Origin of the sequence: Sulfobacillus sp. hq2, assembly GCF_002903155.1 — a bacterium.
Taxonomy (GTDB): domain Bacteria; phylum Bacillota; class Sulfobacillia; order Sulfobacillales; family Sulfobacillaceae; genus Sulfobacillus; species Sulfobacillus thermotolerans.
Window position 1 is genome coordinate 1 of sequence record NZ_NWUL01000048.1, and the last position, 57,671, is coordinate 57,671.

Sequence of the window (57,671 nt, forward strand, 5' to 3'; positions counted from 1 at the left end):
TCTGGTCGTGGCTGGAGACTCGCGCATAGGCAACGGTGCGCCGGTTTGCCGTATCAGCACCATGAAACCACTCAGGGCGCAGCTTCGCCAATAGCGCCGGTGGCCGCCGGGCGTATGTTCGGCCATGAGCCGGCCTTCCGCCTCCCAGCGTCGCAGAGTGGTCATGGATACGCCCAAGGCTTTGGCCGCCTCCCTTATGCTAACTAATCTCTCCATTTTGGATAGTATAAGTTAGCTTTGGTTAGTTATCAACCGAACTGTTAAAGCCCTTGTCGCCGACGTCGTCCACTCCCCCCACAGCCCCCCCAGAGTTATTGCCTTCATATGCTTCGGCCCATCCTCCAGAACCTCTCGAATTTCTTGAAGAATTGCAACGCCCTACCATATCGCCACAGCGGAAATGGCGGTGGGTCCATATTGGGGTGATCGCCGCCGGGCTTCTTGTGGTCGGAAAATATGCCGCGGCCAGTTCATGGCATATTGTCACGACCACAACGCCAGCTCCATCATCCGACACCGGCGTCAAACCATATAGCATGCTCGTTAATTACCATTATACCCCAGGGGTAAATCCGCTTCCGACCGTAGATCAAGGACTGCCCCCGACGACGAATGGGTCGGGCGTTACGACTTACTCTGCCGCGATGCAACCGACGGTATTTTTAGGGGCATGGACATGGCAAACTTTTGCTACATTGTCGGCCCAGACCGGCGTCCCCATAACTTCACGCACGTGGCAGGAAACGGGATTACCGCTGTTATGGATTCAAACACCGACGGTAATTGAAAACGCGATGCCCCTGCATTCGAGTCCGCCAACGTACATTCCGGAAGCCTTTCCGGCTTTTAACACGATCCTTCATGCGTCGTGGCAAATTGTTACCCCTACGACGGAGGTTATTGTCGAGCAAACTACTGGTCATCCGGGAGACCTCCGGGTAGGGATTGCCTGGAGTCAAAATGGGTTTAGTGCGGGGGGTGTCATGAACGCCGGCATTCAAGCGCGATATATGATTGATGTGCCACGGCAAGACAAATGGGCTGCCTTAGCAGCCATGACCACAATAACCCCCAACGGTCCCAATATTACAAATGCCCAAGAAGGCCAGAACTACCCCGATACCAGTTCTATTCCGGTCACACCGCCGTTATGGTAACAGACCATGATGAGCTCCTCATCGGGTAGGATATTCCAAGCGCTGTGCTAGACACCCGTGGGTGCGAAAGAATGTGAAAGGACTCCATAGCTTGCATGCGCATTCCGCTAAATTCGTTAACTGCGTATTCGGCTGCCATCCTACAATAGTAATAATCTCTAAGGACCCACGTGCTGACTTGTTTGGCGAAAGGTCTAACATCCTTTTGTACTTGCCTGAGTCAACGGGTCCGCCCCTTAGGGCCGGACCGTTGACAGCTTTGTGCCCTATGCGCCTGATGGCGGGGTCATTGATACTCTGTCACGCCATTGATTAATGGCGCCGTGCAGCCGGGTTTCAATGCGCGGCCCCCGCCGTTTATAACCTAAAAGCGACATCAGTTCCTTAACAAGCTCTTCATTTGTACGCAAACGACCATCTGATTCGAGCCAGGCGATCAATTGGACTAATTCCTCATCGCCTCGTTGGTCAATGGAAAGACCTGGCGTCACCTTGGGCGGTGGCCCCTGTGGGGTCATCGCCTTCACCGGCATTTGTACACTTTTTTCGATGATAGGGCCAAGATGAGACGTACTTGTGTCCGCCGCCGTGATAGCCGCTTGGTACGCCCTGAGGACGCGTTCGACTTCTCCCCCGGGGTTTCTAAACCACTCGGTCGACCAAATCCGATGAAATCGCCAGCCTAAGGCTTCAAGTTGCTGTTGGCGCAACCGGTCCCGGTCGCGAGCGGTGGGGGCCGCGTGGTAGGACGCGCCGTCACACTCAATGGCCAAAACAAATTCTCCCGGCCTCTTAGGATGCTTCACGGCAAAATCCAGCCGATATCGCGAGACACCCCACTGGGGGACCAGCGCTAATCCTTTCGCCGTCAACGCATCGCGGACCGCCAATTCAAACGGGTTCAAAGGCACGTCATCGTGGTTGTCTTCCCGTTCTAAACGGTCCCCGTGAGATTCTGCATACTCGAGGAACGCGCGCAACAACTCCACACCACGAGACATTTTGCGTTCAGGGTCCATATCGCGAGAATCAAACGAGGACACGACCGTCAGGGTTTTTCGGGCCCGGGTGATGGCGACATTAAGTCGCCTTTCCCCTCCATTATGTAATAGTGGGCCAAAACGGTAAGGAAGCGTACCACTACGATCCTTGCCGTATCCAATAGATAAGATGACCGCATCACGCTCGTCACCTTGTACCCGTTCCAAGTTTTTGACGAAAAAATGTTCGGGTTTATGCGCGTCAAAAAAAATCGGCTAAGTCTGAGTGAGAGCGCAGGGCTGCATCTAAAGCCATTTGAATGCGTTCCGCATGCTTAATGCCCATGGTGATGACGCCTAGGGAATCCTGGGGGCGCTCCTTGGCATGTGAAAGGATCAATTGCACCACGCGTTCTGCTTCTGCCGCGACACTTTGAGCATCTTGGTCAGTGCCCGCAGTTTGGGGTACTAAAACATGACGCACTGGCCGATCGTGACCACGGCCAGGAAAGGTAATGAGGCTGTTGCCATAGATATGGTGGTTGGAAAAAGCAATCAGCCGTTCGTCGCGGCTACGGTAGTGCCAACGTAGCCACCAGGGAGACGTCATTCCCGACATCAGATCTAAAACACTTTCATATCCCTCAAAAGGTAACGCTTCGTCATCCTCGATGTCCTCTGGGGTCGAAGCAAAAAATGGCGTCGGTGGCAGCTGATGATTGTCCCCTGCGATGACCGTCTGCTTCCCGCGCGCAATAGCGGCAATGGCATCTTCAGGCAGCACCTGGCTGCCTTCATCGAACAAGACCAAATCAAACAAGGTTTGCGCGGGCAGCAATTGACTAACACTCAGCGGACTCCCTACCCAGCAAGGACGGAGCGCCAATAAAGCATGGGGCGCCCGTTGCAAAAACTTTCGAAGCGATAAATGTCGCGACTTTTTCTGCGATTCTTGGCGTACCAATTGCTCTTCTTGTCCGAACGCATTAAGCATGGTGATAGCAGCAGATGCGTGGTGCCGTGATACGCGTAAGCGTGCAATATGCAGGCGGTCTTGGTCATCCGATCGAAACTCTTCAATGACACGCTCGTGATTTTCTCGCGTAAACGCGCCCAACTCCGGGTCCCCAGACAAAATGTGGTCGACCGCTGAGGAATAGACCGCATAGCGAAACGCCTGACGCCACTCCTCAGCAGGAATTTGGCGGTTCTCCAACTCGTCAAGCAAGGGCCCCATATTCGCCCCTTGCAGGGCTTCGCGCAACTGGTGGGCACGCACCATGCGGTGCGGTGTAACCCGGTCATCGGCCAGGGCGTGTAACATCGATTCCCATCCATGCCAATCATGATCCCAAATCGGCAACCCCAGCCGTGTCAAGTGATTCAGAGCATCTCTCACCTCAGCCCATAGGGCGAGGTGGACTTGGTGGTCGTCAGGGACTCGAGGGATGCCTTGGCTCCCCCGCTCGAGCCACTGCGCTTGTTGGTCGACCAAACGCTCGACATCGTCAGGCTGAACCGCACCCGCAATCCGGTATTGTGCCAATGTTTTAAGAGCGTCTTTAAAGCGCGTATCAGTAAGGCGGTGCACAAAAGCGGAGAATACCCCGCGTCTAGCGGGTTCCAAAGCACTGGCCATTTCTTGCAAATCCAGCGCATACACCTCAGAGCGATAGAGGGTTTGCAATTCCGCAATTTGAGGAAAAAGCGTCAGCATGCGGTCGATATCCTGCAACGTCCTCACCTGCCCGTATTCCCCATTCTCAATCCATATGGCCCGACTGCGAAATTCTGGCCACAGCCGGTCGCGAAGATTTTGCACGATGGCCAAGGTCGTAGCTACTTCCTCTACGGTGACGAATCTTGCCTGGGCCCATGACGATGTGGTAATGGATTGCAGTCCAGCCAACTCTTTTAACTGCTCTTCGGCATGGGCTTTCGATTCGGGTGTCCAGCGTTCTAAGGCGGAAGCCGTCCAACGGGTCCCCACCCGGGGTCCGCTATTCATCAATAACTCGCCTTGCAAACGATATAAACTCATTTGAAAGGGTTCCCGTGCGCGATGAAGCTTTTCGACGTAGCGATTGAGTCGATTGCGACGCTCGACCAATCGCTGATGAAGACCATGAGTCGATTGCGACGCTCGACCAATCGCTGATGAAGACCATTGGACTCAACCGGCTCGGCATTCCGAATTCGGTTCAAACTGGATCCGAGTTGGTTCGCAATCATTTTCTTCGATTGTTCAGCCGCCTGCAAATCCAATGCCAGATAATCCAGACCCACATCCTTTAAGCGGCCTAGCACCACATCAAGAGCCGCACGCTTTTCGGCCACAAATAGAACACTTTTGCCGCGCGCCGCATATTCGGCAATGATATTGACAATGGTTTGACTTTTTCCAGTTCCTGGCGGGCCCAAAATAACGCCTGAACGCCCTTGAATGACGGTTCGAATCACTTGTTGTTGACTAGAGTCCGCATCGAGTAACGTAAACTCATCATCCGGTGGGATTTGATCAAGCTCGGCGATGTCTGCGGGGGATCCGCCGGCAAATAAGCGGGTGATGGCGTCCGGATCGCCAGCAAGGGCCGCAACGAGGTCATTTTCGATCAATGCCTCGCCTAGCTCGTTGAGATCTTCCACCATGGCCATTTTTTGAAAAGAAAAGTTGCCCAAAATCGCGATATCCTGAACGGTAAATCCAGGCACTTCATGGGCCTGTTGTTGAATCGCCTGACCCTGGCGCTTCAATGCTTCCCAATTGGCGGGAAGGTCTTCATCGTTGAGAACAACGCCAAAATCCTTCCGTAATACGTGAAGCAGAATCGGATTAACCCGGATCTCTCCTGTACGCATGATGCGGTATTTCATGTGGAGAAGGCCATCGGACTCCAACTGAATGGGCACCAGCCAGATTGGAGCCACGGGATCACGCCCACTATCACTGGTTCGCCATGTGGCCAATCCCGCTGCCAGGTATGCCGTGGTCATCCCTTTTTCCTCAAAATTGCTCTGCGCCTTATCAGAAATCGTGCGCAATTTTTTGAGATCGTCTTCTCGGTTCGCCAAGTATTCCGTTAGATCGAAGGCCTCGTCTCCAAAGAGCTGGTCGATAAATTGCGCATTGACCGGATCGAAACGCAGCGATCCCGTTTTGAGATCCCGGTAATATAACAGGTTGTTGCGCCTGCCTAAGTCAAAGAGTTTTTCTTGCCATTTTTGACGCGCTTCTGTGACGACCTGGCGGCGTAGTGTGGTCGTGTTTTGCTCCGGTATAATCGTATTCACCTGTGTTATCCCTTTCGACGAGTTTTCATGGGTTCTTCTCTTACCATATTGACGATACGCTGTCATTAATCCTATGCGACCAAGACGACGTTGCCGCATGTTTCCGGTCTTTCCTTAAGGAAAATATCTCTATACAATACTACCGCACAATGAATGTCGCTCAGAACCGCTTTTCTAAAGTTCCCATTTTAAGAATCATAGTCTTTGCCGCCGCCCCAGAGCTGGTGAGAACCCTACGATGTAAAAACGGCCTGCCGCTTGGCAGACCGTAGGGACAATCTAGAAGTTGTTAAAGCTTCTTGGTGCAAAAGTACCACGCTTTGCAATCGACATCTTTTTGCGCCGACCGTTCATCAAGCGATTTGACCGTGTTAGGCGGAGAGACGATGACGGGATCTCCGGGCTGCCAGTTGGCGCCTGTATTCACCTTGTATTGGTCGACCGTCTGCAAAGACTTCAATACACGGATGACTTCATCAATATTTCTTCCGGTGGTCATCGGATAATAAATCATGAGGCGCAAAATACCCTCGGGGTCGATGATAAAGAGCGCGCGCACCGCTTGCGTCGTGGCGGCCTTCGGATGAATCATCCCGTAGAGTTTCGACACGTGCATGTCCAAGTCGGCAATAATCGGAAATGGCGTGTGTTGTCCGAAGTCCTTTTGAATCGAATTGACCCATGCTAAATGGGAAAACACCGAGTCAATGCTTAATCCCAATAGCTGCACATTCATTTCATCGAATTCTTTCTTGCGCGCAGAAAATCCCATAAACTCCGTGGTGCACACCGGCGTAAAGTCGGCGGGGTGGGAATACATCACGACCCACTTACCGCGAAAGTCCGATAAGCGGATGTGGCCAAAGGTGGTATCCGCTTCGAATTCTGGAGCGGGCTCATTCAGCCGAGGCATCGGTTGGATATCATAATTCTGCATGGTGTCCATCATTATTCCTCCTCAATATGTTCTAGGACTTTGTCCTATTGGATACAAGATACACTTAAACCTCATCCCTTGTCAAGCATTCCCTCCAGACATGCAGAGCATGCAGGCGGCGTGGCCAATAAAGTTCCGCATCCGAAAATAGTCAAGCACGGTGAAATGTGCTATGAATGATAGAGAACGTCGTGACCACTCAGGAGGGATCTTATGGACCAAGAAGCCAAGAAACGCAGCTTACGGATGATTACATATGGGTTATACATTCTCACCGCCAAAGACGGCGACGATGTGAGTGCCGGTACCGTAAACTGGCTGTCACAAGCGTCTTTTGCACCGCCCCTGATTATGGTGGGCGTCAAAAAAGACAGCCATTTGCATGAAATCGTCGAGAAAACAGGCCATATGGCTCTCAGTATCTTGGGTTCTGCCCAAAAAGACATTGCCGCGGACTTTTTTCGTCCGACAAATGTGGAAGGCAGTCAACTCAATGGCCACGAGTTCGAATTTTCCCCTGAATATGGCTTGCCGTTATTAACCGAGACCCCGGCGTGGTTTGAAGCTCGCGTGACGGATGCCGTTATGCGCGGCGACCATACGATTTTTGTGGCGGAAGTGACCGGTGCAGGGGTTCGCCAACCCGACGCAGTGCCTTTGGTTATGCGGGAAACTGGCTGGTTTTACGGAGGCTAGCCTTAAGGCCCGGGGGAGTCTCCCGGGCCTTTTCCTTTGATTCGAAGGCACACGACGCTAAACCTACCCTAATTCTCAAAATCGCCTGAGCCAAAAAAACTTGTCAACGCAGACCTTCTTATCCCTACCGCTGTCGCGTCCAAAATGCATGGTTCGCCTGATCGCGAGCTTCCAATGCCTCTAGTCGCTGGCTTAAGCCGGGACGCAAAGCGGCCACTTGGCGGATAATATAGTTAATCAACACGAAAGGCGCGGCATAGGAATCGAAGAGGGAAGCGCTCGCGACAGGTACTACAACCACAGGATCAGCGAGTTGCACCGCGGGGGACACCCACCTGTCCGTAAACGCCGCAATGGGAATATTGTCTTGCCGTAAACGTTCGAGCCATGTAATTAAAGGCTGCGGATAGCGTGGAAAGACCCATGCCACAACCAATGCCTCAGGATCTGGGTTGAGTCCAAACGTTTCCCATAATGGCGTGTTCGGCGTTGCGATTTCCACCCCATCTTTCACTTTGCTGAGAAAATATGCGGCATAGGGCACAATGGTCGACGACGCGCGAGCCCCCGCCAGGACGACACGGCGTGCGCCTGCTATGGCCTTGGCCATCTCTTGCACGTGGCTATCCGCAACTAACGCCGGTAATCCTTCGAGATTCTGAATCTCTTGAGCGACCAAAAGATCCGCTTGGGCCGACCATTCAGGTTGAACATAGACGGCCCGATCTGGCGTGTTCCATTGTTCGCGTACCAAGCCTTGCAACGTCCTGACAAAATCGGTATAGCCGGAAAAACCCATAGCCACACTGAAGCGGGTGATGGAGGCTTGGCTTACGCCAATGACGTGAGCTAGCTCACTAGCCGTCATAAAAGAGACTTCACGATAACGTTCAGAAATATACTCGGCAATTTGCTGATTAATCGATGACGTTTGGGCGGCGGCTGCCACCTGAGCGTGAAAGGTTTCTAAGGTCATAGCTTTATGCAAAATGTCCTCCCTGGATAAAACCTCTGCTCCGCGACTGCCCAAGGGCTGTTTCCACGTTCCGAATCAGTCCTAGCCCGCGCGCCCAGGGGTTTCATGCATTGGTCCGTTGCAACCTTGACAACACGATCATACAACACCCGGGGCGTCTGGTGCTGAGCGCGACACGATCATAGCACGACCGCCACACCGGGAAAAGTCGCTAGTCGCCAGTCGACAAAAATTCCCCGGCCATCGCAAGAAATGGCCGGGGAAAAGCGATTGCCTTTAGGGGCCTGGGGACTTTACACATCCCCGAGCCTTCTTCGTTTGCAACACGCCTCTTATATCTTTTTTAAGCGTAATGAAAATGGAATGCTCAGCAATACCAAGATGGCAGTAATCGTTAAGGCTTCTTGACTGCCCACGCGCGTAGCAATCATACCGATGCCACCTACGGCTAAAGCTCCTAGGGTATTGCCAATCCCCAACGTCAATCCTGAGGCCATGCCCTTATTCTCCGGGAAGAGCGCTTGCCCATACACCATTACCACAGAACCCGTGGAATACAATGAGAATCCGAGCAATCCGATGCTTAGCCAGATGCCAATGCCGCTTGCGTGCAAAAACGCCCATAGAAAAAGGCTCGACAATACGGCGGATCCAATCAAGACAGGCTTGGGGCCCAATTTATCCGAAATAGCCCCACCGGTCATATTGCCAATGCTCCCCACCAAAAACAGGGTGGACAATAATGCCGCCGATTGGCTTAAGGGCCGGTGTAAGTGATGCCACATAATCGGGAGCAATGTCATGGTAGCCATGGACGCCATATTTCGCAACATGACCACGGCTAACAGGGTGCCCGCATGCTTCAAGCCTTGGCGAAAGGCCGGGGTCCATATTTTTTGGTTGCGGATTTTAGGACGCGGGGCCGGACGCATCACAAACCACATGACAATCGCCATGGCCATTCCGGGTAGCGCTAATACCCATAAGCCGTGTCGCCCCAAATATAAGAATGTCGTGGTCGCCGCGATCGGGGCGATCGCGCGTCCAAAATTGCCCCCTATCATAAATAGACTCATGCCTAAGCCTTTACGTGAACCCGAGAGCTCCCCAACCAGAGCCGAGGCATGAGGATGAAATGCGGCATTTCCTAACCCGCCGATGAGCAAGGCTGCCACAAAGACGGCATAAGACGGGGAAAACGCTAAAGCCGTAGCTGACACCAAGCTGCCCACAAAAAGGCCGCCGGCCACAAACATGCGAGTTCCCACCCGGTCGGCCCACAATCCCATAAGCGGCTGCAACATTTGTGTCGTTAAGGCGGCGATGGAACTGAGTAAACCCGCCAACGCGACAGAGAAATGCATGCTCACCATCAGGACCGGTAACAACGCTGGATATAAATTCGGATACGCATCATTCAAAAAGTGCGAAAACGTATAATAGCCCGTCTTCCATGATGGGCGACTTGCCTTTGCTGACGCCGCAATCGTTCCCCCCGAGACCATCTGCGCTACCCTTCCTTCTTTGAACTGTCATTATCAGTATACTGATTTCGTATCTTCTGCCAATAGTCCAGTGGGTGGATTTTTCTTTTGGGCATCCGTGTGGGCAACAGGCGTCAGTGTGGCAGCGCAGTGGATTCGCGAAGCATGAAGAAGCACGGCGTAGTACGGCTCAACCCACCTGGCAGGCCAAGATATGTCTTTTAAGCCCTGCGCCGTGGGCCGACCTTAGTGGTAAAATCCTGTTACTCGCCGAGATTTTTGTTCAACCCCGAGACCTCTTCAAGCGACGTCCCCACGAAAAAATAACGAAGGCCTCCACATTACGAGGCCCTCGTCACGTCACTGCTTGACCTTAGTCCGGTTTGTAAACATCATGATCCACATAACGGTTCCCTGATAACTCGCTTAGTAGATTAATCGCCACTTTGGCTCCATCGCCTGCAGTAATAATCGTATGCATGCTGACTCCTGCAAGGGTTCCGGCGGCCCATATGCCGTCCACCGAAGTTTTGCCCGCGGCATCCGTCGCCACAATCGTTTTAATTCGCGGTTCCGTGCCCGGCTTGGTCTCAACCCCGATACGTTCAGCCAAATCGGTATAAAGACCGGTGGCGAGAATTACTTGTTTCGCTTGATAGACGTGGTGTTCCGTCTCGATGTCAAAGCCTCCACCATCGCGCGGAACAATATTGGTGACCTGTTCATCTGTGATCTCCGCTCCTAATTCCCTGGCTTGGGATTTTCCAAGCTCGACCATTTCAGGTCCCGTCAAAGTGCCTGCCCCATAATGGTTTTTTATCAAGGCTCGTCGCGTGACACTTAACCCATTGTCAAACATGAGGGTTTTTTGCCCGGCTTTTGCTAAAAACATCGCGGCGCTGGCCCCTGCCGGCCCAGCCCCGATAATTGCGACATCATACATCGGTTCTTTTCTCCTTCCAAGCCTTTCATGGGTGAGTCTTCGCATGTTTAGCATACCAGACAGGAATGGGTCCCTCAACGAAGGCGGCAAAGATTGGTATAATATTTCTAGCATATCCGAAGTGATATGTGTTGACACCGGTCCCGATGCCACCGACTTTGAAAATGGAGGAACCAAAATGCCTGAACCTTTAACGCTTGACCCTCAACATACGGCATTAGTCGTGATTGACTTGCAAAAAGGCATTGTCGGTATGCCTGCTGCACCACATAGTACCAGTACCGTGGTCTCCAACGCAGCTAAATTGGCAGACGCATGCCGAGCCGCTGGGGTATTCGTTGTGTTAGTCCATGTGGGACCGTCCCCCGACCGCAAAGACGCGCTAAATCCTCTGACTGATCAAGAAAACAGTTGGCCCACACCGCCTCCGGGTTGGGACGAAATTGTGCCGGAAATGGGGCCAAAACCGGGCGATCATATTGTTCGTAAACGGCAATGGGGTGCCTTTTATGGAACGGACTTGGACTTGCAGCTAAGGCGGCGTGGCATTAACACCATTGTGTTAGCGGGCATATCCACTAACTACGGCGTCGAAAGCACCGCTCGCGATGCTTATGAACGTGGTTACCAACAGGTCTTTGTTGAAGATGCCTGTTCCGCGCGCTCTGCTGAAGATCACGCGTTCGCCTTTCGTGTGGCCTTAAGCCGCATCGGACGCATCCGTTCGACAGACGAAGTTATTCAGAGCCTACAAGCTTAACGCTCAGGGGATAAACGCCCGTGCTTACGCACCGCGTTTATCCTTACCCTATCACACCAAGACTGCCTCTTCTCGCGGCGACCTTAATGTCACGACACTATCCGTGGAGAAGAACATGCTATAGTTCTGGAGCATTCGAAGGTACTCACGCGTGTCAAAGCGAATGGCTTAGCGCTTGAACAAAATCGTCAATAATATCGCTGCTGGATTCAATACCTACAGAAATACGCACAATACTCTCATCAATCCCTACAATCTCTTTCTCTTCAGAGGTTAACTCGCGGTGTGATGCCACCACAGGATGGGAAATGGTCGTCGCGACGTCTCCAAGACTTGGCACCAACCGCACCCGGTCGAGGTGACGGATCATCGTCTGAACGCCCTCATATCCACCGTCCACAGAGATCGACACAATGCTTCCAAAGCCCCGCTGCAGAAGGCGTGTTGCCACCTCATGATCGGGGTGAGATGGCAAGCCCGAGTAATAGACACGGCGCACGCCCTGGGCCTGCTCTAATGCCTGCGCCAGCTCAAGCGCATTTGTGCTCGCTTGCCGCATACGCAAAGCCAACGTGCGTGCCCCGCGTAAGCAAAGCCATGAGGCAAAAGGATCGGGGGTAAAGCCCGCCGCATCCACAATGTGCGATGCGCGCTGAATCGTGTCATGGACCCCCACCACGACTCCCAAGATGAGATCACTATGCCCTCCGATGAATTTTGTCAGGGAGTGTACCACCAAATCCGCTGCCCACTGTAATGGCGTCGCATGAAACGGCGTCGCAAAGGTATTGTCAATCATGACAGGCACATGGTGCTCGTGAGCTATGGTAATAAGGTGCTCAAGATCACAGACACGCCCTAAGGGATTCGAAATACTTTCCATGATTAGGAGCCCCGCGCCTTGCCCCAGTGCGTCACGAACCGTTTCTGGGTTGTGGGTATCGACCCACTGCAAACGATATCCCATGGGACCCAATATATCACGGACAAGCCCGACCGTTCCCCCATAAATTTCCCGAGCTACAAGGATGCAACCGGGATGGGGCAGCAATGTCATAATGCCGGCTAGAAGTGCCGCGGTCCCCGACGATGTGACAAGGCCGGCCTCAGCCCCTTCTAAATTGGCGACAAATTGCCCAAGCGCCTCCGTGTTAGGATTTCCTCCGCGCGTGTAGGAATAACCGGGGCGTTGTCCGCTCAGCACTTCGTCGACTTCGTTAATATCCCGAAAGGCATAGGCAGCCGTTTGAAAAATTGGTGGGGATACCGCGTTATCAGGAGAAGGAACAAGGATGGGCTGAACCGCTTGCGAATAAATATCCATAGAGTATCCGCCCCTTTATGATGCGTGAGTACAATGAGACTACTTTTTACGCCCAGCTTGGTATTTGAGTCATTATAGCCGGGCTATAGCCTACACCGCAAGGCGGCCACAAATTCCTGTTCTCATGTCGCGACCTCCACGCACTTAAAACGCTTAGAGCACTGACGACTGTTTGTGTATTCGGTCATCATCTCATGTGTTAGAGGCAAACCGTCAGAAACGGTCAATATGTTTGGGGCGGTATTTCGTGAGTCGGCGCCATTGCCCATCCGGTTAGTCCTAAAACTGCAGGTAATAATGCGGCCCAACCGACAAAAATAAATGCAGCAAAACTCACGAGCCCAACAATCAGGGCCGCGAACCGTTCAGTGGGAGCTTTCAACAAACGCCACGCGGATGCCATAGCCAAAAGGTATAACGCAATAAACACCGCAGACGGCCAGGCAATTAATGTGGCCAGCGATACATCAAAGAGGGCTTTGGCACCTAAAACGATGGCAAACGGAATGACTAACATCGCCAGAACCCGGTACGGCGTGTGCCATGTGTCATGCAGCTTTGAAAAGTAAGGCGGCAAATCCCCAAGACGCGACTGGGCATAGACCAAACGCGAGAACCCCGCAATATACGTATGCATAGTGCCATAAGTAATGAGCAAGGCAATGACCGCGGTCAGCATGGCCCCCCACGGTCCCAGACCAAGTCCCACCAACTTGGCCAAGCCCGCACCACTGTGCCCCATATCGTACGATTTTGTCCCAATGGTTACCGTCACGACACTCAGATATAACACGTCGATAACCACCACAGCTAGCCCCAAAGACTTGGGGATGTTATGAACCGGGTCAACAAATTCTTCGGCCAAATGCCCGACCATTTCCCATCCCACAAATGCCCAGTATAACAACGCAATCGATTGACCAACAGGCCACCATCCATGCGGAGAAAAGGGGCCAAAGTTTCGCCAATGGACGGCCGTGACTGCGCTGGCTACGGCTGCGACGAGCAGGGCGCTAATCCCCAACACAATTCCCGTTGCTGTTTTTCCTGACCATTCCACGCCCAACAAATTGATCACCAGGGCCGTAACAAGTAATGCTGCGGCCAATAACACAATAGCTCCATTACTCCAATGAAGCAAAGCTCCCATATAGCCAGCGCCAATCAGTGCTGCTGCGGGCGCGGCGACGGGAACGGTGCCTAAATAGAGAATCCCGACCATTCGTCCTGCCCGGTCGCCAAAAGCCGCTCGAACATAGCTGGCAATGCCGCCTGCATCCGGATAGCGGGTTCCTAGTCGGCCAAAGGTCCACGCCGTAGGAATCGCGAGACAAGCCATCGTCAGCCATGCCACCATCGCAGCAGGACCTGCCATTTGGGCGGTGACTTCAGGCAAAATGAGAACGCCAGAACCCAAAACCCCCGCGATCGTCAACCCTGCGCCCTGACGCCACGTCAACACCTTGTTCAATGAGGCCACGACTGTTCTCTCCTAATCATGAGGTTGACTGCCCAGAGCCTCCATGGTGTATTTTAACCCACACAAAAAATAGGACGGACTGTCTCAATCCGCCGTCACGGCTAGGAGTATAACGCAAGGACACCTTGACTGTCGAGGTGGTGAACTTCTGCTCAGCTGCAGGAAGCAACATTTTGACTCCCAAATGGAAGAGAAGAACGATAACATCAATCGACGTGCGCTAGCGCATTGCGGATGGAGCCCACGCATTACGTCCGACGGTTTCACTTATACGTTAGATAGTGGCGCCGACACGTCCCTTCGGAGGCGAGGGGCTTTTTGCTAGACACTTCCCTCTGGACTATGGTTTTCCACGGCAAACGCGGTCATGGCGTATTATCAATCGGGGTGTATTTTCCGTAACCTCAACGCCCACACCCGTCAAAATGACGCCCTCTATTATTGTTTAAGCGAGACGATGTGGTCCTTCATCCAAGACCACTTTACGTTCCATGACCATTTTGCTGTCGTGGATCGCACGGGCTGGCTATGGGCGATCAAACTAGATAATAGCTGAGCTGCGGGGTCACTCAAAGGCGGAGCGTTTTCTCATCATGTCAACCCGGGCAAAATACTCCGGGGCAAGCAATCCATAATATTTTACCGTTCGAAATTGCCCTTTTGACCACACGTGATCCCAGAGCATCCCTTCATAGGTCAAGCCGAGCCGCTGATAAATGCGCTCCGCTTGGGTATCATCGCGTAAGCAACGTCCTGTTACCCGGTGAAGTTCCAAATCTGTAAACCCAAAACGTAAAATCTCCTGCCCTGCCTCCCATTCTATCCCTTGTCCCCAAAAGTCACGGGATAAAACATACGCATAGCGTGCTCTGTGACTTTTCCTATGCCAATGATCATCAAATCCGCAGCTACCAATCACTGTTCTTTGGCGTTTGTCTTCTATCGCCCAACAAAAATATGGGGCCACCGTATAGCGCTCAACCACCGACTGTACCCTTAACCGCGACGCATTCCCGTCCGCATGGGCTTCCCATAGCGTCCACTGAGTCACCATAAGATCCGAGGCGTACGCGAAGACATCTTCACTATCAGACAGCCTGAAAGGACGCAGAATTAACCGGGGCGTTTCTATTTGCGGCAAGCCTTTGCATACATCGAATCCCACAGACGCACCCCCATTTCGAGGATTTCAGGAGTTGGTTACCGACTTTAGTCTAACGCTCTTCATAAAGAAAATATTGTCACTTGTCTTCTTCATGTAAGACAAGGCCAGTCGAGACATTCAGACAGCCCTTTGCACAATCAGCCTGGGGTCGGCACGCCTCGGCATACGAATCGCATGACAGGTGGGGGACTTGTAGGAATAGGACACGAAGTGGACAGACACACTGTCATTAGACCACACAATTTGGCAATGAAAAGAGGGAGTCTAATGAACTATCGCGCCCTATTTGTTGGGTTTGGGGTTACCATGCTTCTCTTCACCGGTTGTGGCACCGAAAATCCTCCGACACCAACACCCAAATCCCTGCCCTATGAAAGCACGCTTCTAGGACGAGGCCACCAAATCTTTTCTAATACCTGCACTCCCTGCCATGGTCAAAACGGTCAAGGTATCAGCGGGCCCGCGTTATGGGGACCAAATTCTGCGGTCGCAGGATTTCCAGGATTTAGCCAACTTGAACAGTTTATTCAGCAGAATATGCCCGCCAGTAACCCCGGCTCTCTCACCCCTGCCCAAGCTCAGGCCGTTGCATCTTTTCTCTGGCATCAAAATCATCGGTAATGTCTTCTAGGTGAGTTACAGATTTGCCTTATGTCCGGTAGGGGTATGGCAACGATTCCTTGAATTTCGGGCCATAGGACCATAAGACAAGTAAATCCGCCGACGAATTATAAGGGGTTGTTCCGCTGCACACCCCGACTGCCCAATGTAACACATAGACGCAGCTGCGACTCACTCTGGGGAGTGGGGCACAACGACGGTCGTGTTGGTTTGCCGACGGGATCCAATGTCCCCACCCCTTGGCGGGCGGACGGCCGTTAGCGCGTTAGTCCATTCAGGCGAAGCAGCACGTCTTTCACCGGCTTGAGTGACCGTCCCCGACCAAGGCATGGCGGCCTTCAACCCCGGCCTATCGGCAATTTGGACAGAATGTTCCGTTAAGTCGCTTCCTCAGCCCGTTCGCTCACGAACGCTCCCCTCCCTCCTTCTGCCGCCGTCCTTGCTGCGCCGTGCTCCGTGATGGCAAACAGGCTTCGGTCGCCGACTATTTGCGGGTCCACAAGCCCCTTACAGAAGCGGGCCTGCCGTTTCGCTAGATGCTATATCGTCTATGTCGAGGGCCTGAGCCAACTCATACATCGGTCGTAGCCAGTTCGCCTCCATCACTGTTCCTAGGCGATCGAGGTCTTTCGTTTCGAAAGCACGAATCAGCTCTTCATGCTCTAGAACGGACGCCTCGCCAGGCGAGGCGTGGGTGAAGAATCGATACTTCAAGCGTCGAATGTGAAGTTGCAAAGTTCCGACGAAGGCGGTTATATAATGGTTCTCGGCCGTCTCGACAATGCGGTCATGAAACTCTTCGTCATGCTCCATGGCCTTGAAGACATCATGCTCCTTGAGAGACTCCGCAAAGCGGCCATTGATTTCTCGGAGCTCGTCAAGGATGCGCGAGGTCATTCTGGGCAAGGCCAACCGGACTGCAGCTCGTTGTAAGGCGGCTAGGGGCGGATACAGTTGATAAAGATCCCGCGCCTGCACAGCGCGGACACGGGTATCGCGCCCACGCCGCATCTCAACGAACCCTTGCGTTTCCAGAATGAGTAACGCTTCGCGGACGGGCGTGCGACTAATGCCCAGCGCTTCGGCGATGACCGCATCGGATATCCGCTCCCCGTCTCCCAAGGTGCCGTCAATAATCCAACGCTGAAGCAGTTCCATGGCATACGATTTCGACGAGTGTTGCGGGACCGGTGGGATGCGTGGTGGAATTGGCATCACCAATCTACCTCCTATTTGTTGCCTAAACTCTACCAAATATATTAGTATATTACTCCGTAAAGGGGTGATAAAATGTCGCGTGTTTTCTCCACGTTTGCGGACGTCGACCGTTCCGTGACAGGCGCTGTCTTATTATACTCGGGCGGCCTCGACAGTCTCTATACTGCTCAGAGGCTACGGGATATGGACATTGCGGTGACCGCGCTCACGGTGAATGTGGGACAATCAGCCTTGCCGAGCCACGAAGAGGTCAAGTCGTACGGGCTTGACCTCATTGTGGTTGATGGGCGGGAGCGGCTGGCTGACGAGTTTTTGGCAGCGGGTATTCGAGCCAACGCTCGATACAATGGCAACTTTCCCCTGTCGTCGAGTTTTACCCGGCCGCTGATGGCCCAGGAGGCCGTACGGCTGGCTACGGAGCGTGGTCACACCTTGATCGTCCACAGTGCCACGCCCTATCAAAATACCGCAGCCCGAGTCAACTTATCCATATTTTCCTTGGCCCCTAGGTTGGATCTGCTGTGTCCCGGTTTTGGCGATTACATTTCACGGGAAGCCAAGACGCAATACCTCGCCGACCGCGGCATCGCGCCACCGCGGACCTTACATCAGACGTACTCCATTGATGAAAACCTCTGGGCCCGGGTGATCGAAAACGATTCGTTAGAGGACCCCGCGATCGACATTCCGGTGGAATCGGTGTTTGCGTGGACGCGCATGGAGGAGAAGCCACCGATCGTCGTTACGATCGCGTTCGAGCAAGGGCAGCCTGTCGCTGTCGATGGTGTCCCCTATCCTCTCTCGCAATTGATCGACCATTTGAATCAATTGCTTGGGCCCTATGGTATTGGGCGCTTTGTAGGATTAGAAGACGGTGTGTTTGGCGTCAAGAATCCCGAACTCCGAGAAGCGCCGGCAGCCCACCTGATTCTTGAAAGCCACGCGTTGCTCGAAGAGCAGATCCTAGCAAGGGAGGAACTTCGGATCAAACGCACGCTGGACGACGAATGGACCCGGCACGTCTGTCTCGGCGGTTGGTTTTCGCCGCTCAAACAGAGCCTGGATTTGGCCATTCAGAATCTAAACCGTCCGATTACTGGCGAGGTACGATGGTCCGTATCCCATCAAGGGGCGTTTTGCTTGGCGCGGCGTGCGCCGGATTCCTTACACGCCGGAGCCATCCCAACCTTTCCGGACGAATTCCAACCCTACACCCTTGAAAGTTTTTATCGCTCTCTGGCTCGTCAATACCGCATTGGAACGGTGGGCAACGAATAGGAGGAATGAATACCATGGCAATACAATTCGAACCGTGTGACATGATGACATCTACACACTCCGTAGGTCTTGTGCCGACGCTCGTTTTGTCGGCTGAAGAACGGGAGATTGTGGCTGGCGTAGTCGAGGAACTCCCCCTGTTTGATGTCTTTAATCCTACGCCAGAAATTTTAACATGGGCACAACAAGCCGCGTCCCGATTGCCGCCCCGGCTTGTCTCCATTCTCTTGGACTTCCGGGCCCGCTCCAATGAATTCGGCACACTGCTGTTTCGCGGCCTGCCAATAGACGCAGCCTTACCGCCGACCCCTCAAGATGGCCGTCCGTCGCCTGAGAAAGGCACCCGGGTCAGTGAAGGGGTCTTGCTCACGATCATGTCGGTGCTGGGAGAACTTTTATGTTATGCGGACGAAAAAGACGGGGCGCTCGTGCAGGATGTGATCCCCGTCCAGGGGAAGGAAGACACGCAAGAGAATACGGGATCGGCCTACCTCGAATTTCATACGGAAGACGGATTTCATCCCTATCGCCCCGACTACGTGGCGCTGTTGGGTTTACGGCCCGATCATGACCATCGAGCCGAGACCGCGACAGCTTGTATCCGCCGTGTCTTGCCCAAACTGCCGAATCATGCCATCGAAATCCTGCGACGGCCGCTCTTTAGGATCCGAGCGTCGTCGTCTTTCGGGGCCGCATGGAGTCGGACACTACCCATTTTAACGGGTCACGTGCTCGATCCGGATATGACGATCGACTTCTTCTTGATGGAACCTCTGAGTCCGGAAGCGGATTGGTCATTCCGCCTATTAAAGAGATACTTGTTACAGGAGACCGTCAGCGTGGTGTTGGATCCCGGCGACCTCATTCTTGTTGATAACGCGCTCGCGGCCCACGCGCGGACGGGGTTTGAGGCCCGATACGATGGGTATGACCGATGGCTTCAGCGAGCGTTCGCCGTGCGCGATAGTCGTCGACTCCAGGCGTTCCGCGGGTTAGGGTTGCCCACCTTTGAGCCGCTTCCCTTTGCGGTGGAGGCCGGTGAATGACATCAGATGCATCGCAAACCCGTAAACACCGGGCGGGTCTCATGGACCTACTCTTAGTGCTGGTGGCCATTGTGTGGGGGTCCAGCTACATTACGACGAAAACCGTGGTGACCGCCGCACCGGTTTTGTGGTTTCTCACGGCTCGATTCGGCATCGCCGCGATCGCTTTCAACGTGTATGGTTGGCGTCATGTACGCCGGACCACCCGACAGACGCTGATCACTGGTCTGGGCCTCGGCGCGTTTCTCGCGGGGATCTTTGTCACGGAAACGTTTGGCGTTAAGCATACCACGGCGATCGATGCGGGGTTTCTCATCAGCCTGAACGTAGTGATGGTTCCGTGGGTTGAGGCGCTTTTACTACGGTATCGCATCCGCTGGCCCTTGATAGGAGCCATGGCGCTGGCGGTCTTGGGCACCGTGCTCGTAACGTCCGTGCACGGAGGCCCGTTCACGTTGAATCTCGGCGACGGACTAATCTTGATTGCCGCTGCCCTGCGCGCGACCCAAATGACCGTGACGAAGCGGTGGGTCCCGGTCGACCGTATGGATATCATTGCATTGAACGGGATCCAGTTCACCACCGTGTTCCTGATCTGTGGCGTTGCGAGCGTGCTCACAACCTCATCTAGCCACAACATGACCGTTCTCCATGCTCCACTGTTCTGGGTGATCGCGGCCTACTTAGGCGTCTTTGGCACGGTTGTGGCATTTGTCGTCCAAATGGTCAGTATTCAACACACCTCCGCGGCGCGGGCCGCCTTGTTGCTTGGCCTGGAGCCAGCTTTTGCAGCGGTGTTCGCCGTCGTCGGGGGTGAAGCCTTGTCGGTAGTGGCGGGAATTGGAGGTGCGCTTATCGTGGCCGGAACCCTGTGGGGGCGGAGGGCCGAAGAAGTCCGTCGCGCTGCTATGGATGGAGACGTATTAGCGCCAACATCCTCTTAGAGCATATCACGTGCCGAACACTCATCGCGGCAGCGGACCTTCCGGGATTCACCGCCGCCAAGTGGTTAACCGTCGCACGGGGAAATAAGAGACTCCAACCGACTCGTATCAGCGCAGAACTCTGGAGACCAATGCATTCATAGGCTGACTTCGGACTTCCTGCGCCGTAAGTATAGACCGTCGTGTCAGCAACGTTAGTTCCGAACCGTGGAACTAACGTTGCTGACAGGGTGAGTGGGAACGGCGTCATATTGCGGTTTTGCGGGATTTAGAATGTCGACAAGTTTACTTCTCTGGACACGAGTCGACATAGAATCTCCCGGTTTAGTTGCGGCTTTGACTGGCGGGTTCGGTCGGCAAAGGGGGTGAAAGAGTTGCCCAGTGTTCGAGAAACGGCTTATCCGAGACTGAAAAGCAGCTACTCACAAAAAGAGTTAAACGAAATATATACTCCTACTCCCGAAGAACTGATATGGGCGGAACAGAACACTCGAGGCGATGTGGCCCACCTGGGTCTCTTAGTCCTGCTGAAAATATCCCAACGGCTTGGGTATTTCGTGCCCCTTACCGAGATTCCGGAGGTCATCATGGATCATATTGCCCAGTGTGCGGGAATTCCTTTACGGTCTTCGGACGGTTGGAACAAGTACCACGCATCCGGTACGCATAAGCGTCACCGGGCATTGATTCGAGATTACCTGGGTATACGATTTTTTGATCGGGAAGCCCGACAAATCATGGTCAATGCCATGGCTGAGGTGGCGTTAGTGAAAGATGAGCCGGCCGACTTGGTCAATGTCGCGATGGAAAAACTGATCCAACAAAATGTTGAGTTGCCCGCGTTCAATACATTGGCCGAGGCTGCCCGTCACATTTATGCCCAGTCATACCGAGAACTTTATCACAATATCTCTCAGTCACTGGATACGGACGCCATCAAAGCCGTGGATGATTTATTCCAGACCACTGCCCAATCCCCCTATACTCCGTGGCACCGAATCAAACAGGATGCGGGGAATCCCACCTTAACCCACTTGAAAGATCTGGTGTCCCATGATCGATGGCTCAGCACCAAGACGACCGGATTGCAAGCGCTCCAAGGGGTTCCCATGCGAAAGATCAAGCAAATGGCAGCGGAAGCGAAAACGTTAGATGCCGCACGGATGTTGGAGATGGAGCCGAACAAACGATATGCACTCGCGATCGCACTCCTTTTTGTCCAGTCCACCACAGTCAAGGACAATATCGGCGAAATGCTGATCAAGCGCATGATGCGTATTCACACCAAAGGCAAACAGTCCTTGGAACAGTATCGATCTCAGCAGCAAAAGCGTACCGATGAACTCGTGGCGACGCTCCGGGATTTTCTCACGGCTTATCAAACCGAAGGCAGTGCCGAAGAACGCGTAGAGGCATTGAAAAATGTCATTGGTGACCGAACAGCGACTCTTTTAGAAGGCTGTGAATCCCACCTGGGTTATGCGGGCAACAACTATTACCCATTTCTTTGGCGACACTACAAGAGTCATCGAGCCACCTTGTTTAAAATTCTCCACTCCATTCGACTGCGCTCCACGAGCCAGGATACCTTGATGGAGCAAGCCATTACCTTCTTACAATCCCATCAGCACTCACGAGCGGATTGGGTTCCGACCGTCCAAATGGTCAAGAAGGGATCGGGAAAAGATGAGTCAGAAAGAGTCCCCCTGGTCGATCTCTCGTGGGTACCGGATTCTTGGTGGCGGTGGATTAGCCCTCAACGTAAGAGAAAATCCATGCCGGAAGAAATCAACCGCCGACACTTTGAAGTGTGTGTGTTTACTCACGTCATGCGGGAGCTGAAATCCGGGGATCTGTGTATTGAAGGCAGCGAGAAATATGCGGATTATCGCGAACAATTGATCTCGTGGGAGGAGTACGAGCAAGGCGTTGAGGCATTTTGTGACCAGGCTGGTTTGCCTTCAAATAGATCGTCTTTTGGGGAATGCATTCGATCCGACCTAGCACGAGTAGCCAATGACACCGATTTATCGTTCCCACAAAACAAACAGGTACGCATCGAAAACGGCCAAGCGGTGGTCACGAAATTGAAAGCGAAGTCGGCTCCGGAAGGGCTAAAGGCCTTGGAACGATACATTGCCGACAATTTGGAACCGATCAACATCCTGGACATGCTGGCGGATACCGAATACTGGTTGAATTGGACACGGTTCTTCGGTCCCATCTCGGGCCATGACGCCAAGCTCGAAGACCCGGACCAGCGCTATCTCACCACGGTGTTCTGTTACGGATGCAACCTGGGACCGACCCAAACGGCGCGGTCTTTGGGAACCATGGATCGAAAACAAATCGCCTGGATCAATCAAAGGCACGTCACGGAAGAGAATTTGGAGGAGGCCATCCGCTATGTTCTCAACTCCTACAACAAATTTCTCCTTCCAAAATATTGGGGAACCGGCGAACGCGCCTCGGCCGACGGAACTAAGTGGGACCTCTATGAACAGAACTTACTCTCGGAATATCACATTCGGTACGGGGGATACGGGGGAATCGGTTATTACCACGTGTCGGACACCTACATTGCGTTATTCAGTCATTTTATTCCGTGTGGTGTCTGGGAAGGGGTCTACATCTTGGACATTCTCATCCACAACCAATCCGATATTCAGCCGGATATTTTACACGCGGACACCCAAGGCCAAAGTGCTCCAATTTTTGGCCTCGCTTATTTGCTGGGGATTGAATTGATGCCGCGGATCCGCAATTGGCACGATCTGGACTTTTATCGACCGAGTAAGGAATCACAGTATCAGCATATCGATGCACTGTTTTCTTCCTCTCCAATCGATTGGCAACTGATTGAAACACACCTTCCGGATATGCTGCGAGTGGCCATGTCGATCAAAGCCGGTCGCATTACGCCTTCAACCATCTTAAACAAACTGGGGACCTACAGCCGAAAAAACCGCTTGTACCAAGCATTCCAGGCGTTAGGGAATGTCATTCGTACGCGATTTTTACTAAAGTATCTGGCCGACGAAGCGTTGCGGCGGACGATTCAAGAAGCCACCAACAAAAGTGAGGCGTTCAACGGCTTTACCAAATGGGTGTTTTTCGGCGGGGACGGCATTATCGGAGAAAACGACCGGGAAAAACAGCGGAAAATCATCAAATACAACCACTTGGTTTCTAACTGCCTCATCTTTTATAACGTGTTTGCCTTAAGTCGCGTTCTTCATGACTACACGTTACAAGGCAATGCGTATGAGGAGGAGGTGATCTCCGATCTGAGTCCCTACCTGACGACCCACGTCAACCGATTTGGGAAATATCGGATTGACCCCACTCGCCGTCCACCAGAGCTTGCATTCGATGTGCCGATTGTTCAAGGGGGGGTACCGACGCCATCGTCGCAATGAAACATAATATCATTTATGTTTCATTGCAACAGTCCGCGAGCTATAATAGGACGATGTAAAGAAACATAATTGATATAAAGGCGGCGTTGTTCCCATGAAACATAATTTATTCGGCGATCCCGTGCTGCAGGAATTCCGCGAGCACCTGGTCGTCCAGGGAAAATCCCAGAACACGGTCACGTCTTACATCACATCCGTAACCAAGTACATGGTTTGGTTTTCCAGTCGATACGGTAAAGCCCCCTCCCAGTTGTTTGCCGAAAACGTGGCGGAATACAAAGAGGATTTGAATCGGCAAACCGTCAGTGCGGCGACCTTCAATGTCCGCATGGCGGGTCTTCATGCTTGGAATGAATATCTCGTGGCCAAAGGCATTCAATCAGACCAAGTCATTCACAAGAATGATAAGAAAAAGATCCAACAACAGTATGCGTCTCCTGCAATACATACGGAACAAGAAGTGCAGCGTTTTATTCAGTCCGTGTTGGAAAGCCAAAACCAGCGGGACTATACGCTCGTGAATTTACTGGCTTACACCGGATTGCGAATTAGTGAGGCGTTGCATCTCGAATTGCACGATGTCCATTTAGAATCGAGGGAATTGGTTGTTCGCAGCGGCAAAGGAAACAAAACCCGCACCGTTTTCTTGTCCGATAAAGTGGTTCGGTTAATCCGTGATTATATGAAGCAGGAGCGGGGCCAATACGGTTTGGCCCATGTCAGTCCCTACCTGTTTCTGAGCAACCGGAGTCCACAACTCTCACGGATCACGGCTTTTAAATTCTTCGTCAAGTACAGCGAAGGAACGGGTATTCACCCACCGATTTCTCCCCATGATTTACGACATTTCTTTTGCTCGAATGCACTGGAGAAAGGATTAAATGTCCATGAAGTCGCAGCAATTGCCGGACACAGTAACATTCATACCACACTGATGTACACGAATCCCAGCCGGAAAAAGATCCTGGAGAAAATCAATTCACTGTAGCCCCGTCTGGGAATTGCTTATGGCCCGAAATTCAAGGAATCGTTGCCGTACCCGCGGTACGGGTCACCATAGAACAAATAATCCAAAGCTGTCATTATGGCGCTTTAGGTCATTTGACGATATCAAAGGGTGCGGTAGATATCGTGGTTGCAAAACTGTAGCAACGGGCGCGACTTTGTGTGCCCGGGCCTATTTTTCATCCCGTTTATCGGGTAGCGTAATGGATGTACCGTTTATTAGATGTATCTGGCTCCTTCAAACACATCCTCTAGAACAGAAAGGTTGGGATGGTTAATGGTCGAACGCTCTGCTCCACGCCCGGTCGATCACGTGGTACGGCATAGCCACAATTTATTTTATAATGCCGTAGTGCTCGGCCTGTTTTTGGCATCCTTTCTGCACGTGCTCTGGGTCGACCTGCAACATCTCGCCATGCGTCTCCTTCGAAAGCGTCTGGTCTAAGACCTCGCATCCCGCCTTTACGGGCGGGATGCTTGCGCTATGCGCTCACTTAGCCCTCGTGCCCTTACCCCTCTGTATCAGGCTCCATGAGGCGATATCCAACACCGGGTTCCGTAATAATGTAATGAGGGCGTGTGGGATCTGCTTCAATTTTTTTGCGGAGATGACCAATATAAATGCGGAGATAGTGGCCATCATTTTGATAGGTCGCCTCATGCCATGCTTCTCGTAGCAATTGGGTGTGCGTCACCACCCGACCTGCGTTGATGGCTAACACGCGCAAAAGTTCATATTCAATCGGCGTTAAATGGATGACCGTACCGTTTCGTTCCACACGATGCTGAACAAGATCAAGAACCAGATCGCCGACGCGGACCACGGTCGGTGCGGACATGACCTGACGGTGACGCAATGCCACGCGTATTCTCGCCATTAATTCTTGTTCCCCAAAAGGTTTCGTGACATAGTCATCAGCTCCTTGATCTAATGCCAGAACTTTTTGGTGTTGATCATCGTGCACTGTCAACATAATGATCGGCACCGCGGATGTCTGACGAATTTGCTGAAGGACATCCGTGCCTTTCATATCGGGCAGTCCAATATCTAAAAGGATGACGTCAGGATGCAGCGCCGATGCCATGGTGATGCCCTCTTGACCCGTGCCCGCTTCGTAAATCATATAGCCGAAATCATGGAGCATAACGCGCAGTAGCTGGCGAATCGCCACTTCGTCATCAATGATCAAAGCGGCCACGCTCATGGTCTTGCCTCCCCCTTTCCTGTAATGGTTCCCCTTCCGAGACTCTTGGCAACTCTATGGTCATGATCGTTCCTGTTGGTTGATTACGGGTGGCCACAACTCGCCCCCCATGTGCTCGGACAATGCCGTCACAAATGGCAAGCCCAAGACCCGTTCCGGAAATGTGTTGCACCGAGGAGGAGCGGTAAAATTTTTGAAATAACTTTTCCTCTTCACCAGGCACTATCCCTATGCCCCAGTCCTTTACGGCTATGGTAATAGCGGAGTCGGTCGATTGGCATGCAATTTCAATAGGACTGCCGTCCGCCGAGTATTTGGCAGCATTACTCAGGACATTCACCAAGGCTTGTTCAATTAAAATCTCATCAACCCAAAGCGGACTCACATCATCAGGAATGGTGACGGATAAGGGATGCGTGATTAATACCTCCGATAATTGGCGCAATACGACTCCAATTAAATCCGATGCATCACAAGGCTGGCAGTTGAGTCGCAGCATCCCGCTCTCAATACGCACCATACCCAATAAATTTGTGATCACGCGGTTCATACGCCAGACTCCCGATCGGACATTCATAAGCAGTGTGCGTTGGTCATCTGGTAGCCCGCCACGTTCCTTGACCAAATGATCGACCGCCCCCATGATCATGGTCAAAGGCGTCTTGAGTTCATGGGAAATTGAGTCAAGAAGCGCTGCATGCAAGCGCTCGGACTCCGCCATGAGATCGGCTTTGCGAGCTGCTTCCTCATATTGAACGCGTGCCACGGACACCGCAGCCAATCCCGTAATCGCTTCTATGGTCTGACGTTCGTCATCTGTGAACTGGTGACCGTGCCCATATTCACCCAGGCACATCACCCCATGGATAGTGTCCTCAGTTTTCAAGGGAAGATAGAGGAGTTCCGGCTTGTGCCGTTGACCAAACCCAACAGGCTCACCGTGTTGGTAGACCCATTGCAAAACGCCCCGATTCAAGGACTCGCGCGGCGGTAAAAAGGCAGTAAGGGATCCGGGAAAACGGCCCGATCCATCGGGAAGAACGACCCACGCTGCGACCCCCAAAGTTTCTTGCACATGATGCGTGACGGCTGCCACCACTTCTTGGAGATTATTCCCGGCGGCAATCCGGCGACTCAGTTCATACAAAGAAGCGATGACCCGTGCACGCCTGCGGGCGTCCTCCGCCTGCTGTTGCAAAGACGTGGTCAGCGTGGCGGTCACAGCCCCCACGACAAAAAACACCGCGAATGCCCATATATAGCGAAGGTCGCTCACCGCATAACTGAAAATCGGAGGCACAAAGAAGAAATCGAACGCCATGACGCCGAGTAAAGCCGTATATAAGGCCGTCCACAACCCCCAGCGCAACGCGCTGAACACTACGGGCAGCAGATAAAGAAAGCCAATGTTGACCGGCTCTAACGCTTCCCTTCCCAACCAAAGGCCCATCGTCAGCATGGCAACAAGTCCCGTCGCAATGACATAGCCTCGCCATGACCCTGTGTGGTGAAACGTTCGTAAGTCTGCCCATTCCAACCAATGACGGGGAAGTACCCGCCACTTGGGCTTCATATTCGCTACCAGTCGCTGCTTACGCATACTTCGATTATAGCTCCCTCATAGGGCCTGTGATAAATGGCGTATCCAAGGCGATACCGTAACGAACACTGCATGCGTAGGGCTACATACGTACTTGGGGCCCTGGCGCATGGGCTCGTTCGTTCGTGTCCTCTGCAAACGTTGTGAAACCCGTTCGCATCATGACTCGTGTTTATGGATTAATGCCGTGAGGGCCACATTGAGTAATACGACATTAATGCGCCGGGGGCCGAATATCCCAAGCTCCGGAGGCAATATGTGAGACTCCACTAGCCGTGTCAGGGTCGTGACGCTAAGACCCGTATGCTTGGCGATGCGTGGAATTTGAATGAACGCACTTTGCACCGTGATATCCGGATCTAATCCTGAGCCTGAGCTCTCGACCAGGCTAAGCGGAATCTGCGACGCTTTGAGTCCTGGGGTGGTCTGCAAATATTCACGAACACGCACCTTCACATCGTGCAATAAGGCGGCATTCGTCGGTCCATAATTGCTTGGCCCCGAATTAAACGCATTATACGGCTGAAGTTTGCCTGTGGTAATTGACGTGGTGTCTGATGGCCGACCCCAAAAATATTGCAGCGTGTTCCCAAAATATTGGCCGACATGCCGTGCTGCCACCGGACGCCCTTGGACAGTAATTACGCTCCCATTGGCTTGCCAGGGAAAGAACAACTGGCCTATGCCGACCATCACCAAGGGAAATCCTAATCCTAATAGAACCCATAATATCACGGTCAATAAGGCTGCACGCTTCATGGTCTGACCCATAATATCCCTCCTCTTTCTGACCTTTAGGCCAACCCAAATAATCCCAAGACATGGTCGATGCCCCAAATCCCCACAAAGGGAATAATGACCCCGATGACGCCCCAGTTAAAGATGTTGCGTAAGAGCAGTCGGTCGGCGGATTGGGGACGATACTTCACGCCGCGCACGGCAAAGGGAATCAATGCGGGGATGATGAGCGCATTAAAAATTAATGCTGACAAAATAGCGCCTTGCGGCGTTTTAAGGTCCATAATATTCAAAGCCGACAAGCCATGTAACAGCGGCACCCCGGCAAACATCGCGGGGACAATCGCAAAATATTTGGCAACATCATTGGAAATCGAAAAGGTCGTCAGTGCTCCTCGGGTAATTAAGAGTTGCTTCCCGACTTCTACGACGTCCAACAGTTTCGTCGGATTGGAATCAAGGTCAACCATATTTCCAGCCTCTTTGGCGGCCATTGTTCCCACACCCATAGCTAATCCTACGTCGGCTTGGGCCAACGCCGGGGCATCATTCGTCCCGTCTCCGGTCATAGCCACCAACTTACCTTGGCTTTGCTCCTTTTGGATTAATGCCAGTTTCCCTTCGGGCGTCACCTCCGCTAAGACCTCATCAATGCCGGCTTCGTCTGCAATGACCCGTGCGGTAATGGGATTGTCGCCCGTTGCCATCACCGTGCGGATACCCATAGCCCGAAAATTAGCAAACCGCTCTTTTAGCCCCGGTTTGACCACGTCTTTAAGACGAATAATGCCTAACGCCCGATTATCGACGGCCACAGCAAGCGGCGTACCGCCAGCACGGGCCACGCGTTCTGCGGCCTCTTCCAAGGCCTTAGGTGCCTGCCCAACCATTTTAACGATGGCATCCACCGCGCCTTTGCGAACACGGCGTCCATCTGCTAAGTCGACGCCACTCATTCGGGTATTCGCCGAAAACGGCACCGACTCTCCTGAAAACGCCAAGGCCTGTGGACGCTGTAAAATATGCTGGGCAAGTTCAACAACCGAGCGCCCTTCTGGCGTCGTATCCGTATCCGAAGCCATCCAGGCTATCTCTGCTAGTTCTTCCAACGAGACACCCGGCACCGGCAAGAACTCGGTAGCCATGCGGTTTCCCATTGTGATCGTCCCTGTCTTATCCAAAATTAACGTATCTATATCGCCACAGACTTCAACAGCACGACCACTTTTGGCGACCACATGAATTTTGGCGACCCGGTTCATCCCCGCGATCCCGATAGCTGACAGTAGAGCGCCAATAGTCGTCGGAATGAGACACACCAATAACGCGACTAAGGTTGTGATATTGACCACATGTTTTCCGTAATATAACGTGATAGGGCCGAGCGTAACGACAACCAGCACAAATATTAACGTTAACACCCCTAATAGGGCAGACAACGCGATTTCATTGGGGGTTTTCTGACGCTCAGCCCCTTCTACCAATGCGATCATTCGGTCCAAAAACGTTTGCCCGGCTTCGGCGGTAATTTCCACCAATAACGTGTCGGATAACAATGCAGTGCCCGCCGTCACGCTGTCACCAGGCGATTTGATGACGGATGCCGATTCTCCGGTAATGGCTGATTCATCCATCGCGCCGACTCCTTCGAGTACGACGCCATCTCCTGGAACGACATCACCGGCTTCGATGCGAATGCGCATACCCCGTTGCAAGGCCGTGCCTTCGGTCCATTCCCAGGTTCCATCGCCCTGCACAACTCGTGCTTGAGCCGTCGCACGACTTTGCCGCAAAAAGTCCGCTTGCGCTCGCCCTCGTGATTCCGCATAAGCTTCCGCGAAGGTGGCAAACAAAAGCGTCATTACCAAGATGGCTGTGACTAATCCGTCATAGGCTCGCTGTGGTCCTGGGGAGGAAAACATGGTCAGCCATAGGGTCACTGCCGTCCCCACTTCCACGACAAACATCACGGGGTTATGCACCATGGCTCGGGGGTCTAACTTCACAAGGGTATCACGCACAAGCTCCCCAAAGCGTGATGGCCGAGATGCGGCGGGTTGCGTACGAATGGTATTGTCCATCAAAAACTCCTCCTCATTAGGCCCTGTTCGCTAGGAAAAAACATGGTGGGCCACCAGTAGGTAATGTTCAGCGAGCGGGCCGAGCGCCATTATTGGAAAGAAGGTGAGGGCATTGAGAACAATAATCGCCCCTAACAGAATGCTTGCAAATAACGGGGTATCGGTGTGCATAGTCCCGGATGTTTCCGGAACCGCTTTCTTCTGCCATAACGACTCCGCCACTAACAGCATCAACACCACCGATGCATAGCGTCCAAGAATCATCACAACACCAATCGCAATTTCGTAGAACGGTAGGGATGCGCCCAATCCCCCCAAGGCAGACCCATTGTTTGCCGCCCCCGATGTAAAGGCATAAAGAATTTCAGACAGCCCTTGTGGACCGGGATTGAATACGCCTGCCATTCCTGATGGCGTCGCGACCGCTATCGCTGAGCCCACCAAAATCAGCAAGGGATGGAGCAAGAATGCGATGGCCGTCAGCGAAATTTCTTTTGCTTCAATTTTCTTGCCTAGGAATTCCGGGGTACGGCCCACCATCAGCCCCATTAGAAAAATAGTGAGTAAAACGAACATGAGCATGTTGAGGAGCCCGACTCCTTTACCCCCAAAAACCATGTTGAGAAACATCCCGAGAAATAAGGCTAAACTGGGGATAGGCAAAAAACTGTCATTGGCGGCTGACACGGAACCCGTCGTAAAGGCGTTTGAAGCGGTCTCAAAGATTGAAGTTCCTCCGATGCCTTGTTGTAATTCGGTACCGACATAATTGCCATGGCCGGACAACCCTAGAAGATTGATTACGGGATTTCCTGAAGCTTCGGGAAAATAAATCATCGCCAACATCGCCAAAAACAGGGTACCAGCGACAGCAATCAGGGTCCAGGCGAGACGCCTCTTTCCTGCGAACAAGCCGAACATGTAGAAAAACGCTACCGGGACGAGACCCATGGCAATGCTTTGTAGGACATTGGTCAATGCCGAGGGGTTCTCAAGGGGGTTGGCACTATTGGCGTTCGTAAATCCGCCTCCGTTTTGCCCCAAATGCTCGATCGCTTCCCAGCCGGCAATCGGCCCACGCGGAACAATTTGGGTTTGACCCGTTAAGGTGTGAAGGTGCAGATATGGTCCCAAGGTATCCGGTACACCTGCTGCGACAAAGGCCACCCCAAAAATCAAAGCCAACGGCAGTAACACCCGCGTTAAGAGCAGCGTCAAGTCGACAAAGAAGTTTCCCAATTTGCGGCCGGTAATCCCGCGGATAAAAGCCAGTCCCACGGCACCGCCACTCGCAGGCGTCACAAACTGCAAAAATTCCAACACGGCAAATTGAGAAAAATAGGAGAGGGTATTTTCCCCGCTATAGGCTTGCCAGTTTGTGTTGGTGGTAAAGCTGGCTGAGGTATTGAAGGCGAGTGGGGCATTGAGATTGGGAAAGTGTTGGGGGTTGAAGGGCAACAGTCCTTGAACTCTCAATAAAGTGTAGGCCATCAATGCCCAAAGCATATTCATCAACACAAACGAGACCCCGTATTCTAACGCCGTCATCTCACTATCCCGACTGACATGGATGAGGCGGAAGATCACATTTTCCAACGGTTTAAGCGGTCGATCGAATAACGTGGGTTGAAACGTAAAAACTTTATACATATAGGTCCCTAAAGGTTTTAAGGACAGAAGCAATCCTCCAATGACCACTCCCCATACTACCATCGTGCTGACTGTCACGGTCGTCTTCCTCCCGTCCTTAGAATTTTTCCGGATGGATAATCACGTAGACTAGATACACCATAATCACCATCGAAAGAATCAGCAGCGCCCAATGTCCCATCACACACCGTCTCCCTCATAATTTCCGAAACCAATACATCAGCCCAATGGTTCCGAGATATAACCCCACAAAAAGCAGTCCTAATCCCAGGGTTGCCACGTTTAACCTCCATTTCCTGCCACCGTTTTTCAGACCGTTTATTCGGATACTAAGCTCTTCACGTTGTTCCACGTGCGCTACCCAATATAAGACCGCGCCTCAGGGCTTTCTAGTAAAAAAACCGTAAAAATGCCGTAAAAAATTATTTCCATGCCAAACGGCTGGTCTCCTTAGCATGGAGAGATCAGCCGTGTGCCCGAAGTTTCGATGGGATTCATTGACTTGTACATGTCAGGAATGTCACTGGGTCCGGCCGGTGGCCGGTTTCGAAAGACCGTGGGGTGCCAACCCACAAAGACTATTTGGCTTCTGCAGAATCGGAGATTGGGGAATTTTGCATCTATTGAGGGGTTAAGCGCGGACTCCACTCGGGCGCCTTATCCATATGTGCCGTCGATCAATGCCATCCCAAACCACAGTCCAACAAGGTGAGGTTCTCCTAAGACTTAACGCCAAGGCTTGTCGACTCGCTGGGAGTGGCGTTGCAAAAAATTCTCCATCGCTGCGCTCACCAACTTAGGCTGCTCAATCATGGGGTAGTGTCCGGCATCGGGAATGATGGCAAATTCGGCGTGAGGGATTTTTTTGAGCGGATCGTCTCCTGGCGCTAACATGCGGTCATACTTGCCCCGAATAACTAACGTCGGACACTGAATATGCGGCAATAGCCGTTCGATATCGGTGGTGAGGTTGGTATGAATGGTTTGCTCGAGGACGTGGGGTAAAATGGCGCGGGAAGCTTGATCTTGCAACACCATAGCCCTGTCATCAGGCTTTTGATAGAAGGCCTGCAGCCAAATGCGATTCAGTACCTGCATTCGCTTGGATTCCGGGGTACGATTCAAGAGCTGCTGCACCCGTTCGAGATGATGGCGGGTCCGTCCTGCACTCGAAGGGGCGGCTCCCCCTGGAAACGTATCCATGACAATAAGCGCATCCAGGTAATGACGCAGTTTGGCCGCGACAAATAATGAGCCGGCCCCGCCAAAAGAGTGGCCCACAAGAACCACGGGGGCAATGTTTAATCGCCGAATGAGTCGAATCGTATCCCGCGCATAGTCTTCGATCGCATAACCTGACGGGGGTTTAGCACTTGCGCCAAATCCGCGTACATCCACTAAATATGCGCGGTAATCGTGCCATGAAAGATGGGGCAGCAATGGCGCCCAACTCTCCTTAGACATGAGCCACCCATGAAGAAAGACCATGGGTCGTGGGCCATCTCCTACCACATCGACCGCGAGCGTGATATTTCCTGCCGTTACGAACACGCCATCGCCTCCATTCCTTTTTATTTTACCTATGGACCATCTCTTTGTAATGACTAGTCATGTCAACGCGTCCAAAATTTTGCAAGCATGGACCATGTCGCCATGGAGAATACTGCTTGACACGGCAACAACACTTGGATGTAACCTAAAAGAGATGAGAAGCGTTATGGCTGACAGAGAACTGAGGAGGCAAAAACACATGAACCGCCGTTTCGTCCTTTGGGCTAGCAGTGTCCTATCCGTGCTCTTGTTAGGGGGCTGCGGCCAATTCAGTGCTGTCAGTCCAACACCCCCGAAGCCTGCGTCCCCTCCTGTCTCTCATTCTGTTCACGTTAGCCAGGTATCAGCAGCGCCCTCGTTAGACCCGGTGCAAACGACGAATCAACCCGAGTCGGCCACGGCGCGCCCCGCGCAGCCTACGGTAACACCGATCTCGCACGCCACAGTGACAACGACGGTACCATCACCCACGTCTTTGGATGCGGCAACTGCGTCGCCTTTTAATCCCGTTGTCCAACAGGCACTTGCTGCCATCCAAGGCCATACGGTATTGCCGTTGGCCGGTCCGCGAATTATCCCTACAGCCGCTTATGCTCCGACTATGGGGATGGGATTTCTCACCGCCCAAACCGTCGTCGGACGTAATCATTGGACCGTGCACCTGCGCGACACGACCGAAAACGAGCCCGTCAATAGCCCAGAGATTTCCCAGGTCTTATCCCGTACGCCTTTTGTGGGGTCCTTTGGGATTAGAGAGTTGTCAAGCAATGTTGTCGGCACTAATGCCTTGGATGAAACCACCTTGCGCCAATTCAACCCTTTATGGAACGCCCGCCAAGGAATTATTAATGCGACGGGCAAAGAAACCTTAGTGGTGGGCCCTCCGCATGCGGCCCTGATGGCCACTGCCTATGGGTTCGGTCATACGTTTAATAATGCCAAGTTGATCTGGAATGAAGGGGATTGGACGTTAGAAATTACGGGAGGTAGCCCGCGCTATGAACAAAACATCGCTTATGACTTGGTACGATATCTTCATGCGCATTATCTGCCCCCCTATACAGGGCTCATCATGGTGGACCTCATCCACCCTGCTCCTCTTTTAGCGGACACAGCCGTCACGCATATCGACTGGATCGACGGCCGCTATCTTATGCATATTGACACTCGCATCCCGTCGTATGCTAACCCTGTCGCGGCGGCTACGATGGCGACAACATGGTACTCCTATTAGTGCAGTGTAAGGAGGCATGAGTCGTGGAGCAGCCCCGTGAGACATGGGTGACCTTCGCGCACGCGGCGGACCTGGCGCACTGTTCTTTACAGTTAGTCAACCAACTTGTGACACAAGGCCTCCTGGAAGTGAGAACTGTGCCAAATCCGCATGGAAGCACATATCGCCCCATGCGTCTCATCCAATATGAAGAGCTGGCCCATTGGTTAGCGTCCCACCCCGGTGCCAAGACTTCGCACGTCACGGCGGTGGGGGCCCAAAGCCTCAAGCTTCGGCATGTGGCCAGTCGCCTGCGCCGTCTCGACGATCAGCGCCCATGGATTAGTTTGCTATTGATTTTGCTGCATTGGGAAGAAGATCCAGAGGTGACAGCCAACACCGTCAGCCGGGTCCTGCCTTCTTTATGGGAAGCGACCGCACGAAGTCAACGGCGTTGGTACCCAGCAAAAGACGGTCGCACCGTCATCCACTGCACATTTCCCGGTATTGGCTACGCGCAGTGGATGAGCTCCTGGCAGCCCCCAGATGCCCCCACGCCTATAGATCTACCTCTACAAACCGCCGGCGTGTTTTATGGGCGTTTCGTTGGTCCCAAGGAACCTGCTCGCTATCCCCCTAGCGTTGTGCAGCAAGACCTAAAAAACGCCCTGGTGGCTTTTCAACCGCGATGGTTTTAGTCTCCGAACAATTGCGACGCAGGAATGTGGCCCATGCGCCCGGATTGAAAGTCCTCAATCGCTTGTAATATTTCGGATCGGGTATTCATGACAAACGGCCCGTAGGAAAAGATGGGTTCACGAATGGGCTCTCCCCCAAGCAATAAGAGCTCTAGACGCGGCGTTGGAGCATCTTGCTGCGCATTGGCGCGAATGCGCACCGTATCACCGGGTCCAAAGACAATCCCATCCCCTTCAGCAACGGGTGCGTCATCGGCTCCGACCCGCCCTTGCCCGGCTAAAATGTAGGCCATGGCGTTATACGACGCAGGCCATGTCGTGCGAAACTGGGCATTGGCCGTCACACTGACATGTGCGACCGTAATGGGCGTCCAAGTCACGCCAGGGCCTTGAAAGGAGCCTAACGAGCCGGCAATCAGGCGAATAATCGCGGTTCCATCACTCGATGCTAAGAGCAAAACCTTGTCCGCTGAAATACTTTGATACCGTGGCGGGGTCATTTTCAGGCGTCGGGGCAGGTTTACCCATAGCTGCACCCCATGAAATAAGCCTCCCGTTCGGACCAACTCGTCCGGCGGCATTTCGTCATGCAAAATGCCTGCCCCCGCGGTCATCCACTGGGTATCGCCATTCGTAATCAGCCCCCCTCCCCCGTTCGAATCGCGGTGGCGAAACGCACCATCCATCATGTAGGTCACAGTTTCAAAACCACGGTGAGGATGCCACGGCGCGCCTTTCGCTTCGCCTGGGGCATATTCCACAGCCCCCATATGATCCAGCAACAAAAACGGATCGCTCATGGTCCAAGAAATCGCCTGGCTGGGAAACGGACGACGCACAGGGAACCCCGCCCCTTCCAGCTGGCGCGGCGCATGGCTCACGACCACGACATTTTTATCCCGCAAGGCTGCGTCCGGTTCACGCAGTCGTGGCAACACCATAATATTTTCCGGTTCACGAGCTGGCATAGATACCCCTCCTATTTTGTTGCGTATCAGACGACCACAGAGATTTTTATATTACCACGTTTTTCATTCCGCATTGGCTTGTCCGTTGAGGCGAAAAGTCTTTATCAACTCCCTCTGTAGAATTTTTCTACGTGATAAGATTATTATAAAAAATTCCGAGACACGTCCCACAATGCGGACGACCCTCTTCGGTCATGGACACTGTAATCAGAAAGGAATGACACCCCATTAGCAAGCCCTTAGCCTATTCGCCCCCGCATCCTTTGCCTGTAGTCCTGCCCAGAGCTGATGCTACCCGTCTTGGGGCCTTTCGTCAGGCTTTAAAAGAGACCTTTGGAGCCAATGCTCTTGTGCAAGACGATGAGTTATTAGTCTACTCCTATGATGCCACCAGTGAGCGCCATTGGCCAGACGCCGGTGTCATTGCGAATACGCCAGAGCTTGTGCAACAAGCCGTGGCCCTTTGTGCCACGTACCATGTCCCCCTCATTGCGCGCGGCTCGGGAAGCAATCTTAGCGGCGGCACGCTTCCTATTCTAGGCGGTTTAGTCGTCAGTCTAGCCGGCATGACCCGCATTCTAAGGGTCGACCTGGCTGCCCGGGAGGTAACCGTCGAACCGGGCGTCATTAATGCGACCCTCCAAGCGCATTTAGCCCCCCACGCCTTCTTTTTTCCGCCTGATCCGGCGTCGCACCGCATCTCGAGTCTGGGCGGCAATGTCGCCGAAGGATCTGGCGGTCCCCACTGCGTGAAATACGGGACGACGAGTCATTACGTGCGCGCGCTGAAAGTTATTTTAGCCAATGGACAGATGGCGACCTGTCCCGCTGAGCCTACTCTGATCGATTGGCCTGGCATTCTCACGGGGTCAGAAGGCACCTTGGCTTTGTTCACGGAATTGACCTTGGGCATCTTACCCAAGCCGCCGGCGGTGGGCACGTTATTAGCAGGATTTGATGGTCTGCCCGAAGCGGTAACGGCGGTCTCTGCCATTATTCAGGCCCAATTGCTCCCTTCCACGTTGGAGCTATTAGACAAAGCTACCCTTGACACCGTGCGCCCGTTCATCGATGCAGGATACCCAGATTGTGAAGCGGTGCTCCTGATTGAAGTAGATGGGACCTTAGAAGGTGTTCGCGATCAGCTCAGTCGTCTGCATGAGCTGTTGGGCTTGTTGGGGGCCAGTCCTGTCACCGTAGCCCAAAGCCCTGCTCAGGCTGACGCTTTAATGGCTGCGCGCCGCGCTGCCTATGGCGCCGCCGCGCGACTGAGTCCCCATTTATGGGTGCAAGATGTCACGGTTCCACGCCCACGCCTGGCCGAAATGATGGCGTATGTTTTGACCATTAGCGCCCAAGAACAGATTCCTATTAATACGGTCGCCCATGCCGGCGATGGCAATCTGCACCCCCTGATTCCGTTTAATCCGGACGATGCGGATGAAGTCGCCCGGATGAAGCGCGCAGATGCCGCCATCTTGAAAAAGGCCGCCGAACTCGGCGGCTCCATAACCGGCGAACATGGTGTTGGTATTGATAAATTGCCGTCATTGCCTTTGATGTTTAACGAAGACGAACGAGCTGTCATGGCCGCGGTCCGCTCCGCCTTTGATCCTGATGGGATTTTAAATCCCGGCAAAGCCGTATATCCCGTCATCCCACAAGCTTCAGACCCTGGATCGTTAGCGGTTGAACCGTCGTCTCCCGGTTTATATCGGCCGCAGTCCGAGCCGGAATTAATCGACTTTGTGCGGTCGTGCTACCATAACCATCACTCCATTTATATGGGCACCCACTCGGCTAGAACGGCCAATCTGTCCCTCGAAGGGTTAAACCGCATCTTAGACTTTGACGCGGACAATATGACCATTCGCATTCAAGGCGGTCTAGACGTGTCGGAGATCGAAACATTTCTTCACCACCATGACTTGGATTTTCCGGTCAAGACACTAGGGCCACACCGTTCTTTAGCCGCGCTGTTAAGCGAAGGCTGGCCCAACATGCTGCATATGGGCTATGGCCCTTTGAAAAATTGGGTGTTAGGCGTGAGCGTCATTGACGGCCAAGGACGCCTCTTGCGCTACGGACGGAGTGTGATGAAGAATGTGGCGGGACTGGATATGCCCAAGTTATATTTGGGTTCTTTAGGCCGTTTGGGCCTGATTGTCGATGCCACTCTGCGCTTGGTTCCTTGGGCGACGCGGCCGGTCCACTTGAGCTTTCCTGTGGACATGATGACGTCTGATCAGCTAATGGCCTTGGTCGACGCTCTCAACATGATGGCGCTAGGCCCTCAAGGTCTGTGGATGGCCCAAAATCAAGGGCACATCATGGTGCAAGGACCTGACCTCGATCGCAAGGTGGTAGCCATTCGCCACATACTCAAAGACTTTGGGATTGTTCCCATCGATGCGGACGGCGTCTCGGCCTTAAGCGATATCCGGCGATGGTACACCTCACAAGAGCGCACCCGTCAACAAGAAGGCGGCACGCACTATTTTGGGGTCGGTCGTTTACCAAGTCCTCTCACAGCGCCGCTGTTGTATCATCAACCCGACGGCAGTGGCTGGATCAGCACCGTCAAGCCCGAGCCATTTCAGTTTTTTCGGTCCCTAGATTCTCACGGATGGCAGGTCAATGAGCCGCTAGATAGTGGGCTGACAGCCATTCAAGAACGCCTTGTGCATATGGCGGATCCGCGCAACCTTTTCACGCATCTGTGGTAACGTCTACAGCTTTGTCGGGCCCGGCTCACTTTTTCACCGTTCTCTCATGCCTTGCGTGGTACAATATTTGATGTGAGAGGCAAGCGACTAAAGGAGGGTCACAGCGATGAAGTTCACATTCAACGACGACACAGTTTTTGACTTCGACCGCTTGGATGCAGGAATTCAGGACTTGCTGCATCGCTTTGTTCCGTTCTCCAATTTTTCTCATGACACGCTCGCAAAGTTGGATGATTTTACGCTCCGTTCGATGATGCGGCGTCTCACGGCCCGGCGAGACACCTTAAATGATGCTATCGACATGATTCAAGCCGAACTCACCAAGCGTCAAACCGCGACAACGCCAGAACCCCCCGCGACACTGTAACCTAAAGGGAGTAAAAGAGCGGGCGTGAGCCCGTTTTTTTACTCCCCTACCGTGAAGAGCGTCTGACGTGTTTTCCACCAAGTGCATGCACCCTCCATCAAGTCCCGCACGATATCCGCGGCCCGTTCGCGGTGCGTGACAAACCCTACGCCCATGCCTGCATAGACAGGCATAAGCTCGGGGTCTTTGTTTGTGATGCCTTCTTGCAGTTGAGTGCGCGCTTGATTTGTTAAGGGACGGTTTAGCCACTGGTCCGTGAAGATATTGGGCAGCACACGGCCCGGATAACGGGCAGGCCACGGCACATTAAGGACATTGTCAAACAGGCTGGTCAAGATCGTTGTGGTTGTCCCCGCTTGGCATATGCGGTGAATAACAGACTCAGGTAATAAGGATTCGTAACTGGCCATAAAGCGCGTCCCCACCCAGACACCGTCAGCGCCCCCCATGAGCGCAGCAGCCACCCCTTGCGGGGTGGCAATGCCTCCCGCCGCTAAAAGCGGTACCTCGATTTGCCCGACCAACGCTTGGAGTACAGGCCACAAGGGCGCTCGGCCGGTATGTCCGCCTGCTTCACAGCCTTGTACGACAACAGCGTCAACCCCCTCATCTTGAGCTTTTAGACCCTCGTCCACCGTATTCACCTGTGTGACAATGCGAATCCCGTGTTCATGAATTTTCTTTACATATGGAGCGACAGAGCCAAACGATATGGAGATCACAGAAGGCTGGACTCGAATGACTTGATCTAACAATTCAGGTCGCCGCAACAAATCCCAGGCAATAAGCCCGACCCCAAAAGGAGTTCCGGTAGGCACCGTCTGTGCCTCATGCGCTAACCAATCCCCGTCATTAATCGGCCCTACCGCAATAAAGCCTAGGCCTCCCCCACGGTGCACAGCGGCCGCGAGTTTTCCTCCTGAGACACCAAGCATTGGCGCACAAACAAGGGGATATCGCACCGTCCATTCGTGTGTCAATCGTGTTGCTATCAATTCCCTTGACCCCCTTTACTTTCTCTTCGCTAAGACGATCGCGACTATCTAGGAATATCATACAATGATGGGAGCTGACCAACCGCTCTATCCAAGCGAGCAGCATATTAAAAAAGTATAAGCGTGAGCTTTGGGGACCAAGGTCGGTACGCAAGAAGTCTAACGGAGCCAGCGAGTCCCCCAGCCCTTGAGTTCCAGGTATCTCTTAGACGTTGCCTGCGTTTTTGTGCCTCCGACAGCCCAAGAACGGCATGCCTTGTCTTCGCCGTTCATCAACCAGGCAGGCCACCCATGGTTGCATGCATTTCGCGTAGGAAACTTGCGCAATCTCTCCAACATCGTTATTCTGCGGGATAAAGGGATGAAGGACGGATGCGGCCACCACTTTTCAACTTCCGGGGCACCGCGAACCTCCTCTTAACGATTTGCCCTTACAAAGGACGGGATTACAGACGATGCCACGGCACCTTGTTATTGGCAATGGACATATTGCCATTGGATTTGATGACACAGCACAAATTAGAGATATCTATTACCCTTTTGTGGGAGAACTGAATCATGTGGGCGGTCATCGCTGCGCGATTGGGCTATGGGTGGACGGCCAATTTTCCTGGTTCCGCGATCCGGCGTGGACGTTCGACATCGGCTATCATGAAAAATCATTGGTCACCCGGGTCCTCGCCGAACATCCCGATTTGGAACTGTCCATCACGTCGGAGGATGCCGTTCATCAGCGGTTGAACATCTATCTTAAACGGATGACGATTACCAATACCGCAGATGTGGCCCGGGAAGTGCGTATCTTTTTCAACAACGACCTGATGATTAGTGAAACGGAGGTGGGTGATACCGCCGTCTATGACCCCGAGCGGCACGTCATCTATCATTACAAACGCAATGTGTACTTTTTGTTTAACGGTTCAACCGAAGGCTCGCGGCTTTTTCAATATTCGACCGGAGTGAAACGCTTCAATCATAGCGAGGGGACCTGGCGGGATGCGGAGGATGGCGAATTAATGGAAAATCCCATTGCCCAAGGCTCGGTAGACAGTGTCATCAGCTTTCGTATGTTCCTAAAGCCGCATGAGTCCCAGACGTTGAATTACTGGATGACCATCGGGAGCAATTTGCAAGAAGTGAGTGACCTCGATGACTACGTGAAAGATAGCGGACCGAATCTATTATTAGACCGGGTGACGGTCTACTGGCAGCGCTGGGCCGACAAATCGGCCACCTGGTTTGCTGATTTGCCAGAATCTGTACAAAACCTATTCTACACGAGTCTTCTTATGGTTCGGGCGCATGCGGACGCTAATGGGGCTATTGTCGCGGCATTAGATTCCGACATCTTGCAATACAACCGCGACCATTACAATTACGTATGGCCGCGTGACGGCGCTTTAGCTGCTATGACCATGTCGGAGGCTGGTTATCACGGTATGGTGCGGCCGTTTTTTCGGTTTTGCGCAGAGGCTTTGACAGAACAAGGATATTTGCGCCATAAATACAATCCTGACGGCACTCCCGGCTCTAGCTGGCATCCTTATATCGTCCGCAATGAACGGCGCCTGCCCATTCAAGAAGATGAAACCGGACTCACCTTGATGGCCTTATGGCGCGATTTTACCCACCACCAAGAAATTGAGTTTCCCCAATCTGTCTACGACACCTTAATTCGCCCAGCAGCGGCCTTTCTCGCCCAGTACATTGACAACACATTAAGCTTGCCCAAGCCCAGCTATGATTTGTGGGAAGAACGCTACGGGATCTTTACCTTTACGAGTTGTGCCGTCTATGGCGGGTTGATGGCTGCAGCCAACTTCTTTCACCTCTATGGCAATGACTACTTAAGCGAACGTTACCGGAAAACCGCGGCGGCTATTCACCACGGAATTATGACCAAGCTTTACGATGCCGAACGTGGTATTTTTGTCCGGGGACTCATCCAGGAGAATGGCCGCTGGCACCAAGACAAAACGATTGATAGTAGTGTCTTCGCGCTGTGGGCATTTGAGGTCTTGCCCCCAGATGATGAGCGCGTGGTCCGCACCATGCAAGCCGTTGAAGAGACGCTCACAGTAGCCACCGATGTAGGAGGGATCGGGCGTTATGAAGACGATTCCTATTTTCGCTTTAGCAATGCCGATATCAACCCTTGGTTTATCTCCACCCTGTGGGTAGCCGATTGGAAGATTGCCAAAGCCCAAGCACTCTCCGATCTCGCCCCGGCACGTCAAACGCTGTTATGGGTGGCGGATCATGCCTTGCCCAGCGGGGCATTGCCCGAACAACTGCATCCTCAGACAGGCGAACCCCTCTCGGTTTCGCCGCTCACGTGGTCGCACGCGGCTCTCGCGTCAACGGTGTTGCATTACATTGACCGCTACCGCGTACTCCTCAACCATTCGCTTTGAAAGGACGGATGACGATGACGAATCGGCCGTTTTGGCAGTACTTGCTGGCTGCGCTATTTTTGGGGCTCGTGCAGTTTCTGATTGCCTTAATTGCCCCGTTTCACAATTTGGTGTTTAGTTATCTTCTGGACTTTTTGATTTTAGTGGTCGCCTTTATCGCAGGACAGTATGCCAAAGAGCACCACGGGCATCCTGGTTGGTTTGCGTCAGCAACCGGGGCGATCTACGGATTCTTTACCGGGCTGAGTCCTTTCTTTGTCAAGCTCACGCCGCGTGATGTGAAACGTGAACTGCACAATCATCCGATGTCATCTCAAGCCCTGCACCAATTTGTTACGCTCGCCAATTCCCCCGCGGCGCATCTCACGGACTGGATAGTCTCGGTGCTGATTTACGGTTGTTTGACCCTCCTCGCAGGATCGATTGGCGGCCTCGTACTGAAAAAGGACCGTGATCGCAATGCCATCTGAGCCCATGGCAACTCTTCCGGTCTTGGCCTTGCACCATGTGAGCAAACATTATCAACGCGGCACTGAAGACGTGGTGGCACTTCTTGATGTCTCGTTTGAACTCGCCCCGGGCACCGTAACCGTGATTTTAGGGCCATCGGGCGGCGGGAAATCTACGTTGCTGCATATTTTAGGGGGCATGGACCGTCCATCCGAGGGCCATGTGGACGTGTTTGGCCAAGATATTAGTACGTGGAGCTCTGATCAATTAGCCCAATATCGCCGAGAAACCGTAGGCTTCGTGTTTCAAGCCTTTCACTTAATTGCCAGTATGACCGCATTGGAAAATGTCGAGTTGCCCTTGTTGCTGGCTGGCGTCCCTACGACAGCCCGCCGTGCGCGGGCTTTGGAACTCCTGAAGCGCGTGGGCCTTGAAACCCGTGCCAACCATTACCCCGGTCAATTGTCGGGCGGCCAAGCTCAACGTGTGGCGATAGCCCGTGCCTTAGCCGCCAATCCCCCTTTAATCCTCGCGGATGAGCCCACGGGCAACCTAGATTCAGCGAGTGGCGAAGATATTATTCGGTTGTTGATTGCGTTAGCCCATGAGGATGGCCACAGTGTCGTCATTGTCACTCATAACGAGGAATTTGCCGCCCGCGCCGACAGGGTCCTAAGAATTCGCGACGGGGTATTGCATGGCGACCTTAAACAGGAGGAAACCGCCCCAATGGCCCTGACTGCCGTGACACCGCTTGACACGCCCTTGAGGCATGTGAAATGGCCCGCTCTGTGGCGGATGGCATGGCATTCTCTCGCCCGCCGATTATCTCGGGGCATTTTGACGGGTCTCGGTATCGCCATTGGTGTGGCGGCCATGATTCTGCTCATGGGATTGGGCAGTGGATTGAAATCCCACGTAGTCGGTTCCGTCGTATCATTAGGGCCCTTGACAGCCATTAACGTCTCTCCCCAAAGCCAAACCACGGACAACGGCCTATTTGGGCCCCAAGCCGTTGTGGGACACTCCCAGCCCATTACGTCTCGGACATTGCTCACCTTCGCCCATCTCCCAGGTTCCCGCGGAGCCTATGCGAATATGACCTTTTTGAGCGGAGTAACGTGGCGAAATCGTGCGACGACCACTGCTCTGCTGCCCTTGCCACCCACACCGTTATGGTCCGTCAACGGGATTTTACCCAAAGTCTCAGCCGGTCGCGTGAGTTCGCGTCCCGCTGATATTCTCTTACCCGTTAGCGTTGCCAAAGCGCTGCTAGGTGGCAAACATCCCGACATCCAGCGCCTGATCGGACATAGGGTGCAATTACATCTGGAAACGGTCAGTGGCGGGCTATTTTCGGGCGGGGGTCTTAGCGGACCAGCGCATCCCGTCGGCACTATTTCCATGACTGTTACCGGTTTGGTTAACACGGGTTTGGGCTATGTCCCGTATCCCACCGCACTAGGGTGGATGGGGCAATTTTCCTCAACGGCTTATGTCACCTACCCAGGCGCTACCGTGTTAGCGCATAACCTTTCGGCGGTCAATGGCCTGTCTTCACGCATCACGAAAATGGGCTATAGCACGACCACTCTATCAGACGCTCTGCAATCGATTAACAAGAGCTTTCGTCTCATCGAGCTGGGCCTAGGCGCGGTGGGTGGCATTGCCTTGGTGGTGGCCGGCCTTATGATCGGGGTCGTCATGAGTATGTCGGTTCTCGAGCGACGCCGTGAAATTGGGGTCTTGCGCGCCGTGGGTGCCAGGCGCCGGGACATTTCCCGCTTATTTTTACTCGAAGCCTTAGCCATTGGTCTGATGGGGGCTGTCGCCGGCCTCGCCATCGGATCTGGCGTGGGCCTTCTCATCAACGGATTTGTCTCACATGCCGCGGCTGGCGACACGATTTTTGCATTACCCGTATGGCTCATCATCATGGGTCTTGCGTTTGGCGGTGGGGTTGCTATCATTGCCGGTGCGATTCCTGCCTCCCACGCCGCGTCTTTGAATCCCATCGACGCCCTACGCCAAGAATAGTAAAGCCCAAGACCTACGTAAAGCCTATAAGGAGGCCATCATTGTCTTCTGTGACCGGCAATATTTGCACAATGCCAGTTAACAACCACCCGAACCCGGGCAGAAGGACTATACTGAGGATAATCACAAGTCAGGGGGAATCAGCGCATGGCAGGTTTGCTAGAACGAGTCAAGACCATCTTAGGCGCCAAGGCTAACAAAGCGCTCGACGCCGTCGAAGATCCAACCGAAACCTTAGATTACTCGTTTCAAAAGATGCAAGAGGCCCTACAAGAGACACGGAGCCATATTCTTCAGGTTGCCACCGCAAAAAAACAGCTGGAAATGCAAGTGGCTACTTTGCAGCAAAAATCCAACCAATATGCGCAAGATGCTCGTGACGCCGTGCAAGCGGGGCGCGATGATTTAGCGACGCAAGCCCTATCGATGAAGAGCACGATGGATCAACAAATTGCCGACCTCCAAACCCATATTCAGCAAACGCAAGCCGAGCAAGATAAGCTCACGCAAGCTCAGCAAAAACTAGAAAGCCAAATTGAGAGCTTCCGTACCCAAAAAGAAGTGATGAAGGCCCAATATTCGGCGGCTAAGGCTGAAGTGCAAGTCGGCGAAACAGTGACGGGCATTACCCAACACGCCGAGGACATTTCGGGTGCACTGCAACGGGCACAGGACAAAATTGCTGCGATGCAGGCTAAAGCATCAGCGATTGACGAACTGGACGCATCACCAGATTTTCAAGCCTTGCCCGGCGCCTCTAACGGAGATACCATTCGCCAACAGCTGGATCAAGCCAAGACAAGCAGTGATGTGCAAAATGAACTCGCCAAACTCAAGGCCGAAATGCAAGGCGCATCCAAACCCCTTGATCCGCCCCAGCAATGACGCAATGAAGCAAGTCGGTGCCCGCTTTGTTCTCCGGCCGTCGGCTTGCTTATCACATATCAGCGTTCGTATTTCATATACTCGCCCCCACACGGGGGCTGTTGAGGATATGGGCGTCTTAGGCAATGCAGAGGGAACCCGTTCTATCAGACCTCCTCACCTTCCTAAGCCGCTGGAAAGCTGACGTCCTCTCCACAGACTTCGCATCCGGCGGAACTTGCCGTAGAGCCATTGAGGCGGGACAAGCCATACGCCAGAAGATTTCTGGACGTCTCGCTCGAGGGAAACCAACGGTCGGCCACCATCACCAAGCCACCGCGCCGCTCGGCCTTGTATTCCAGTGGCCGCCGAAATTCGCAAATGCTGCTCATATCGGCTATGGACCGGGCCAGATGGTGGTTTTTCAGCGTCGCGCACACGTTCAATCCTCGATGACGAGGGTGTAAAACCGCCGCGTGAGGTCAGGCGTGAGCTTGTACAGGGCATCGTGCCGGATACCGGCGATGCGGGCATGGAGCTGACCCCTCTGGAAGCTTCTATCAGAGGGGCGCGACGGCTAATAACCCGCGCACACGGAATCCGCCTCCAGCGCTGCTGCCAGTGGACCGGCCACAATCAACCCAAAGCCTGGCCGACTGGGACGCATGTGATGAAGGCGGGTAGAGATTAGCCGCGTGTGGAGAGGACGAGTTGTGGGCATCCGATGGATTTTGCGGTGGAATCTGGCTGGCTTCCGTGGTCGTGACTCCGGAGGGTGGCCATCTCCGCCCAACCACCACCCACCATGTTGTGCCCACCAGCATGGAACCCACACCAGCGATCACGGCAATGCCTTCCGGGCCAACCCACGCCATGAACAGTGCTGTGAGCGCCAAAGAAAGCTTGCCAACGGTGCCGTATGTAGCATTGTGTAAACTGTAAACTCGACTGTGAAGCTGCGGAGGTACGGTCTCCAATAGGAGCATCGTATCCCATGCGATAATGAGACCGCTGGCCATCCGCATAACGAGGAGCCATGGAAGCGCGATGTTCCATGTGTGACTGACCGCGAACAAAGTCCAGAACAGCCCTTGTAATAAGTAAGCCAAACCATAGGCATGGGGACGCCAACGGGGGCAGATCCATCGTGCCACGAGTGTTCCAAGTAAGACCCCTGCGCCGTCCGTGATATATAAGCTACTGACACCCCATCCGCCCCCATGCAATATCCGCACGCCGTAATCGGTGAGGAGCACATCATAGCTGCCCCCAATTAGTCCCCAAGCGATTCCGACGATGAGCACGCTGGACGCTGCGGGAAAGTCCCGCAGTGCCCGAAAGCCGCTGTGTACAGTGCGGCCGAAAGATTGGTGCGGCTCGGGCGGGTACTCGACCGGACGAGCCCGGGCCAGCAGAACAAGTGATGCGAGCAGCCCGCCGGAAAGCAGGCGGAGAATGGCTGCCAGGATGAGAAGGGTCATGAGCCCCCAAAGAGCCACGGTCCCCCCGAGGAGGGCGCCGACAATCGTGGTCATCCCAGTGATACTCCCCAGACGAGCATTCACGTCGGCCCATTGGGCCGGTGGCGTCACGCGGTACCGCAACTGTTGGCGACCTGTCGTCCCGGCACTACCCAAAACATTATATAGTGCGTAAAGGCCCGTCATCATAATGATATGGTGCGTCAGCAGTATGCCAATGAAGGGCAGCAGGAGTGCTTGACCAACCGAAGCGGTGGCGGCTAAACCGGGCACATCATGCCGATCGAGCCAGGCACCAACCACGGGCGCTAGGAGGAGTGACGGCAGGGTAGCCACCAAAATCACGGCGGCCATCACTGCGGCAGAATGGAGCATTACGAGCATGACAAACAGTCCGACTTGAACCATCCAGCCCGACAATCCAATCTGAACCGCAGCCCACCCGAAACGCCCAAATCCTGGGGGTCCCTTCCACGTTCGAATCATCGTTCAGCCTCCTTGCGATAGGTCGATTATAGCAATTCCTCGTGTACGCTTGGATACAACTACGCTTGGATACAACAATAGTTGGAGGTTAGGCAATCCTCACCGCACAAACAGGGACGTTAGTAACCTAAAAGGTGACCGGGCCCCACCCCTTGTGCTAAAATCTTCACCTCGAGAACTGTGCTAATCAACCTGAAACGAGCCACTCTACAGATAGGTGAAAAGTCTGGGTTAAATGACCAATTCCCGACAGCCGAGTTTATCGACGATAGTCTAGCCCTGTCCCCGCGACGAGCAAGGGAGTTTTCCCCGAGAGAATGTTTCGCCTAAAAGCGCACTCATTTTGGTAGAAAACCGCAGCAACCCTCACTTTCATAACTGTGAGGGTTGCTGCGTATAGCGGGTTCGACCTATTCACCCATCGGTGCGAAAGAGGCCTTGGATTAATTACCATGGCACAATGGCGAGATTCGAGACTAACATTTGGAATAGCCACACGACTGGCAATGCTGACAGCCTTCCTCGTAAACTAAGGTTGGAGCGTCACACATCGGACACAAATCAAGGTGCAAGGAGGTATGGCGGCCTTCCGGCTCTACAGTCCGAGCAGGAGTCCCCTCTCCGGTATGCGCCGCCGCCACTTCTATGGCCTCATTGCGGAGGTGAGATTCCAATAGCTGACCGATGGCGTCCACCACACTGAGCACCCGCCCAGGCCCAAATCCCATTTGGTTGGCACCCCCAATACCCTTGAGTTGCTCGGCCACCAATTCTAGGCGTCGTCTTGGGCTTAGGTTGCCACTCGAACGTAAGTACAGACTAATGACACGCCCTAACGACTCCATAAACGACTGCACTTCAGACCCAGCTCGTCCCAAAAGCATAAACACTTCAAAAGGATTGTCATCCACTTCATTAATCACGACGCGCGCTGTCCCTGCGGGGGTCTCCTTGCGGTATGTCCTCCCATGAATTAAGGACGGCACCGGGTACACTTCGGCCTCCGCGTTAGGAGTTGTTCCCCACGATATGGTCGCGGACTCGGAGTCCTGGGGTGTCTTCTCTTCTGCTAAGTGCAACACTTGCTCACTACGGCTTTGATCGCGATAAATCGTGACCCCCTTGCATCCGAGGTCATAAGCCAATTCATACAACCGTTCCGTATCTTCAACCGTATAGGTACTCGGCGCGTTGGCCGTCTTGGAAATACTGGAGTCTGTCCACTTCTGGATCGCCGCTTGGACGTAGACATGCTCTTCGGGGGTTAGGTCCATGGCTCCGACGAAATAAGACGGCAACTCTTCGCCCGGATGCGCAGCTTTCCACTCCGCGGCCACCGGCACATATTGCTCATCAAACCCCAAGCGCGATTGCCTAAAGTACGTCAGGGCATAATAGGGTTCAATGCCTGTACTAGTGCCGACCATCGTACCCACAGTGCCCGTGGGGGCCTGGGTTAAAATGGTGACATTGCGCACGCCGTGCTCATGGATAGCGTGACGCAGGTCGTCAGGCAGGCGCTTGATAAAACCGCTTTGAAGATACAAATCGGGATCAAATGCCGGAAAGGCCCCTTTTTCACGCGCCAACTCCACGTCGTAGGAATACGCTTCCACCGCAATAAATCGGTACAACTTCTCAATGAATTCCAAGGATTCCGGGCTGCCGTAGCGTAGTCCCAAACGAATCAAGAGTTCGCCCAGTCCCATTGTGCCCAAGCCGATGCGTCGTTCCTTTTGTTGGTTGTCGTAATTTTGTTGAAAAAAGTAGGGCGTGGCATCGACGATATCGTCAAGAAAACGTGTGCCCACCCGAACAGATTCACGCAAACCTGTCCAGTCGACATCGTGGGCCTTGGGATCATAAAACGCGGCAAGATTGACGTGTCCGAGAGTACACACACCCCAAGCGGGTAGCGGTTGTTCTGCACAAGGATTGGTGCTAATCAACGGATTAAAGTACCAGCTATTGGAATCCTTTTCGTGGCGTTCGTCAAAGACAATGCCTGGCTCTGCTGCTTGCCATGCGCCTTGAATGATTTCACGCCAAATCTTGCGAGCCTTCACGGTCTCGTATAAAACAATCGGTTTGCCTGCTTTTTTCCATGTTTCTAAATTGCCATCCCACATCGTATCATAATCGGGATCCGTCGTATCCGGAAATACCAATTGCCAATCCTCGTCGGCTTTAACTGCAGCCATAAACGCATCCGAGATGCGGACACTAATGTTAGCATTTTCCACCATACCGGGCGTCTTTTTAACTTCGATAAAGCGCCATAAATCGGGATGCCAATCTTCAATTTGCAGCATCAATGCGCCGCGGCGCGACCCGCCTTGCTCGACAAGCCCTGTTGCCCGCGAATAGAGATCCATCCAAGATACCGCCCCAGAGGAACGCCCATTGACACCCCGAACCGCAGCGCGTGACGGGCGCAAAGATGAGATATTGATACCGACGCCACCGCCCCGGCTCATAATTTCAATCATTTGCCCTAAGGTCTCGACAATGCCTTCGCGACTATCCCGCGGGCAGGGAATCACATAGCAGTTAAAATATGTCAGTTGCTGTTCGGTTCCAGCGCCGGCCCAGATGCGGCCGCCAGGAATAAAGCGCAAAGCGGCGATTTCCTGGGCAAAAGCTTGTTCTGTTTGCGCCCGGACCGCTTCTGGCTCGACTTGCGCCACGCCTTGTGCAATACGTTGAGCGACTTCATAAATGCTGCGCTCCAAAGGCCGGTCGCAGTCAGCAATCTTTCGTTCAATGAGGTCTCCTTTGGCTGGTCCCGTGAGCAACTCAATGGACAAATACCCATCGGGCAAGATGTCGCGCACAATGCCAATATCTTTCTTGGGCCACTTCGGATGCGGTTCCACCAGCGCAATGGCCAAGTCCCCCACGACAAAACTGCGGGTCGGATCCTTTACGGTATAGCGGTCTAGAAATATTTTCCAGCTCAATTCGGACGAAAATCCATGAGACAATTCCAAATGTTAACCCTCCTGATTATGATGCGGATGGATAAGGCGCTCCAATTCTTGGCGAAAGCCTTCAATATCTGTGAACTGGCGGTATACAGACGCAAAGCGGACATAGGCGACCTGATCGACCACTTGCAGCCGATTCATCACTAATTGCCCAATATGTTGGGAAGACACTTCCCCTGTGTGCTGATCGCGTACTTCCCGTTCTACTGCCTCTGCGACTTGTTCTAGTTGCTCCAAGGTTATCGGACGTTTTTCGCACGCAGTGAGCATCCCTCGTAAAATTTTGGCACGATTGAACGATTCTCGCTGCCCATCTTTTTTTACCACCCATATCGGTGCCTCTTCGATCCGCTCGTAAGACGTAAACCGCTGGTGGCACTGCAAACATTCACGTCTCCGGCGTATTTCACGCCCCTCATTCGCAGGCCGTGAATCAAGCACCTTGCTGTCAGGATACTGACACACCGGACAACGCATATTTCAAAACCCCTTTATGTAGTACTAGCTGCATTATAATACCACAATATGTGGCGCACAAAAGGATAAGATGATATTTATTGCGGAGATTCTTCGACACGCCGCGACCGCCATGCCAAAAGAAGCACCGCCGCAATAATCGACACCGCGCCTAAATCTTGAAAGCCGCGAAGGGTGACCCCTAGCCATAGAACCGACCCCGCCGTCGCCACCAAAGGTTCGGCACTGGCCACCACACTCGCTATGGCCGGAGAAATATTGCGAAGACTCGCTAAGTACAACCAAAATGCTGCTAACGTTCCGAGGAGTACCACAAAAGCGATGAGCAGAATGTCAGAAAGCGACCACCAAGGAGCGTTGGGAGACCATACCGGGGCCACCGCCTCAGACAAGATGGCACCGCCGATCATGCCCCACCCCACAATACGCGTGGAACCCCATTCGCGCAATAAAGAGCCAGGATACAACGTATAGAAGGCTAACGCTATCGCCGACGTGATGCCCCAACTCAATCCTCCGAATGAGAGGCGCAACATGCCAAATTGGCCATTGGATACGAGCAGCCAGGTCCCGCCCAACGACAGTCCCACAGCCACCATTTGCCGCCAGGCGGGCATAGTTTTAGAAGCCAGCGCCACGTACAAGATGATGAAAGCGGGCGCTGTATATTGCAATAACGTGGCGGCCGCCGCGTTGCCGTCACGGATGGCCGCCATATAGGCATATTGCACCAGCCATAAGCCAAATACCGCAAAGATCAACAGGCGCATGCGAGCCCGTGCGTCGAGTAATGGCGCCACGACGTAACGCCACCCTTTTTGGCGCCATACGACTGCGAGAATGCTGACTCCCGCAATACCCATGCGCACACTCACGAGCCATCCGGCACTTAAATGCGCGGAATCAAAGAGTTTTTGTGCAGCTACCGCCGAAAGGCCCCAAAAGACAGCCGCAATCAACGCCATCGCAAATCCGAACCCGTAAAGGGATTTTGCAGGGATCAGCGATGGCGAATGGTCTGTGGTCGCCATAACCGTTCCTCATCCTTTAGAAGCCTACAACCGTGTCTCAGTCATGCGGCTTGGATAGTATGTGATAGCCGTAGTAGCCAAACCCAATGATCAGGAAAATGCCCAACCATAACGTTCCGCTTCCCACCAATCCGCCGGCTGTTAGCAAGACCCCCACGATTTCTCCCCATTTGACCCATTTTAGCCGCGGCCGTTGCCGTTCTAATGTTGTCCATCTCCTCGTCAGCATCGTGCCATCTCCTTTTTGGATTTACTGCCCGAACGCGAACGGAACCATACCAATATTGCCGGACAACGTCGCCATCAAAAAGCCACGGGGAAAGATGATCGGCGCCGCCGGGCCAATCGGACCAAGCCCCAGTTGTTGGCTACGGACAATCGTCCCTGATGAGGCCTGCATTTCCATAACCACGCCATTATGCAGCCCTATCCATAAGTACGGACCACTGGCCACGGGGTTCGCGGTCAGACTCGCGGGCAAAGACCGTGCCCAGACCAGACGGCCCGTGACCGCATTGTATGCCCGCAGGGTCTTTGCCGCAGGGTTTCCGATAAAGACTAGTCCCCCATGCACAAAGGGAATCCCTTCTTCTTCTTGGTCTAGTCCTAAATAGCCGCCTCCGGTAATCGTGGACCACAAAATCCGCCCACTACGCGCATTGAGTGCAAACAATCGATTGTCAAGCCATGTTCGGCCTCCGGTTACATTCACTATACGAGGGACGCCTGCAATATACAATATCCCCTTTACGACGATCGGACTGCAATCCGACAGCCCGCTTGCCACCGGAATATTTTTGGCCCACACAATGTGGCGTGTCGCGACATTAATGGCCCACACGGTCGAACGCGTAGCAGGATAGGATTTCATATAAACATTCGTGGCAACATAAAGAATATGACCCACGATAACGGGCGAGGACATGCTGTCAAAGCCCCCTAAAAACAGAGACCACATTAGGTGCCCATTGTTGGCATTTAGCGCAATTAGGCGTCCCCCGCCCGTCACTTCATAGACTACGCCGTCTTGTATGACCGGAGTCGGCATGTCCTCACCGTGCGTGGGGGTGAACCACAGTTCTTTCCCTGTAGCTCGACTCAAGGCCATGACACCATTTGTTCCTGAGCCTCGAATCCATCCTTGCCGTGATGAAAATTCTCGAAATGCATTATTCCCTAACCCCACAATCACGCGGGATTTGGTCACAAGCGGTGTGGTCATCACCATATTGGGGACAACATCAGACCACAAGCGTTTGCCGGTTTGCAAATTCCACGCGACCACCGCGCCCCCATTGGATCCTGCGTAGGCATCATGCCCCACGACAGCCGGTTGATCAACCACTGCGCCATTCAGATGTAACACATACCCCGTGGCTAAAGGCTCAGACTTGGGCCATGTCCACGCCGTGTCATGCGTGGCACCCGCCTCAAACGCCGTCCAAGTCGAGGGTACCGACACGGACGTGGACCAACGGCCAAAGGCCGCAAAAGATGATACCGAGGTAGGCACGGGCACATGGGACACGGGTTTGGGCTTGGCATTCCATGTGGGCGACCAAATTATACGATGGTAGAATCCCGTAGGCATGGCCAGTCCCACCCATAAGGGGAAAAGATAGGCCGTAGAGCTCCCTAAGGCTCCAATAATCAGAAGAGACCCCACACGGGCAAACCGTGTACGGAGCTGCCATAGGGCCATCAACCCCGACGCCAGGGCCATAATCAGCATAGGCATCATGGACAAAAAATAATAATTAAACTTCGACCGGGGCGTTAATAGCCATGTGCCATAAAAGACGAAGAGCCACACGACGAAAAAGATAGTCACCGGCCGCGTCCTGTGCTGACGAATATCTTGCACCACGAGCATCATCAGTCCCAGCAATCCCAACCAAATAACCAAAGGATTGGAAAAGGCTAAGAGACGAATCGTGGCGTGCGCTTGGGTGATCCACAAATACGCGGTGGGTCGAGGTAAGAGCATCCAGGTCCACGCATTAGCTGTCCACGGGTGGTAAAAGCGTAACGTCCACATATTTTTGAGAATCAGCCACTGCAATTTGCCCCATGCCTCAAACACATTACGCGGCAACCATGTCTGATGAAAACCACTAGGAAAGGCGTAGGCATACGTAAGAAAATAGGTCACCAACGGAATAATGGTCATCGACAAGGCGATCAATAAGCGGCGTGGGGATCGCTGAACATGGCGCCATGACCATGCCAACACAATCCATGCCATTAAAATCGTTTGCGCTCCAATCCACTTAGCCGAAAATCCCAAACCCAAGCTGATCCCAAATCCCCACAAGGTGACACGGGACACACTTGCGTCTTGGCGTATGCGTGCCCAAATGGTCCACAACCAATATAAATTGAAAACCACGAAAGGAAAAGCAATGGAATCGAGCAAGGCCACACGACTGGTGCTGACCATAAGGCCATCCACCGCGCTCAATGCGGCAGCAATGCCAGCGGTCCAGCGGTTATCAAAAAGCGCCATCGCGAACAAATAAATAACAAGCGGCACCAACGACCCTAGGAAGGCACCAGGCAACCGCCAAGCCCATGGGTGATTGCCAAAGAGCCAAATCGAGGCTGCAATGACTTCCTTAGCGAACGGTGGAGCCGACAACAAATTTGGATCAATGCCATAGACTAGGTGCGGAACAAGTACGGGAGGCTTGCGGTGAAGCAATACATCAGCGGCCGTCACGTAATAATACTCATCATAAATGAGTCCATGATACGCCCCTAAACCAATGAACCGGGCCAAAAAAGCCACGACCTCAATGGCGGCAAGAATTCCCCACTGGGGTCGTAGGCTCGGAATAATTGTTGTCTTGTGATTAACTTTGGCGTAAGAAAGCGACGAGAACACATCCTTCTAGGCCTTAAACGTTGCCCTTGGTTCTACTAATGATGATGGTTAGAGTATAACGCCAGCATCGTGGAACTTTCGAGCGGTAGATTGTGGCGTTATTGCCACCACCGCAAAAAGGGCGTCACCAAACGCTCCAGATTCGGCCGGGTAATATCATCGCCTTCCAGTCCAAAGAACAGCGACACCCAGTACCAACGCCACTCAGGCAGCGTCTCGAGATAGTGCAAAACGTCTGGTACTGACGTAGATTGCGCGACGCCTCCCACTACCCCCATGTCAAAGACCGGTTCGGCCAATTCCAATTGGCCGTGTTCGTGAATACGCCAATGAAACGCATGTTTAAAGGGTCCTACGAGCGGTGTAAAGCCAGGCACTAAGCCATTGGTGACCGATACCCATAAATGCACGGGCAATTGACCGACCAATGAAAAGAATGTTTCACGGAATTCCCCATCGTGACTTAGCGCCATAAAGGGCCAAGGCTCATACATGATAAAGCGAGTTGGCACATTGTACGCTCGCGCTTCCGGGCTCAACCCTTTGTCCAGTCGGTACCCGACCCGCTCGACCGATCCCCGTTGACTCACACCTACCTTGAACGCGCCAAGATCGCGTGACAATGCCCTAGGCGCTGCCCACCATTCCTGGCCGTCCGGAAATGCGATGGTCTCTTCGATTACCGGCGATGCTTCTGCTCGCATTAAGATCTCTTGGACCACATCAATCGTGCGTTCACGATTTTTCGTTGCCGTCATTGTCCACGGTCTAATTTGCCTTGATGGCGCGATTTGGTGCCCACGGTTTCACGTCCGGGACACACATCCAAGAAATTAGACCTTCCTCCTCTCGGCGCTAGACTCGACCGCAGTCGGTCTCTTATCCCAACAGTCTTTGGTGTTCAATTTTTATACAGTGGTCTTCCACGACCGCTAAGCCCGCGGCTTCCGCGATGCTGCGCGCGACCTCGTTGGCAATGCCCAATTGCAGCCATAAGGCCTTAGCACCAATGCGCACCGCACTCTCGGCAACAGGCGGCGTATCTTCCGCTTTACGAAAGACATCGACCACATCTACAGGAAACGGAATATCTTCTAACCGGGCATAAACGCGCTCCCCTAAAATGGTCTCTTCACGCGGATAGACCGGCACGATGCGGTATCCGTGGTTTTGCAAATATTGAGCGACCTGATAGCTGGCGCGGTCGGGCTTGGGAGATAATCCGACTACGGCTACGGTATGGCTCTGCTCTAATAATTCGCGCATCATTTCATCCGTCATTTTCACCATCTCCCCTCTTGGCGTAAAGGTCGTTCTGTTTGATGACAAAACCTCGCGTTAATCAATAGGGGTCAACCATGACCGGTAGGCGTCGCTTTCGCCACGCACCACTTGGTTGTACAAGGATTGCAACTGCTGCGTAATTTTGCCTATGGTGCCGTCTCCAACCATCCGGTGATCAATACGCGTAATGGGAGAAATTTGCACACCCGTGCCCACTAAAAATAACTCATCGGCAACATAAAGTTCCGATCGGTCGATTGTGCGACTCGCCGCCGGTATGCCCAAGTCGTGGGCGAGCTGCATAATGGTTTGACGGGTAATGCCTTCCAAAATATTTTCACTAATATCCGGCGTAATTAACATGCCCTCGCGGACCATAAAAAAGTTGGCGGCACTCCCTTCAGCTACATGACCAGCCTCCGTAAGAAAGATCGCATCATCAAATCCGGCCAGATGCGCATCGGTGACCGCCAAAGCGGTATTGACGTAAGATCCCGTAACTTTAGCCCGCGACGGAATGGCGTTGTCTTCTAGCCGGCGCCATGACGAGACCGCGACATGAATGCCTGAAGTCGGTAGATAGTCTCCCAAAGGAACCGCGAACACGCCAAATTCATCGCGAATGCCTTCCAACGTGACTTTAATGACGGGATCCGCTTTAAATGCCAAGGGCCTAATATAAACATCTTCATGAAAGTTTTGTTGAGCCAGAAGCTGGACCGTGCGCTCCATCATCTCGTCCACACTATGGCCTGGGTCA

Annotated in this window: 47 protein-coding genes (1 of these 47 running past the window's edge); 17 read left to right on the top strand and 30 right to left on the bottom strand. The window is 53.2% G+C overall.

What is annotated here, in order from left to right:
• Positions 1-216 (bottom strand): helix-turn-helix domain-containing protein (locus tag CO251_RS15930; RefSeq protein ID WP_207654701.1); only part of this gene is annotated, 216 nt, incomplete at its 3' end.
• Positions 217-422: 206 nt separating this feature from the next.
• On the opposite strand from CO251_RS15930, the gene CO251_RS15935 reads away from it, so the two are divergent.
• Positions 423-1,157 (top strand): hypothetical protein, encoded by a 735-nt coding sequence (locus tag CO251_RS15935; RefSeq protein ID WP_146039117.1) that lies wholly within the window; start codon positions 423-425, stop codon positions 1,155-1,157.
• Positions 1,158-1,423: 266 nt separating this feature from the next.
• On the opposite strand, the gene CO251_RS15940 is transcribed toward CO251_RS15935, so the two are convergent.
• The 4 genes from CO251_RS15940 to CO251_RS15955 form a co-directional block, all read right to left on the bottom strand.
• Positions 1,424-2,410 (bottom strand): AAA domain-containing protein, encoded by a 987-nt coding sequence (locus tag CO251_RS15940; RefSeq protein ID WP_255398216.1) that lies wholly within the window; start codon positions 2,408-2,410, stop codon positions 1,424-1,426.
• A complete protein-coding gene (locus CO251_RS15945; protein ID WP_103376807.1) occupies positions 2,400-4,178 on the bottom strand; it encodes a DEAD/DEAH box helicase in 1,779 nt (592 codons plus the stop codon). Before CO251_RS15945 ends, CO251_RS15940 begins: the two co-directional genes overlap by 11 nt.
• The gene (locus CO251_RS15950; RefSeq protein WP_158246398.1) at positions 4,175-5,428 is read right to left on the bottom strand and encodes a DUF4011 domain-containing protein; all 1,254 of its coding nucleotides are present in this window, start codon (positions 5,426-5,428) and stop codon (positions 4,175-4,177) included. Before CO251_RS15950 ends, CO251_RS15945 begins: the two co-directional genes overlap by 4 nt.
• 289 nt (positions 5,429-5,717) lie before the next feature.
• A complete protein-coding gene (locus tag CO251_RS15955) occupies positions 5,718-6,377 on the bottom strand; it encodes a peroxiredoxin (RefSeq protein WP_242968653.1) in 660 nt (219 codons plus the stop codon).
• 201 nt (positions 6,378-6,578) lie between these two features.
• Between CO251_RS15955 and CO251_RS15960 the strand changes: the two genes are divergently transcribed.
• Complete coding sequence (locus CO251_RS15960; protein WP_103376809.1) at positions 6,579-7,061, top strand: flavin reductase family protein; 483 nt, start codon at positions 6,579-6,581, stop codon at positions 7,059-7,061.
• Between the two features lie 124 nt (positions 7,062-7,185).
• On the opposite strand, the gene CO251_RS15965 is transcribed toward CO251_RS15960, so the two are convergent.
• From CO251_RS15965 to CO251_RS15975, 3 genes are all read right to left on the bottom strand, one after another.
• A complete protein-coding gene (locus tag CO251_RS15965) occupies positions 7,186-8,049 on the bottom strand; it encodes a MurR/RpiR family transcriptional regulator (protein WP_242968654.1) in 864 nt (287 codons plus the stop codon).
• A 320-nt stretch (positions 8,050-8,369) separates the two neighbouring features.
• Complete coding sequence (locus CO251_RS15970) at positions 8,370-9,542, bottom strand: MFS transporter (RefSeq protein ID WP_103376810.1); 1,173 nt, start codon at positions 9,540-9,542, stop codon at positions 8,370-8,372.
• A 352-nt stretch (positions 9,543-9,894) separates the two neighbouring features.
• Positions 9,895-10,464, bottom strand: coding sequence for an FAD-dependent oxidoreductase (locus CO251_RS15975; protein WP_103376811.1), 570 nt, complete (start codon positions 10,462-10,464; stop codon positions 9,895-9,897).
• 178 nt (positions 10,465-10,642) lie between these two features.
• On the opposite strand from CO251_RS15975, the gene CO251_RS15980 reads away from it, so the two are divergent.
• On the top strand, positions 10,643-11,224 hold the full coding sequence (locus CO251_RS15980; RefSeq protein WP_103376812.1) for a hydrolase: 582 nt from the start codon (positions 10,643-10,645) through the stop codon (positions 11,222-11,224).
• A 154-nt stretch (positions 11,225-11,378) separates the two neighbouring features.
• Here CO251_RS15980 and CO251_RS15985 read toward each other — a convergent pair whose 3' ends face one another.
• The 3 genes from CO251_RS15985 to CO251_RS15995 form a co-directional block, all read right to left on the bottom strand.
• A complete protein-coding gene (locus tag CO251_RS15985) occupies positions 11,379-12,548 on the bottom strand; it encodes a PLP-dependent aspartate aminotransferase family protein (protein WP_103376813.1) in 1,170 nt (389 codons plus the stop codon).
• A gap of 223 nt (positions 12,549-12,771) precedes the next feature.
• The gene (locus CO251_RS15990) at positions 12,772-14,028 is read right to left on the bottom strand and encodes an APC family permease (protein WP_103376814.1); all 1,257 of its coding nucleotides are present in this window, start codon (positions 14,026-14,028) and stop codon (positions 12,772-12,774) included.
• Between the two features lie 565 nt (positions 14,029-14,593).
• A complete protein-coding gene (locus CO251_RS15995; protein ID WP_103376815.1) occupies positions 14,594-15,193 on the bottom strand; it encodes a GNAT family N-acetyltransferase in 600 nt (199 codons plus the stop codon).
• Between the two features lie 267 nt (positions 15,194-15,460).
• Between CO251_RS15995 and CO251_RS16000 the strand changes: the two genes are divergently transcribed.
• Entirely contained in the window at positions 15,461-15,814 is a 354-nt protein-coding gene (locus CO251_RS16000; protein ID WP_158246399.1) for a c-type cytochrome, read from the top strand.
• A 507-nt stretch (positions 15,815-16,321) separates the two neighbouring features.
• On the opposite strand, the gene CO251_RS16005 is transcribed toward CO251_RS16000, so the two are convergent.
• A complete protein-coding gene (locus CO251_RS16005) occupies positions 16,322-17,029 on the bottom strand; it encodes a GntR family transcriptional regulator (RefSeq protein WP_103376994.1) in 708 nt (235 codons plus the stop codon).
• A 75-nt stretch (positions 17,030-17,104) separates the two neighbouring features.
• Here CO251_RS16005 and CO251_RS16010 point away from each other — a divergent pair, with 75 nt between their 5' ends.
• The 5 genes from CO251_RS16010 to CO251_RS16030 all read left to right on the top strand — a co-directional run bounded on the left by CO251_RS16010 (position 17,105) and on the right by CO251_RS16030 (position 24,707).
• Positions 17,105-18,310 (top strand): argininosuccinate synthase domain-containing protein, encoded by a 1,206-nt coding sequence (locus CO251_RS16010; RefSeq protein WP_103376817.1) that lies wholly within the window; start codon positions 17,105-17,107, stop codon positions 18,308-18,310.
• 14 nt (positions 18,311-18,324) lie between these two features.
• Complete coding sequence (locus CO251_RS16015) at positions 18,325-19,356, top strand: TauD/TfdA family dioxygenase (protein ID WP_103376818.1); 1,032 nt, start codon at positions 18,325-18,327, stop codon at positions 19,354-19,356.
• Positions 19,353-20,300, top strand: a complete 948-nt coding sequence (locus CO251_RS16020; RefSeq protein ID WP_103376819.1) for a DMT family transporter — start codon at positions 19,353-19,355, stop codon at positions 20,298-20,300. The genes CO251_RS16015 and CO251_RS16020 overlap by 4 nt, the downstream gene beginning before the upstream one ends.
• Positions 20,301-20,674: 374 nt before the next feature.
• Complete coding sequence (locus tag CO251_RS16025) at positions 20,675-23,719, top strand: Tn3 family transposase (protein WP_103376820.1); 3,045 nt, start codon at positions 20,675-20,677, stop codon at positions 23,717-23,719.
• A gap of 94 nt (positions 23,720-23,813) precedes the next feature.
• Entirely contained in the window at positions 23,814-24,707 is an 894-nt protein-coding gene (locus CO251_RS16030; protein ID WP_103376821.1) for a tyrosine-type recombinase/integrase, read from the top strand.
• A gap of 526 nt (positions 24,708-25,233) precedes the next feature.
• On the opposite strand, the gene CO251_RS16035 is transcribed toward CO251_RS16030, so the two are convergent.
• The 7 genes from CO251_RS16035 to CO251_RS16065 form a co-directional block, all read right to left on the bottom strand.
• Positions 25,234-25,929 carry a response regulator gene (locus CO251_RS16035; RefSeq protein ID WP_103376822.1) on the bottom strand — a complete coding sequence of 232 codons (696 nt, stop codon included), beginning with the start codon at positions 25,927-25,929 and terminating at the stop codon, positions 25,234-25,236.
• Positions 25,904-27,529, bottom strand: a complete 1,626-nt coding sequence (locus CO251_RS16040; RefSeq protein ID WP_103376823.1) for a DUF4118 domain-containing protein — start codon at positions 27,527-27,529, stop codon at positions 25,904-25,906. The genes CO251_RS16035 and CO251_RS16040 overlap by 26 nt, the downstream gene beginning before the upstream one ends.
• A 159-nt stretch (positions 27,530-27,688) precedes the next feature.
• Positions 27,689-28,300, bottom strand: coding sequence for a K(+)-transporting ATPase subunit C (kdpC, locus tag CO251_RS16045; RefSeq protein ID WP_242968655.1), 612 nt, complete (start codon positions 28,298-28,300; stop codon positions 27,689-27,691).
• A 23-nt stretch (positions 28,301-28,323) separates the two neighbouring features.
• Entirely contained in the window at positions 28,324-30,348 is a 2,025-nt protein-coding gene (gene kdpB, locus CO251_RS16050) for a potassium-transporting ATPase subunit KdpB (protein ID WP_103376824.1), read from the bottom strand.
• A gap of 30 nt (positions 30,349-30,378) precedes the next feature.
• Complete coding sequence (gene kdpA, locus CO251_RS16055; protein ID WP_103376825.1) at positions 30,379-32,076, bottom strand: potassium-transporting ATPase subunit KdpA; 1,698 nt, start codon at positions 32,074-32,076, stop codon at positions 30,379-30,381.
• 19 nt (positions 32,077-32,095) lie between these two features.
• Complete coding sequence (gene kdpF / locus CO251_RS18130; protein ID WP_103376826.1) at positions 32,096-32,179, bottom strand: K(+)-transporting ATPase subunit F; 84 nt, start codon at positions 32,177-32,179, stop codon at positions 32,096-32,098.
• A gap of 545 nt (positions 32,180-32,724) precedes the next feature.
• Positions 32,725-33,549 carry an alpha/beta fold hydrolase gene (locus CO251_RS16065; RefSeq protein WP_103376827.1) on the bottom strand — a complete coding sequence of 275 codons (825 nt, stop codon included), beginning with the start codon at positions 33,547-33,549 and terminating at the stop codon, positions 32,725-32,727.
• A 199-nt stretch (positions 33,550-33,748) separates the two neighbouring features.
• Between CO251_RS16065 and CO251_RS16070 the strand changes: the two genes are divergently transcribed.
• Together CO251_RS16070 and CO251_RS16075 are read left to right on the top strand one after the other, a co-directional pair.
• Positions 33,749-34,783: a hypothetical protein gene (locus tag CO251_RS16070; protein ID WP_103376828.1), complete on the top strand. Its 1,035-nt coding sequence runs from the start codon at positions 33,749-33,751 to the stop codon at positions 34,781-34,783.
• Between the two features lie 23 nt (positions 34,784-34,806).
• Positions 34,807-35,460 (top strand): hypothetical protein, encoded by a 654-nt coding sequence (locus CO251_RS16075; RefSeq protein WP_103376829.1) that lies wholly within the window; start codon positions 34,807-34,809, stop codon positions 35,458-35,460.
• Here the strand turns inward: CO251_RS16075 and CO251_RS16080 are convergent.
• A complete protein-coding gene (locus CO251_RS16080) occupies positions 35,457-36,428 on the bottom strand; it encodes a pirin family protein (RefSeq protein WP_103376830.1) in 972 nt (323 codons plus the stop codon). The two genes, CO251_RS16075 and CO251_RS16080, sit on opposite strands and share 4 nt — an antisense overlap.
• A gap of 350 nt (positions 36,429-36,778) precedes the next feature.
• On the opposite strand from CO251_RS16080, the gene CO251_RS16085 reads away from it, so the two are divergent.
• A complete protein-coding gene (locus CO251_RS16085) occupies positions 36,779-39,154 on the top strand; it encodes an FAD-binding oxidoreductase (protein ID WP_146039120.1) in 2,376 nt (791 codons plus the stop codon).
• Positions 39,155-39,260: 106 nt separating this feature from the next.
• Positions 39,261-39,521 (top strand): hypothetical protein, encoded by a 261-nt coding sequence (locus CO251_RS16090; protein WP_103376832.1) that lies wholly within the window; start codon positions 39,261-39,263, stop codon positions 39,519-39,521.
• A gap of 38 nt (positions 39,522-39,559) precedes the next feature.
• On the opposite strand, the gene CO251_RS16095 is transcribed toward CO251_RS16090, so the two are convergent.
• Complete coding sequence (locus CO251_RS16095; RefSeq protein ID WP_103376833.1) at positions 39,560-40,516, bottom strand: nitronate monooxygenase family protein; 957 nt, start codon at positions 40,514-40,516, stop codon at positions 39,560-39,562.
• Between the two features lie 455 nt (positions 40,517-40,971).
• Here CO251_RS16095 and CO251_RS16100 point away from each other — a divergent pair, with 455 nt between their 5' ends.
• The 4 genes from CO251_RS16100 to CO251_RS16115 all read left to right on the top strand — a co-directional run bounded on the left by CO251_RS16100 (position 40,972) and on the right by CO251_RS16115 (position 46,302).
• Positions 40,972-42,930 (top strand): glycoside hydrolase family 15 protein, encoded by a 1,959-nt coding sequence (locus CO251_RS16100; RefSeq protein WP_103376834.1) that lies wholly within the window; start codon positions 40,972-40,974, stop codon positions 42,928-42,930.
• A 14-nt stretch (positions 42,931-42,944) separates the two neighbouring features.
• Complete coding sequence (locus CO251_RS16105) at positions 42,945-43,400, top strand: hypothetical protein (protein WP_103376835.1); 456 nt, start codon at positions 42,945-42,947, stop codon at positions 43,398-43,400.
• A complete protein-coding gene (locus CO251_RS16110) occupies positions 43,390-45,417 on the top strand; it encodes an ATP-binding cassette domain-containing protein (RefSeq protein ID WP_173677125.1) in 2,028 nt (675 codons plus the stop codon). Before CO251_RS16105 ends, CO251_RS16110 begins: the two co-directional genes overlap by 11 nt.
• Positions 45,418-45,564: 147 nt before the next feature.
• Positions 45,565-46,302 carry a PspA/IM30 family protein gene (locus CO251_RS16115; protein WP_103376837.1) on the top strand — a complete coding sequence of 246 codons (738 nt, stop codon included), beginning with the start codon at positions 45,565-45,567 and terminating at the stop codon, positions 46,300-46,302.
• A gap of 539 nt (positions 46,303-46,841) precedes the next feature.
• Here CO251_RS16115 and CO251_RS16125 read toward each other — a convergent pair.
• From CO251_RS16125 to CO251_RS16165, 9 genes are all read right to left on the bottom strand, one after another.
• Positions 46,842-48,248 carry an MFS transporter gene (locus CO251_RS16125; RefSeq protein WP_103376838.1) on the bottom strand — a complete coding sequence of 469 codons (1,407 nt, stop codon included), beginning with the start codon at positions 48,246-48,248 and terminating at the stop codon, positions 46,842-46,844.
• A 476-nt stretch (positions 48,249-48,724) separates the two neighbouring features.
• Entirely contained in the window at positions 48,725-51,238 is a 2,514-nt protein-coding gene (locus CO251_RS16130) for an adenosylcobalamin-dependent ribonucleoside-diphosphate reductase (RefSeq protein ID WP_103376839.1), read from the bottom strand.
• 3 nt (positions 51,239-51,241) lie between these two features.
• The gene (gene nrdR, locus CO251_RS16135; protein WP_103376840.1) at positions 51,242-51,712 is read right to left on the bottom strand and encodes a transcriptional regulator NrdR; all 471 of its coding nucleotides are present in this window, start codon (positions 51,710-51,712) and stop codon (positions 51,242-51,244) included.
• Between the two features lie 77 nt (positions 51,713-51,789).
• Entirely contained in the window at positions 51,790-52,743 is a 954-nt protein-coding gene (locus CO251_RS16140; protein WP_103376841.1) for a DMT family transporter, read from the bottom strand.
• Positions 52,744-52,780: 37 nt separating this feature from the next.
• Complete coding sequence (locus CO251_RS16145) at positions 52,781-52,972, bottom strand: hypothetical protein (RefSeq protein ID WP_103376842.1); 192 nt, start codon at positions 52,970-52,972, stop codon at positions 52,781-52,783.
• Positions 52,973-52,993: 21 nt separating this feature from the next.
• The gene (locus CO251_RS16150) at positions 52,994-55,627 is read right to left on the bottom strand and encodes a PQQ-binding-like beta-propeller repeat protein (protein WP_103376843.1); all 2,634 of its coding nucleotides are present in this window, start codon (positions 55,625-55,627) and stop codon (positions 52,994-52,996) included.
• A gap of 98 nt (positions 55,628-55,725) precedes the next feature.
• Positions 55,726-56,385: a hypothetical protein gene (locus CO251_RS16155; RefSeq protein WP_103376844.1), complete on the bottom strand. Its 660-nt coding sequence runs from the start codon at positions 56,383-56,385 to the stop codon at positions 55,726-55,728.
• Positions 56,386-56,506: 121 nt separating this feature from the next.
• On the bottom strand, positions 56,507-56,908 hold the full coding sequence (locus CO251_RS16160) for a CoA-binding protein (protein ID WP_103376996.1): 402 nt from the start codon (positions 56,906-56,908) through the stop codon (positions 56,507-56,509).
• A 57-nt stretch (positions 56,909-56,965) separates the two neighbouring features.
• On the bottom strand, positions 56,966-57,671 hold the 3' portion of the coding sequence (locus CO251_RS16165) for a branched-chain amino acid transaminase (RefSeq protein ID WP_103376845.1). The gene runs 200 nt beyond the window's last position; 706 of the gene's 906 nt are visible here — the last part of the coding sequence; the start codon falls outside the window, past its right edge; the stop codon is at positions 56,966-56,968.

Excerpts from the sequence above, each read along its gene's own strand:
- CO251_RS15945 (WP_103376807.1), bottom strand. The coding sequence starts at position 4,178 with ATGAGTTTATATCGTTTGCAAGGCGAGTTATTGATGAATAGCGGACCC.
- CO251_RS15955 (WP_242968653.1), bottom strand. The coding sequence starts at position 6,377 with ATGATGGACACCATGCAGAATTATGATATCCAACCGATGCCTCGGCTG.
- CO251_RS15960 (WP_103376809.1), top strand. The coding sequence starts at position 6,579 with ATGGACCAAGAAGCCAAGAAACGCAGCTTACGGATGATTACATATGGG.
- CO251_RS15970 (WP_103376810.1), bottom strand. The coding sequence starts at position 9,542 with ATGGTCTCGGGGGGAACGATTGCGGCGTCAGCAAAGGCAAGTCGCCCA.
- CO251_RS15975 (WP_103376811.1), bottom strand. The coding sequence starts at position 10,464 with ATGTATGATGTCGCAATTATCGGGGCTGGGCCGGCAGGGGCCAGCGCC.
- CO251_RS15980 (WP_103376812.1), top strand. The coding sequence starts at position 10,643 with ATGCCTGAACCTTTAACGCTTGACCCTCAACATACGGCATTAGTCGTG.
- CO251_RS15985 (WP_103376813.1), bottom strand. The coding sequence starts at position 12,548 with ATGGATATTTATTCGCAAGCGGTTCAGCCCATCCTTGTTCCTTCTCCT.
- CO251_RS16000 (WP_158246399.1), top strand. The coding sequence starts at position 15,461 with ATGAACTATCGCGCCCTATTTGTTGGGTTTGGGGTTACCATGCTTCTC.
- CO251_RS16005 (WP_103376994.1), bottom strand. The coding sequence starts at position 17,029 with ATGCCAATTCCACCACGCATCCCACCGGTCCCGCAACACTCGTCGAAA.
- CO251_RS16010 (WP_103376817.1), top strand. The coding sequence starts at position 17,105 with ATGTCGCGTGTTTTCTCCACGTTTGCGGACGTCGACCGTTCCGTGACA.
- CO251_RS16015 (WP_103376818.1), top strand. The coding sequence starts at position 18,325 with ATGGCAATACAATTCGAACCGTGTGACATGATGACATCTACACACTCC.
- CO251_RS16020 (WP_103376819.1), top strand. The coding sequence starts at position 19,353 with ATGACATCAGATGCATCGCAAACCCGTAAACACCGGGCGGGTCTCATG.
- CO251_RS16030 (WP_103376821.1), top strand. The coding sequence starts at position 23,814 with ATGAAACATAATTTATTCGGCGATCCCGTGCTGCAGGAATTCCGCGAG.
- CO251_RS16035 (WP_103376822.1), bottom strand. The coding sequence starts at position 25,929 with ATGAGCGTGGCCGCTTTGATCATTGATGACGAAGTGGCGATTCGCCAG.
- CO251_RS16040 (WP_103376823.1), bottom strand. The coding sequence starts at position 27,529 with ATGCGTAAGCAGCGACTGGTAGCGAATATGAAGCCCAAGTGGCGGGTA.
- kdpC (WP_242968655.1), bottom strand. The coding sequence starts at position 28,300 with ATGGGTCAGACCATGAAGCGTGCAGCCTTATTGACCGTGATATTATGG.
- kdpB (WP_103376824.1), bottom strand. The coding sequence starts at position 30,348 with ATGGACAATACCATTCGTACGCAACCCGCCGCATCTCGGCCATCACGC.
- kdpF (WP_103376826.1), bottom strand. The coding sequence starts at position 32,179 with ATGGGACATTGGGCGCTGCTGATTCTTTCGATGGTGATTATGGTGTAT.
- CO251_RS16070 (WP_103376828.1), top strand. The coding sequence starts at position 33,749 with ATGAACCGCCGTTTCGTCCTTTGGGCTAGCAGTGTCCTATCCGTGCTC.
- CO251_RS16080 (WP_103376830.1), bottom strand. The coding sequence starts at position 36,428 with ATGCCAGCTCGTGAACCGGAAAATATTATGGTGTTGCCACGACTGCGT.
- CO251_RS16090 (WP_103376832.1), top strand. The coding sequence starts at position 39,261 with ATGAAGTTCACATTCAACGACGACACAGTTTTTGACTTCGACCGCTTG.
- CO251_RS16100 (WP_103376834.1), top strand. The coding sequence starts at position 40,972 with ATGCCACGGCACCTTGTTATTGGCAATGGACATATTGCCATTGGATTT.
- CO251_RS16105 (WP_103376835.1), top strand. The coding sequence starts at position 42,945 with ATGACGAATCGGCCGTTTTGGCAGTACTTGCTGGCTGCGCTATTTTTG.
- CO251_RS16110 (WP_173677125.1), top strand. The coding sequence starts at position 43,390 with ATGCCATCTGAGCCCATGGCAACTCTTCCGGTCTTGGCCTTGCACCAT.
- CO251_RS16115 (WP_103376837.1), top strand. The coding sequence starts at position 45,565 with ATGGCAGGTTTGCTAGAACGAGTCAAGACCATCTTAGGCGCCAAGGCT.
- CO251_RS16125 (WP_103376838.1), bottom strand. The coding sequence starts at position 48,248 with ATGATTCGAACGTGGAAGGGACCCCCAGGATTTGGGCGTTTCGGGTGG.
- nrdR (WP_103376840.1), bottom strand. The coding sequence starts at position 51,712 with ATGCGTTGTCCGGTGTGTCAGTATCCTGACAGCAAGGTGCTTGATTCA.
- CO251_RS16140 (WP_103376841.1), bottom strand. The coding sequence starts at position 52,743 with ATGGCGACCACAGACCATTCGCCATCGCTGATCCCTGCAAAATCCCTT.
- CO251_RS16145 (WP_103376842.1), bottom strand. The coding sequence starts at position 52,972 with ATGCTGACGAGGAGATGGACAACATTAGAACGGCAACGGCCGCGGCTA.
- CO251_RS16155 (WP_103376844.1), bottom strand. The coding sequence starts at position 56,385 with ATGACGGCAACGAAAAATCGTGAACGCACGATTGATGTGGTCCAAGAG.
- CO251_RS16160 (WP_103376996.1), bottom strand. The coding sequence starts at position 56,908 with ATGACGGATGAAATGATGCGCGAATTATTAGAGCAGAGCCATACCGTA.